General features: G+C 73.6%; 55 protein-coding genes (1 of these 55 running past the window's edge). 37 read left to right on the top strand and 18 right to left on the bottom strand.

Annotated elements, in window-relative coordinates; translation table 11 throughout:
- Positions 1-743: the 5' portion of an MFS transporter gene (locus O2W53_RS07790; protein WP_269162449.1), read on the bottom strand. The gene continues 496 nt to the left of window position 1, outside the view; only the first 743 of its 1239 coding nucleotides appear in the window; it begins with the start codon at positions 741-743; the stop codon falls past the left edge of the window.
- Positions 744-889: 146 nt separating this feature from the next.
- Between O2W53_RS07790 and moaA the strand changes: the two genes are divergently transcribed.
- From moaA to O2W53_RS07775, 3 genes are read left to right on the top strand one after another with little or no spacing between them, the layout of a single operon-like run.
- Positions 890-1939 carry a GTP 3',8-cyclase MoaA gene (gene moaA, locus O2W53_RS07785; RefSeq protein WP_269162446.1) on the top strand — a complete coding sequence of 350 codons (1050 nt, stop codon included), beginning with the start codon at positions 890-892 and terminating at the stop codon, positions 1937-1939.
- Position 1940: 1 nt separating this feature from the next.
- Complete coding sequence (locus tag O2W53_RS07780; protein WP_269162445.1) at positions 1941-2192, top strand: MoaD/ThiS family protein; 252 nt, start codon at positions 1941-1943, stop codon at positions 2190-2192.
- Positions 2193-2202: 10 nt separating this feature from the next.
- Positions 2203-2406, top strand: a complete 204-nt coding sequence (locus O2W53_RS07775; protein ID WP_036335332.1) for a hypothetical protein — start codon at positions 2203-2205, stop codon at positions 2404-2406.
- A gap of 23 nt (positions 2407-2429) precedes the next feature.
- Here the strand turns inward: O2W53_RS07775 and O2W53_RS07770 are convergent, their stop codons facing one another.
- The 8 genes from O2W53_RS07770 to O2W53_RS07735 form a co-directional block, all read right to left on the bottom strand.
- Positions 2430-4019 carry a SpoIIE family protein phosphatase gene (locus O2W53_RS07770; protein ID WP_269162443.1) on the bottom strand — a complete coding sequence of 530 codons (1590 nt, stop codon included), beginning with the start codon at positions 4017-4019 and terminating at the stop codon, positions 2430-2432.
- Between the two features lie 134 nt (positions 4020-4153).
- Positions 4154-4573: a molybdenum cofactor biosynthesis protein MoaE gene (locus O2W53_RS07765; protein ID WP_231558070.1), complete on the bottom strand. Its 420-nt coding sequence runs from the start codon at positions 4571-4573 to the stop codon at positions 4154-4156.
- 39 nt (positions 4574-4612) lie between these two features.
- On the bottom strand, positions 4613-5188 hold the full coding sequence (locus O2W53_RS07760; RefSeq protein WP_269162441.1) for a nucleotidyltransferase family protein: 576 nt from the start codon (positions 5186-5188) through the stop codon (positions 4613-4615).
- A gap of 12 nt (positions 5189-5200) precedes the next feature.
- The gene (locus tag O2W53_RS07755; protein ID WP_269162439.1) at positions 5201-6247 is read right to left on the bottom strand and encodes an ABC transporter ATP-binding protein; all 1047 of its coding nucleotides are present in this window, start codon (positions 6245-6247) and stop codon (positions 5201-5203) included.
- Positions 6244-7023: an ABC transporter permease gene (locus tag O2W53_RS07750; protein ID WP_269162438.1), complete on the bottom strand. Its 780-nt coding sequence runs from the start codon at positions 7021-7023 to the stop codon at positions 6244-6246. The genes O2W53_RS07755 and O2W53_RS07750 overlap by 4 nt, the downstream gene beginning before the upstream one ends.
- A gap of 59 nt (positions 7024-7082) precedes the next feature.
- Complete coding sequence (gene modA / locus O2W53_RS07745; RefSeq protein ID WP_269162436.1) at positions 7083-7844, bottom strand: molybdate ABC transporter substrate-binding protein; 762 nt, start codon at positions 7842-7844, stop codon at positions 7083-7085.
- On the bottom strand, positions 7841-8233 hold the full coding sequence (locus O2W53_RS07740; RefSeq protein WP_269162434.1) for a TOBE domain-containing protein: 393 nt from the start codon (positions 8231-8233) through the stop codon (positions 7841-7843). The genes modA and O2W53_RS07740 overlap by 4 nt, the downstream gene beginning before the upstream one ends.
- Before the next feature lie 71 nt (positions 8234-8304).
- Positions 8305-9084 carry a polyprenol monophosphomannose synthase gene (locus O2W53_RS07735; RefSeq protein WP_442929276.1) on the bottom strand — a complete coding sequence of 260 codons (780 nt, stop codon included), beginning with the start codon at positions 9082-9084 and terminating at the stop codon, positions 8305-8307.
- 211 nt (positions 9085-9295) lie between these two features.
- Between O2W53_RS07735 and O2W53_RS07730 the strand changes: the two genes are divergently transcribed.
- From O2W53_RS07730 to O2W53_RS07705, 6 genes are all read left to right on the top strand, one after another.
- Complete coding sequence (locus O2W53_RS07730; protein ID WP_269162431.1) at positions 9296-9562, top strand: hypothetical protein; 267 nt, start codon at positions 9296-9298, stop codon at positions 9560-9562.
- Positions 9563-9695: 133 nt separating this feature from the next.
- On the top strand, positions 9696-11045 hold the full coding sequence (locus O2W53_RS07725; protein WP_269162430.1) for a phospholipid carrier-dependent glycosyltransferase: 1350 nt from the start codon (positions 9696-9698) through the stop codon (positions 11043-11045).
- Positions 11046-11103: 58 nt separating this feature from the next.
- Positions 11104-12822: a RecQ family ATP-dependent DNA helicase gene (locus O2W53_RS07720; protein ID WP_269162429.1), complete on the top strand. Its 1719-nt coding sequence runs from the start codon at positions 11104-11106 to the stop codon at positions 12820-12822.
- A gap of 166 nt (positions 12823-12988) precedes the next feature.
- Positions 12989-14638: a carbamoyltransferase family protein gene (locus O2W53_RS07715; protein WP_269162426.1), complete on the top strand. Its 1650-nt coding sequence runs from the start codon at positions 12989-12991 to the stop codon at positions 14636-14638.
- A gap of 122 nt (positions 14639-14760) precedes the next feature.
- Entirely contained in the window at positions 14761-15222 is a 462-nt protein-coding gene (locus O2W53_RS07710) for a DUF4383 domain-containing protein (protein WP_269162424.1), read from the top strand.
- 140 nt (positions 15223-15362) lie between these two features.
- The gene (locus O2W53_RS07705; protein WP_269162423.1) at positions 15363-16574 is read left to right on the top strand and encodes an acyl-CoA dehydrogenase family protein; all 1212 of its coding nucleotides are present in this window, start codon (positions 15363-15365) and stop codon (positions 16572-16574) included.
- A gap of 37 nt (positions 16575-16611) precedes the next feature.
- On the opposite strand, the gene O2W53_RS07700 is transcribed toward O2W53_RS07705, so the two are convergent.
- Complete coding sequence (locus tag O2W53_RS07700; protein WP_166754461.1) at positions 16612-16812, bottom strand: hypothetical protein; 201 nt, start codon at positions 16810-16812, stop codon at positions 16612-16614.
- Between the two features lie 140 nt (positions 16813-16952).
- Here O2W53_RS07700 and O2W53_RS07695 point away from each other — a divergent pair, with 140 nt between their 5' ends.
- Both O2W53_RS07695 and O2W53_RS07690 read left to right on the top strand, forming a co-directional pair.
- Positions 16953-17465, top strand: coding sequence for a SigE family RNA polymerase sigma factor (locus tag O2W53_RS07695; RefSeq protein ID WP_269162422.1), 513 nt, complete (start codon positions 16953-16955; stop codon positions 17463-17465).
- 1 nt (position 17466) lies between these two features.
- Positions 17467-18804: a hypothetical protein gene (locus tag O2W53_RS07690; protein ID WP_269162421.1), complete on the top strand. Its 1338-nt coding sequence runs from the start codon at positions 17467-17469 to the stop codon at positions 18802-18804.
- Positions 18805-18869: 65 nt separating this feature from the next.
- Here O2W53_RS07690 and O2W53_RS07685 read toward each other — a convergent pair whose 3' ends face one another.
- Positions 18870-19067 (bottom strand): hypothetical protein, encoded by a 198-nt coding sequence (locus tag O2W53_RS07685; RefSeq protein WP_269162420.1) that lies wholly within the window; start codon positions 19065-19067, stop codon positions 18870-18872.
- Positions 19068-19153: 86 nt separating this feature from the next.
- On the opposite strand from O2W53_RS07685, the gene O2W53_RS07680 reads away from it, so the two are divergent.
- On the top strand, positions 19154-20146 hold the full coding sequence (locus O2W53_RS07680) for a LacI family DNA-binding transcriptional regulator (RefSeq protein WP_269162419.1): 993 nt from the start codon (positions 19154-19156) through the stop codon (positions 20144-20146).
- A gap of 9 nt (positions 20147-20155) precedes the next feature.
- Here O2W53_RS07680 and O2W53_RS07675 read toward each other — a convergent pair whose 3' ends face one another.
- A complete protein-coding gene (locus tag O2W53_RS07675; RefSeq protein WP_269162418.1) occupies positions 20156-21721 on the bottom strand; it encodes an aldehyde dehydrogenase family protein in 1566 nt (521 codons plus the stop codon).
- Between the two features lie 172 nt (positions 21722-21893).
- Here O2W53_RS07675 and O2W53_RS07670 point away from each other — a divergent pair, with 172 nt between their 5' ends.
- Entirely contained in the window at positions 21894-22901 is a 1008-nt protein-coding gene (locus O2W53_RS07670) for a tripartite tricarboxylate transporter substrate binding protein (RefSeq protein ID WP_269162417.1), read from the top strand.
- 41 nt (positions 22902-22942) lie between these two features.
- Here the strand turns inward: O2W53_RS07670 and O2W53_RS07665 are convergent, their stop codons facing one another.
- Positions 22943-23851 carry a LysR substrate-binding domain-containing protein gene (locus tag O2W53_RS07665; RefSeq protein WP_269162415.1) on the bottom strand — a complete coding sequence of 303 codons (909 nt, stop codon included), beginning with the start codon at positions 23849-23851 and terminating at the stop codon, positions 22943-22945.
- A gap of 124 nt (positions 23852-23975) precedes the next feature.
- On the opposite strand from O2W53_RS07665, the gene O2W53_RS07660 reads away from it, so the two are divergent.
- The 18 genes from O2W53_RS07660 (at position 23976) to O2W53_RS07575 (ending at position 44585) form a co-directional block, all read left to right on the top strand.
- Positions 23976-24488, top strand: a complete 513-nt coding sequence (locus O2W53_RS07660) for a tripartite tricarboxylate transporter TctB family protein (protein WP_269162414.1) — start codon at positions 23976-23978, stop codon at positions 24486-24488.
- Between the two features lies 1 nt (position 24489).
- Positions 24490-26145, top strand: a complete 1656-nt coding sequence (locus tag O2W53_RS07655; RefSeq protein WP_269162413.1) for a tripartite tricarboxylate transporter permease — start codon at positions 24490-24492, stop codon at positions 26143-26145.
- Entirely contained in the window at positions 26142-27122 is a 981-nt protein-coding gene (locus O2W53_RS07650) for a tripartite tricarboxylate transporter substrate binding protein (RefSeq protein ID WP_269162412.1), read from the top strand. The genes O2W53_RS07655 and O2W53_RS07650 overlap by 4 nt, the downstream gene beginning before the upstream one ends.
- Positions 27106-28788 (top strand): thiamine pyrophosphate-binding protein, encoded by a 1683-nt coding sequence (locus tag O2W53_RS07645; protein ID WP_269162411.1) that lies wholly within the window; start codon positions 27106-27108, stop codon positions 28786-28788. The genes O2W53_RS07650 and O2W53_RS07645 overlap by 17 nt, the downstream gene beginning before the upstream one ends.
- Entirely contained in the window at positions 28785-29453 is a 669-nt protein-coding gene (locus O2W53_RS07640) for a 3-oxoacid CoA-transferase subunit A (protein WP_269162410.1), read from the top strand. Before O2W53_RS07645 ends, O2W53_RS07640 begins: the two co-directional genes overlap by 4 nt.
- The gene (locus O2W53_RS07635) at positions 29450-30118 is read left to right on the top strand and encodes a 3-oxoacid CoA-transferase subunit B (RefSeq protein WP_269162409.1); all 669 of its coding nucleotides are present in this window, start codon (positions 29450-29452) and stop codon (positions 30116-30118) included. Before O2W53_RS07640 ends, O2W53_RS07635 begins: the two co-directional genes overlap by 4 nt.
- Positions 30119-30147: 29 nt before the next feature.
- The gene (locus tag O2W53_RS07630) at positions 30148-31140 is read left to right on the top strand and encodes a tripartite tricarboxylate transporter substrate binding protein (RefSeq protein ID WP_269162408.1); all 993 of its coding nucleotides are present in this window, start codon (positions 30148-30150) and stop codon (positions 31138-31140) included.
- A 199-nt stretch (positions 31141-31339) separates the two neighbouring features.
- Positions 31340-32125, top strand: coding sequence for a DeoR/GlpR family DNA-binding transcription regulator (locus O2W53_RS07625; protein ID WP_269162407.1), 786 nt, complete (start codon positions 31340-31342; stop codon positions 32123-32125).
- A complete protein-coding gene (locus tag O2W53_RS07620; RefSeq protein ID WP_269162406.1) occupies positions 32122-33633 on the top strand; it encodes a rhamnulokinase in 1512 nt (503 codons plus the stop codon). The genes O2W53_RS07625 and O2W53_RS07620 overlap by 4 nt, the downstream gene beginning before the upstream one ends.
- A 220-nt stretch (positions 33634-33853) precedes the next feature.
- Entirely contained in the window at positions 33854-34762 is a 909-nt protein-coding gene (locus tag O2W53_RS07615; RefSeq protein WP_269162405.1) for an autoinducer 2 ABC transporter substrate-binding protein, read from the top strand.
- Positions 34763-34847: 85 nt separating this feature from the next.
- Entirely contained in the window at positions 34848-36398 is a 1551-nt protein-coding gene (locus tag O2W53_RS07610) for a sugar ABC transporter ATP-binding protein (RefSeq protein WP_269162404.1), read from the top strand.
- Complete coding sequence (locus O2W53_RS07605; protein WP_269162403.1) at positions 36395-37438, top strand: ABC transporter permease; 1044 nt, start codon at positions 36395-36397, stop codon at positions 37436-37438. The genes O2W53_RS07610 and O2W53_RS07605 overlap by 4 nt, the downstream gene beginning before the upstream one ends.
- Positions 37435-38550, top strand: a complete 1116-nt coding sequence (locus O2W53_RS07600) for an ABC transporter permease (protein ID WP_269162402.1) — start codon at positions 37435-37437, stop codon at positions 38548-38550. The genes O2W53_RS07605 and O2W53_RS07600 overlap by 4 nt, the downstream gene beginning before the upstream one ends.
- Positions 38547-39323, top strand: a complete 777-nt coding sequence (locus tag O2W53_RS07595) for a class II aldolase/adducin family protein (RefSeq protein ID WP_269162401.1) — start codon at positions 38547-38549, stop codon at positions 39321-39323. The genes O2W53_RS07600 and O2W53_RS07595 overlap by 4 nt, the downstream gene beginning before the upstream one ends.
- Entirely contained in the window at positions 39320-40015 is a 696-nt protein-coding gene (locus O2W53_RS07590) for an HAD family hydrolase (RefSeq protein WP_269162400.1), read from the top strand. Before O2W53_RS07595 ends, O2W53_RS07590 begins: the two co-directional genes overlap by 4 nt.
- Before the next feature lie 2 nt (positions 40016-40017).
- The gene (locus O2W53_RS07585; protein ID WP_269162399.1) at positions 40018-41493 is read left to right on the top strand and encodes an FGGY-family carbohydrate kinase; all 1476 of its coding nucleotides are present in this window, start codon (positions 40018-40020) and stop codon (positions 41491-41493) included.
- Between the two features lie 55 nt (positions 41494-41548).
- Positions 41549-43594, top strand: coding sequence for a bifunctional rhamnulose-1-phosphate aldolase/short-chain dehydrogenase (gene rhaD, locus O2W53_RS07580; protein ID WP_269162398.1), 2046 nt, complete (start codon positions 41549-41551; stop codon positions 43592-43594).
- A gap of 103 nt (positions 43595-43697) precedes the next feature.
- On the top strand, positions 43698-44585 hold the full coding sequence (locus O2W53_RS07575) for a sugar phosphate isomerase/epimerase family protein (protein WP_269162397.1): 888 nt from the start codon (positions 43698-43700) through the stop codon (positions 44583-44585).
- 61 nt (positions 44586-44646) lie between these two features.
- Here O2W53_RS07575 and O2W53_RS07570 read toward each other — a convergent pair whose 3' ends face one another.
- From O2W53_RS07570 to O2W53_RS07555, 4 genes are read right to left on the bottom strand one after another with little or no spacing between them, the layout of a single operon-like run.
- Positions 44647-46155: a rhamnulokinase gene (locus tag O2W53_RS07570; RefSeq protein WP_269162396.1), complete on the bottom strand. Its 1509-nt coding sequence runs from the start codon at positions 46153-46155 to the stop codon at positions 44647-44649.
- Positions 46152-48188, bottom strand: coding sequence for a bifunctional aldolase/short-chain dehydrogenase (locus O2W53_RS07565; RefSeq protein WP_269162395.1), 2037 nt, complete (start codon positions 48186-48188; stop codon positions 46152-46154). The genes O2W53_RS07570 and O2W53_RS07565 overlap by 4 nt, the downstream gene beginning before the upstream one ends.
- 19 nt (positions 48189-48207) lie before the next feature.
- The gene (gene rhaI, locus O2W53_RS07560; RefSeq protein ID WP_269162394.1) at positions 48208-49380 is read right to left on the bottom strand and encodes an L-rhamnose isomerase; all 1173 of its coding nucleotides are present in this window, start codon (positions 49378-49380) and stop codon (positions 48208-48210) included.
- Positions 49377-49736 (bottom strand): L-rhamnose mutarotase, encoded by a 360-nt coding sequence (locus O2W53_RS07555; RefSeq protein WP_269162393.1) that lies wholly within the window; start codon positions 49734-49736, stop codon positions 49377-49379. The genes rhaI and O2W53_RS07555 overlap by 4 nt, the downstream gene beginning before the upstream one ends.
- Positions 49737-49835: 99 nt before the next feature.
- Between O2W53_RS07555 and O2W53_RS07550 the strand changes: the two genes are divergently transcribed.
- Genes O2W53_RS07550 through O2W53_RS07535 form a run of 4 tightly spaced genes read left to right on the top strand, consistent with a single transcriptional unit; the run spans position 49836 to position 53834 of the window.
- Entirely contained in the window at positions 49836-50870 is a 1035-nt protein-coding gene (locus O2W53_RS07550) for a LacI family DNA-binding transcriptional regulator (RefSeq protein ID WP_269163059.1), read from the top strand.
- Between the two features lie 15 nt (positions 50871-50885).
- Positions 50886-51683 carry a (Fe-S)-binding protein gene (locus O2W53_RS07545; protein WP_269162392.1) on the top strand — a complete coding sequence of 266 codons (798 nt, stop codon included), beginning with the start codon at positions 50886-50888 and terminating at the stop codon, positions 51681-51683.
- Entirely contained in the window at positions 51680-53161 is a 1482-nt protein-coding gene (locus O2W53_RS07540; RefSeq protein WP_269162391.1) for a LutB/LldF family L-lactate oxidation iron-sulfur protein, read from the top strand. Before O2W53_RS07545 ends, O2W53_RS07540 begins: the two co-directional genes overlap by 4 nt.
- A 40-nt stretch (positions 53162-53201) precedes the next feature.
- A complete protein-coding gene (locus O2W53_RS07535) occupies positions 53202-53834 on the top strand; it encodes a LutC/YkgG family protein (RefSeq protein WP_269162390.1) in 633 nt (210 codons plus the stop codon).
- Positions 53835-53839: 5 nt separating this feature from the next.
- Here O2W53_RS07535 and O2W53_RS07530 read toward each other — a convergent pair whose 3' ends face one another.
- Positions 53840-55429: an LCP family protein gene (locus O2W53_RS07530; protein WP_269162389.1), complete on the bottom strand. Its 1590-nt coding sequence runs from the start codon at positions 55427-55429 to the stop codon at positions 53840-53842.
- A gap of 245 nt (positions 55430-55674) precedes the next feature.
- Here O2W53_RS07530 and O2W53_RS07525 point away from each other — a divergent pair, with 245 nt between their 5' ends.
- Together O2W53_RS07525 and O2W53_RS07520 are read left to right on the top strand one after the other, a co-directional pair.
- Entirely contained in the window at positions 55675-56637 is a 963-nt protein-coding gene (locus O2W53_RS07525; protein WP_269162388.1) for an acyl-ACP desaturase, read from the top strand.
- A gap of 32 nt (positions 56638-56669) precedes the next feature.
- Positions 56670-57473, top strand: coding sequence for an exodeoxyribonuclease III (locus O2W53_RS07520; RefSeq protein ID WP_269162387.1), 804 nt, complete (start codon positions 56670-56672; stop codon positions 57471-57473).
- The last annotated feature ends 198 nt before the right edge of the window (positions 57474-57671 follow it).

The following is a 57671-nucleotide window of genomic DNA, read 5'->3' as shown; positions in this document are numbered from 1 at the left end:
GCGTCGGCGAAGCCGACGACGACGACGTCCATCGCGCCGAAGACCGTGCCCATGGCCAGGTAGGTGACGGCGACGGCGACGAGCCCCGCGGTGAGCACCCGGATCCGCACGTGCGGCTGCCCGGCCACCCGGGGGGTGACCGGCGGCGCGGTCGCCTCCAGCCGCGACATCACCAGCCCGCCGATGACGCCGACCAGCAGCCCGGTCAGGAACCCGGCGGGCGGGGAGACCAGCGCGGCCAGGAAGGTGACCAGCGGGGGTGCGGTGACGAACACGACCTCGTCGGCGACCGACTCGAAGGCGAAGGCGGTCTGCCGCTGGGCCGGGTCGTCGAGCGCGTGCGCCCAGCGGCTGCGGACCACCGAGCCGATGCTGGTGCCGCTCGCCCCGGCCAGCACGGCCAACGCGAACCACGTCCAGACCGGGGCGCCGGCCACCACCACCGCGACGAACGACAGCCCCAGCACGAGGTAGGCCAGCGCCGTCCAGCGCAGCACCTGGCTCTGGCCGTACCGGTCCATCACCCGGGCCCACTGCGGGCTGGCGACGGCGAAGGCCAGCGACAGGGTGCCGGCGATGGCACCGGCGAGGGCGTAGCTGCCCGACTCCGCCTGGACGAGGAGCACCGACCCCAGGCCCACGGTGGCCATCGGCACGCGGGCGAACCAGCCGGCGAGGGAGAAGGCCCGGGCCCCGGGGACGGTGAAGAGCCGGGCGTAGGGGCTGAAGACGGCGTGGGACACGGCTGCTCGCGCTTCCTGGCCACAGGCGAGTGCGGGGGTTCCCGCCGGACCCTCGGGTGGCCCCGCGAACGTAGCAGCCGCCGTCCGGGCGAGACGGCGTCCGCCACGACCGCACCCAGCTGCCGTTCCGGCACTACATTCGGGCCGTGACGACTCCCAGCCCACTCCCCGACCCGCGGGTGCGCCCGCAGGTGACCCCGGGCAGCGGCGGGCTCGTCGACCGGCACGGGCGCACCGCCACCGACCTGCGGGTCTCGCTGACCGACCGGTGCAACCTGCGCTGCACCTACTGCATGCCCCCCGAAGGGCTCCAGTGGCTACCCAAGGTCGAGCAGCTGACCGACGACGAGGTCGTCCGACTGGTCCGGATCGGCGTCGAGCACCTCGGCATCCAGGAGGTCCGGTTCACCGGCGGCGAGCCGCTGCTGCGCCCCGGGCTGCCCGGCATCGTCGCGGCGACCACGGCGCTGCGCCCCCGCCCGGAGGTCAGCCTGACCACCAACGCCATCGGGCTGTCCCGGATGGCACCGGCGCTCGCGGCCGCCGGCCTGGACCGGATCAACGTCAGCCTGGACACCCTGGACCGCGAGCGGTTCAAGCAGATCACCCACCGCGACCGGCTGCCCGACGTCCTCGCCGGCATGCAGGCGGCCCGGGACGCCGGCCTGACGCCGGTCAAGGTCAACGCCGTCCTGATGCGCGGGATCAACGAGGACGACGCCGTCCCGCTGCTGGAGTACTGCCTGGAGCACGGCTACGAGCTGCGCTTCATCGAGCAGATGCCGCTGGACGCCCACCACGCCTGGACCCGCGGGGAGATGGTGACCGCCGAGGACATCCTGGCCCGGCTCACCGCCACGCACACGCTGACGCCGGACGTCGAGGAGCGGGGCGCCGCCCCGGCCGAGCGCTGGCTGGTCGACGACACCGGGCTGACCGTCGGCGTCATCGCCTCGGTGACCCGGTCGTTCTGCGGTGCCTGCGACCGGACCCGGCTCACCGCCGACGGGCAGATCCGCAACTGCCTGTTCGCCCGCGAGGAGTCCGACCTGCGCAGCGCGCTGCGCGGCGGGGCCGACGACGCCGAGATCGCCGACCGCTGGCGGATCGCGACGCTGTCCAAGCTCCCCGGGCACGGCATCGACGACCCGAGCTTCCTGCAGCCCTCCCGTCCCATGTCCGCGATCGGGGGCTGAGGTGAGCGCACCCACCGTCACCGTCCGCTACTTCGCCGGCGCTCGCGCCGCGGTCGGCGTGGACACCGAGACCCGGCAGGCCGGCACGTTGGCCGAGCTCGTCGGCCAGCTCGCCGACGCACACGGCGAGCGGCTGGAGCGGGTCCTGACCGCCTGCTCCTTCCTGGTCGACGGAACCTCCACCCGGGACCGCGCGTTGGTGCTCACGCCCGGCACGGTGGTGGACGTCCTGCCCCCGTTCGCCGGCGGATGAGGAGGCTCCGATGAGCGTGTTCGACAAGGCCAAGGCGAAGGCCGAGGAGCTGTTCGGCCGCGCCGAGCAGGTCTACGGCGAGTCGCACGGCGACGCCGCGGCCACCATCGACGGTGAGGCCCGCCAGCTGGAGGCCGAGGCCGAGGAGGAGCGGGCGGAGCGCGAGCGCCGTGGCCGGGACGACGACGGACTGGCCGGCGCCGGCGCGCACTGACGCGCCGGTCGGCCAGCCGGTCGCTATCCGCGCAGGCGGATGGCGACCAGGGCGACGTCGTCCTCGGGCTGGCCGTGCACGAGCCGGTCGAGCAGCTCGTCGCAGAGCTCGTCCAGTGACCTGTCGGCCAGCTCCGCGGCGGCCGACCGCAACCGGGCCATCCCCTGGTCCAGGTCGCCGCCGCGACTCTCGATGAGCCCGTCGGTGAACAGCAGCACCGTCGTCCCACCGTCCAGCGTCACCACCGACTCCCCGCGGGAGGTCTCGGCGTCGACGCCGAGCAGCAGCTCGCCCCGCCAGTCGGCCAGCGCGGCCAGCGTGCCGTCGGGGTTGATCACCAGCGGCGGCAGGTGCCCGGCGTTGCTCCACCGCATCCGGGTGACCCCGCGGGTCAGCTCGTCGGGGGTCTGCTCGAACCGCGCCACCGCCGCGGTGGCGTAGGTGCCGACGTCCAGCTGGGCCATCGACGCGTCCAGGCCGCGCAGCACCTCACCCGGCCCCGCGTCGCTGTAGGTCGCGATGCCGCGCAGCAGCGAACGCAGCTGGCCCATCGCCGCGGCCGCCGCGGTGTCGTGGCCGACGACGTCGCCGATGACCAGCATCGTCGCCCCGCACGGCTGCAGGAAGGCGTCGTACCAGTCGCCGCCCACCCGGGCCGCCTCGGCGGCCGGGGTGTAGCGGACGACGACCTCGGCCTGGTCGTGGGTGAAGGCCCCGGTGAGCAGGCTGCGCTGCAGCTCCTCGGCCAGCTGCCGCTGCTGGGAGAACAGCCGCACGTTGTCCAGCGCCAGGCCCGCCCGGTCGGCCACCTCCTGGGCGGTGGCCAGGTCGGCCTCCTCCATGACGCGGTCGCCGTCGAAGTACAGCGTCAGCGCACCGAGCGTCCGCCCCCGCCCGCGCAGCGGCAGCGTCACGCCGGAGTGCGGGCCGAGCAGCCCCAGCAGGTCCCGGGCCTCACCCTCGGGCATCAGCGCGGCCACGTCACCGGCCGCGGCGACGACGGTCTCGCCGAGCAGCGCCCGCACCACGGGCGAGGTGACCGGCATCGAGGTCAGCCGCACGGCGGCGTACCGCTCCACCAGGGCACGGCGGGACGGGTCGACGTGCCACCAGCCGACGTCCCGGGGGCGGCCGTCGTCGTCCAGCACGGTCAGCACGCACCAGTCGCCCAGCACCGGGACGATCAGCCGTGGGATGCGGGCGGCCGCAGAGTCGACGTCCAGGGTGCCGGCCAGCTCGGCGCTGACCCGCGCCATCATCGCCAGCCGCTCCCGGCCGGTGCGGCGGTCGGTGACGTCGGAGAAGTAGCAGAGCAGACCACCCTCGGCCGGGATCGCCTGCACCTCGAACCAGCGGTTCAGCGGCGCCGGGTAGAAGCCCTCCACGCTGATCGGCTCACCGGTGGCGACCGCGCGCCGGTAGGCCCGGCCGAACTCGTTGTCCACGTTGGCCGGGAAGGTCTCCCAGAAGTCGGCGCCGACCAGCTCCTCGCGGGATATGCCGAGGATCGCCACCCCGGCCTGGTTCACGTAGGTGATCCGCCAGTCGGCGTCCATGGACAGGAAGCCCGAGGGCATCGCCTCGACGACACGTTCGCCAGCCCGCCAGGGCATGTGGGACCTCCCGGTCATTCCGCCACCTGCGGTACACCGGAGGAGCACTCGCCCCACGGGTTGGAGTCGAGTCGATCAGTTATGCCATGCCGGTGAACGGCGGGCAAGGAGCGACGTCACAGGCGGCCCACCCGTCACGGGCAGGCGACCCACTCCTCCTCGCCGTCGGAGAAGACCTGCCGCTTCCAGATCGGCAGCCGCGCCTTCACCTCGTCGACGAGCTCCGCGCAGGCGGTGAACGCCTGGCCGCGGTGCGCGGCGCTGACCGCGCAGGCGAGCGCGACGTCACCGATGCCCAGCAGGCCGATCCGGTGGGAGACGGCGACCGCCTGCACCTCCGGCCGGGCGGCGAACTCGGCGGCGATCTCGGCGATCAGCTCCGGCGCGGTCGGGTGCCCGGTGTACTCCAGCTCGGTGACCGAGCGGCCACCGTCGTGGTCGCGGACCACGCCGGCGAAGGAGACCACCGCACCGGCCGCCTTGTCGGCGACGGCCGCCTCGTGCTCGGCGACCGACAGCGGCTCCTCGGTCACCCGGGCCAGGATCGTCTCCACGGCCGCGAAGGTACTCGCCGGCCGGGCTCGGGCGGGCCATCACGCCGTCGGCGGGACGTCCAGGTCGGTGGGGTCGGCCAGCCCGGTGCAGTCGACCTCGGTGACGTCGTGGGCGGCCAGGTAGGCGCGGGCGCCCTCGTCGCCGGTCGCCGTCTCGGCCACCCCCGCCCAGTGCTCGCGGCCCAGCAGCACCGGGTGCCCGCGGACGCCGTCGTAGCTGGCGACGGCCAGGGAGTCGGGGGCCGCGTGCTCGGCCAGCCGGGCCAGCGCCGCCGGCGTCATCCCCGGCATGTCGACCAACTGCACCAGCACGGCGTCGACCCGGCCGGGCCAGCCGCGCAACCCGTCCAGCCCGGTGCGCAGGCTCGAGGCCATGCCGGTCTCCCAGTCCCGGTTGGCCAGCACGGTCGCACCGGTCAGGTCGGCGGTGCGCCAGACGTCGACCGCCTGGGCGCCGAGCACGACGAGAACCGGGTCGCAGACCGCGGCCGCCGTCCGCACCGCCCGCTCGACCAGCAGGCTGCCCTCGTACTCGACCAGCGCCTTCGGCATGCCGTACCGGCGGCCACCGCCGGCGGCGAGCACGAGCCCGGCAACGGGCGCATCCGACGTCACGCCCCCACTCTCTCAGCGCGGGTAGACGGTGAGCTCGCTGGCCTTGACCGACGCCCACACCTCGGCGCCGGGGGCCAGCCCCAGCTCGGCGAAGGACGTCGCCGTGACGTCGGCGGTCAACGGCACCTCACCGGCCAGGTCGCAGCGCACCACCGAGCCGTGCGGGGTCGCCGCGGCCAGTCGGAGCGGCCACACGTTGCGCGGACTGCCGACCGGCCGCTGCAGGTAGAGCGCCACCGACTCGGGCCGGACGGCGACGAACACCGGCCCGGCGACGTCCTCGGCGACCGCGACCACACCCCCGCCGTCCAGCGCGACCTGGGTCCCGGCGCCCTGGCCGGCCAGCAGCACGAGCCCGACCAGCCGGGCCACGTAGTCGGTACGTGGCCGGCGGGCGACCTCGGCCGGGGTGCCGGCCTGCACGACCCGTCCCTCCTCGATGACGACGACCCGGTCGGCCAGCGCCATCGCGTCGACCGGGTCGTGGGTGACCAGGACGGCACTGCCGGCGTAGTCGGTGAGGTGCCGGTGCAGCTCGGCGCGCACGGTGAGCCGGGTGCGGGCGTCGAGCGCGGACAGCGGCTCGTCGAGCAGCAGCAGCTGCGGCCGGCCGACCAGGGCCCGGGCGAGCGCGGCGCGCTGCGCCTGCCCACCGGAGAGCTGTCCGGGACGCCGGTCGCCGAGCCCGGCCAGCCCGACCCGCGCCAGCCAGTCCTCCGCCGCGGCCCGCGCCGCCGGCCGGGGAGTGCCGCGGGTGCGGGGCCCGAAGGCCACGTTCTCGGTGACCGAGAGGTGGGGGAACAGCAGGTGGTCCTGGAACACCATGCCCAGCGACCGCGCGTGCGCGGGCAGGTGCACGTCGGAGGAGTTCCAGACCTCGGCGTCGACCTCCACCCGGCCGGCGTCCGGGCGCAGCAGGCCGGCGAGCACCCGCAAGACGGTGGACTTGCCGGCACCGTTCGGCCCGAGGACGGCGAGCACCTCGCCGTCGGCCACGGCCAGCTCCACGTCCAGCGTCAGCGTCCCGCGCCGGACGACGACGTGCGCGGCCAGGCTCATGTGACGGTTCCTCGCCCCAGCCAGCGGTCGCGCAGCAGCAGCAGGGTGGCCAGGGAGACACCCAGCAGCACCAGGCTCAGCACGATCGCCGCCTCCGGGTCGCGCTGCAGGGTCAGGTAGACCGCCAGCGGCATGGTCTGCGTCGTCCCCGGGAAGTTGCCGGCGAAGGTGATCGTGGCGCCGAACTCCCCTAGTGCGCGCGCCCAGCACAGCACCGCGCCGGCCGCGATCCCGGGTGCGACCAGGGGCAGGGTGACCCGGCGGAACGTCGTCCACCGGTCGGCGCCGAGGGTGGCGGCGGCGTCCTCGAAGCGGGCGTCGGCGGCGCGCAGCGCGCCCTCGACGCTGATCACCAGGAACGGCATCGCCACGAACGTCTCGGCGATCACGACCGCGGCAGTGGTGAACGGCAGCGAGAAGCCGGTGGCCTCGTACAGCCAGCGACCGATGATCCCCTGCCGGCCCAGCACCAGGAACAGCGCGACCCCGCCGACGACCGGCGGCAGCACCAGCGGCACGGTCACCAGCGCGCGCAGCACCGACCGGCCACGCAGCTGCGACCGGGCCAGCACCCAGGCCAGCGGGACGCCGAGCACCAGCGAGACGAGGGTGGCCAGGGTGGCCGAGACGAGCGACAGCCGCAGCGCCTCGCCGACACCCGGCCGGGCCAGCTGCGGGCCGAGGTCCGACCACGGCGCGCGCACCAGCAGCCCGAACAGCGGCAGCACCAGGAACGCCACCCCGAGCAGCGCCGGGACCAGCAGCGGCGCCGGCACCCCGCCGTCCCCTTCCCCCTTCCGGGGCCAAAGTCGCGACTTTGGCCCCACGGGGTGGGTCACGGGAGGCGGAAGCCGGCGTCGGTGAGGGCCTGGCGGCCGGTGTCCGAGCGCACCAGGTCGACGAACGCCTCCGCCGCCAGCGGGTTGGGTGCCCTCTCGAGCACCATCAGCGGGTAGCGGTTGACCACGTCGGCGGCCTCCGGGACCTCGATCGCCTCCACCGCCGAGCCGGCCGCCGCGACGTCGGTCGCGTAGACCAGCGCGGCGTCGACCTCGCCGAGCTGCACCTTGGTCAGCGCCGCCCGCACGTCCTGCTCCAGGGTGTCCGGCGCGGGGGCGAGGCCGGCGGCGTCGAACACCCGCGCGGCGGCCGCACCACACGGCACCTCGGCGGCGCACAGGGCGACGGTCAGGCCCGGGTCGGCGAGGTCGGCCAGGCCGGTCACGCCAGCCGGGTTGCCCGCCGGGACGGCGATGAGCAGCGTGTTCTCCGCGAAGACGGCGGGGTCACCGGCCCCCAGGTCGGCGACGGCGGCCAGAGCCTCCTCGTCGGCGGAGGCGAGGACGTCGGCCGGCGCACCCTGGGTCACCTGGGTCGCCAGCGCGGAGCTGCCGGCGAAGTTGAACTGCACGTCCAGGCCCGGGTGGTCGGCCTCGAGCTGGTCCCCGAGGTCGGTGAACACGTCGGTCAGCGAGGCCGCCGCGAAGACGGTGAGGGTGCCGCCCAGCTCGCCGTCCGTCTCGATCGACCGTCCGCCGTCGTCGACCCCGCAACCAGCCAGGGCCAGCAGCAGGGCACCGGCGACCAGCCGCCTCACGGCACGTCCACGCTGACCTGGGTGGCCTTGACCGTGGCCACCGCCCGGACGCCGGGCTCCAGCCCCAACTCGTCGGCGGCCTCGCGGGACATCAGCGAGACCAGCCGGAACGGCCCGGCCTGGATCTCCACCTGCGCCATCACGGTGTCCCGCACCACCCGGGTGACGATCCCGGTGAGCCGGTTGCGGGCCGAGGACGAGCGGGTGGCGCCCGGCTGGGGCGCCTCGTGCAGCTCGGCGGCGACCCGGGCCAGCTCCGCGCCGTCGACCTGCGCCGGGCCCCCGCCGCGGGTGGCGGGCAGCCGGTCGCTGTCTATCCAGCGGCGGACGGTGTCGTCACTGACGCCGAGCAGCGCAGCGGCCTCGGCGATCCGGTAGGAGGTGGACACGCCGGCACCCTAGTTCCGCAGTTGCGGACGGACAACCAGCAGATGGCCCGCAACCGCGGACCACGGGGTGGTCAGGCGGCGACCCGGTGGACCAGCCGCTCGCCACCCGTGGCCGCCGGCCGCACCGCGGCAGGCGTGGGGCGCCGCGTGGTCAGCGACCAGGCGGTGACCCGGACCAGCGCCTCCCGGATGATCCGCGAGCTCATCTTGCTCTCGCCGAACTCCCGGTTCACGAAGAGGATCGGCACCTCCACCAGCCGCAGGCCCCGTGTCCACACCTGCCGGGTCATGTCGATCTGGAAGCAGTAGCCCTCGCTCTGGACGGCGTCCAGGTCCAGCCGCTCCAGCGCGTGCCGGCGGAAGGCCCGGAAGCCCCCGGTGGCATCGCCCACCGGCAGCCGCAGCGCGGCCCGCACGTACCGGTTGGCGGTGCGACTGAGCAGCTCCCGACTGCGCGGCCAGTCGGCGACGGCCCCGCCGGGCACCCAGCGCGAGCCCAGCACGGCGTCGGCTCCGGCCAGGGCCGCCAGCAGCCGGGGCAGGTCCTCGGGGCGGTGCGACCCGTCGGCGTCCATCTGCGCCACCACGTCGAAGCCCTCGGCCAAGGCCCAGCGGAAGCCGGCGATGTAGGCCGGCCCCAGCCCTCCCTTGCCCGGGCGGTGCAACACGTGCACCCGCGGGTCGTCGGCGGCCAGTCGGTCGGCGAGCTCGCCCGTGCCGTCGGGGCTGTTGTCGTCGATCACCAGTACGTGGGCGTCCGGGACAGCGCGCAGCACGCCGGCGAGCGTGCGCGGCAGGCTCTCCCGCTCCTGATAGGTGGGGATGCAGACGCACGTGGACCGAGGATTCACCGTCCCGCCATTACCAGTCCCGACCTCTCGGACACTCCGTTCTTCAACATCATTTGGGCGACACTCGCCGTTACCGGATCGTTGTGCGAATCCTGTGCAGAGAGACAGTTCACCTGCTGTGACCTGATCGTTATGCCCATTCGGTGTGTGAGGGCGGCGATATGCGGACATGCCTTTGACCGACCGCTTCCCCCGAACACAGGAGCACCCCATGAACAAGCTCGTCCGCGGCGTCTCTGCCGCCACCTTCTCCGGCCTGCTCATCTTCGGTGCCTCCGCCTGCGGCGCCGAGGAAGAGGGCACCGTCGAGGTCACCGAGACCGAGGAGATCACCGAGACCGAGGAGATGGAGACCGAGGTCACCGAGACCCTCGAGCCGACCGAGACCGAGGTCGAGACCGAGGAAGAGGTCGTCGAGACCGAGACCGAGGTCGACACCGAGACCGAGACCGAGTTCAGCACCGAGACCGAGGGCTGAGTCCTCGACTGACCGCTGGGGCACTCGACCAGTGAGCGCAACCGCGTCCTCGGTTGCGGAACAGAAGACGGGCGGCGCCTCCAGGCGCCGCCCGTCCTCCGTTCCAGGGCGACTGCCCGAATTCCCTCAGTGGATGGTGGCACTGACCCTGCTCGGCCTCGCCGCCGCCATCCGGCTGTGGGACCTCGGCGACCCGGACCGCCTCTACTTCGACGAGAAGTACTACGCCGTCGACGCCTCCGACTACCTGGCCCAAGGGGTCGAGGAGGGCCGCCCGGCCCACCCGCCGATGGGCAAGTGGGTGATCGCCGCCGGCCTGGAGCTGTTCGGCTCCACCCCGTTCGGCTGGCGGGTCGGCGTGGCCGTCGCCGGCTCGGTCACCGTGCTGCTGACCTACCTGAGCGGGCTCCGCCTGTTCCGCCGCACGGCGCCGGCCGCGCTGGCCGCCGTGCTCGTCGCCCTGGACGGTCTCGCGGTGACGGCCAGCCGGATGGCGATGCTCGACGCGGTCCTCGCCCTGTTCGTCGTCGCCGCGTTCTGGCTCGCGCTGCTCGACCGGGACGCCCGCCGCCGCACCCGCGAGGCCGGGGAGGGGCTGCGCCGGTCCTTCGTCGGCTCCCGCTACCGCTGGCTGGCCGGGGTCACCCTGGGGCTGGCGGTGGCCACCAAGTGGTCCGGCCTGCTCGCCGTCGGCCTGGTTGGGCTGCTGGTGCTGGGCACCGAGCTCAGCGGCCGGGGCGAGCCGTTCCGCCAGGCCACCCGCCGCGCCGTGGCGGTCACCGGCGGCGCCGTGCTGAGCCTGCTGATGGTCCCCGCCGCCGTCTACCTGGCCACCTTCACGGGCTGGTTCGCCAACTACTCGGAGAGCTACGCCGCACAGCGGGCCTGCGAGGCCGGGGAGTGCGGCACCTCGGTGGGCGACCGGCTGGAGACCTGGGCGCAGAGCCAGGTCGACCTGGTCGACTACCACGTGGGGCTGGAGGCGAGCCATCCCTACCGCTCCAGCCCGCTCGGCTGGCCCTGGCTGGAGCGGCCGGTGCTGGTCTACGCCGAGAGCTGCACCACCGCGCAGCAGGAGGCCGGGGAGTGCGAGGTGCCGCCGGACACCCGGGCGCGCATCGTCATGCTCGGCAACCCGGGCCTGTGGTGGCCGGCCCTGCTGGCCTACCCGGTGCTGCTCTGGCGGGCGGTCGCCCGCCGGGACGGCGTCGCGGCCACCGTCCTGGTCCCCCTGGTGCTGCTGTGGGCTCCGTGGCTGGCCGCGAACAAGCCCGGCTACTTCTTCTACATGGTCCCGGTGGTGCCGTTCATCGCCCTGGGCCTGGTCCGTGCGGTGCAGGCGACCCGCCGGCCGCGGCTGGTCGGTGCCGTGGCGCTCGCCCTGTCCGTCGCCGGGTTCGCCTTCTTCGCCCCGGTCTGGCTGGGGCTCCCGCTGGAGTCCGACGCGCTGGAGCTGCGGTTCTGGCTCGACTCCTGGGACTGACGGTGCCGTGCGGCCTGCGGGTCGTTTGTCGATCTCGGTGGTCGGGAAGTCGCGCCCGGTGACCCAGACCGCCCACCGCTCTGCCGCCTCCACGACCGCCGCCGGGGGGTCGGCCTCCGTGCGCACCCGGCGGATCCGGGAGACCGCGCGGGAGGTGCTGGGGTTCGACGGCTTCCGCCCCGGCCAGGAGGACGCCATGAAGGCGGTCGCGGCCGGCCGGGACACCCTGGCCGTGCTGCCCTCCGGGGCCGGCAAGTCCGCGGTCTACACCGTCACGGGTTTCCTGCTGGACGGTCCGGTCGTCATCGTCTCCCCGCTCATCGCCCTGCAGCGCGACCAGGTGCAGCGCCTGGCGGAACTGGGCCAGGAGCGGGTCGGCCGGGCGGCGGTGCTCAACTCCGGGCTGTCCGCGCAGGAGCACCGGGCCGTGCTGGACGGCGTGGGTGACGGAACGGTCCGCTACTGCTTCCTCGCGCCGGAGCAGCTGGCCAAGCCGGAGGTGGTCCAGGCGTTGCGGGCGGCGTCACCGGCGCTGTTCGTCGTCGACGAGGCGCACTGCGTCTCCGCCTGGGGGCACGACTTCCGCCCGGACTACCTCCGCCTGGGCGGGGTCGTCCAGCAGCTGGGCCACCCGACGGTGCTGGCGCTGACCGCGACCGCCGCGCCCCCGGTCCGGGCCGAGATCGTGGAACGGCTGGAGATGACCGACCCGGAGGTCGTCGTGGCCGGGTTCGACCGTCCGGAGATCCGGCTGGAGGTCGAGCAGCACGCCGATGCGCACGCCAAGCACACCGCCGTCCTGGACCGGGTCACCGCGCTGACCGAGCGGGGCAGCGGGATCCTCTACAGCGCCACCCGCCGCAGCACCGAGGAGCTCGCCGAGGCGCTGGCCGACCGCGGGCTGCGTGCCCGGGCGTACCACGCCGGGCTGAAGAAGAGCGACCGCGACGAGGTGCAGGGGCAGTTCAAGGCCGACGAACTGGACGTCGTCGTCGCCACCACCGCCTTCGGCATGGGGATCGACCGGCCGGAGACCCGGTTCGTCGTGCACGCCGAACCGGCCGACTCGGTCGACAGCTACTACCAGGAGATCGGCCGGGCCGGCCGCGACGGTGAGCCGGCGGTGGCGGTGCTGGTCTACCGCCAGGAGGACCTCGGGCTGCGCAGGTTCTTCGCGGCGGGCGCCCCGGCCGAGGAGGAGCTGCAGCAGGTCGCCGGGCTGGTGCAGGCCGGGGCGGCAGCCGGGATGGACGGCGTGGACGTCCGCGACCTGCGCGAGGAGACCGGCCGCCCCGCGACCCCGCTGGTCCGCGACCTCAACCTGCTGGAACGGGCGGGCGCCGTCGTCCTGGACGAGGAGGGGACGGCGTCACCGGCCCCCGACGCACCGCGTCCCGGCCAGGCCGCCGCTGCCGCGCGAGAGCTCGCCGAGCACCACGTCCGGGTCGACGAGAGCCGGATCGAGATGATGCGTGGCTACGCCGAGACCACCGGCTGCCGGCGGCAGTTCCTGCTCGGCTACTTCGGCGAGCAGCTGGACCACCCCTGCGGTAACTGCGACAACTGCAGCGCCGGGCTCTCCCAGGAGCACGCCGCCGACGCGGACCACCCGTTCCCGGTGGACGCGACCGTCGAGCACACCGGGTGGGGCCCCGGCGTCGTCATGCGGCACGAGGAGGACCGCATCGTCGTCCTGTTCGAGGAGGTCGGGTACAAGACCCTCGGCCTGCAGGCCGTGCTGGACAACGACCTGCTGCGGCAGCGCTCCCGCGCCTGAGGACCCGGGCTCAGAGGAGGCCGCGACGGCGCTGCTCGCGCAGCTCGGCGAAGACCAGGCGTTCCCACCAACCGGGTGATCCCTGCCGCTCACCGTGCAACGCCCGACCTCCGGCGTGATCATGAACAGGGACCGGGCCGCTGGAGCCCGGCCGGGAGGAGTGCACGTGAAGGTCCTGGGCATCAACGCGATCTACCACGACCCGTCGGCGGCGCTGGTCGTCGACGGGAAGGTCGTCGCCGCAGCGGAGGAGGAGCGGTTCAGCCGGCGCAAGCACGGCAAGCGCCCGCTGCCCTGGAGCGCCTGGGAACTGCCCGAGCTGTCCGCGGCCTGGTGCCTGCGCGAGGCCGGCATCCGCCCCGAGGAGCTGGACGCGGTCGCCTACTCCTTCGACCCGGCGCTGATGGGCACCCCGGAGGAGTCCGGGCTGTTCGACGACGGCGACGTCATGCGCAAGAAGTACGCGGAGATGGCCCCGGACTTCCTGGCCCACGCCCTGCCCGGCCTCGACCCGGCGAAGGTGCGGTTCGTCAAGCACCACGTCGCGCACGCGGCGTCCGCCGGCCTGGGCGCCCCGCAGCGGGACAACGCGGTGCTGGTGCTCGACGGCCGCGGTGAGGCACACAGCCACCTGGCCGGCCGCTACGTCGACGGCCAGCTCGAGGTGCTCGCCGGCCAGGCACTGCCGCACTCGCTGGGCCTGATGTACGAGGACCTCACCGACCACCTGGGCTTCCTGCGCAGCTCCGACGAGTTCAAGGTCATGGCGATGGCCAGCTACGGCAAGCCCCGCTTCGTCGGCGAGCTGAGCGAGCTGATCCGGGCCACGGACGACGGCGGTTTCCGCACCGAGCAGATCGACTACACCGAGTTCGCCCCCCGCCTGGGCAAGGGCGACCAGTGGACGTCCGACCACGCCGACCTGGCCGCCAGCGTCCAGCAGCGGCTGGAGGAGGTGCTGATCGACCTGGCCCGCTGGGTGCACGAGCAGACCGGCGAGAAGACCCTCACCCTGGCCGGCGGCACCGCGCTGAACTGCGTGGCCAACACCCGGATCCTGGCCGAGAGCCCGTTCGAGCAGGTCTGGGTGCAGCCGGCCGCCGGGGACTCCGGGACGGCGCTGGGTGCCGCCCTGCACGTGGCCCGCGAGCTCGGCGAGGACACCCAGCCGATGCCGGGCGCCGCACTCGGCCGGGGCTGGTCCGACGACGAGATCGAGCAGGTGCTGATCACCGCGGCGATCGACTACGAGCGCCCGGACGACGTGGCCGAGGCCGTGGCCGAGGTGCTGGCCGACAACGGCATCGTCGCCTGGTTCCAGGGTCGCAGCGAGTACGGCCCGCGCGCGCTGGGGCACCGCTCGCTCATCGCCCACCCCGGTTTCGAGGCCAACCTGGAGCGGATGAACGACGTCAAGGGACGGGAGCAGTTCCGCCCGGTGGCCCCGATGGTGCTGCTGGAGAAGGCGCCGGAGATCTTCAGCCGCGGGCCGATCCCCTCGCCGTACATGCTCTTCGTGCACGACGTGGCGCCCGAGTGGCGGGAGCGCATCCCCACCGTCACCCACGTCGACGGGACGGCGCGGATCCAGACCATCGACCCGGAGACGTCCCCGCTGGTGCACCGGATGATCTCGGCGTTCGAGCGGCGCACCGGGCTGCCGGTGGTGGTGAACACCAGCCTGAACACCGCCGGTCGGCCGATGGTCGACGACCCCCGGGACGCGCTGGAGTGCTTCGGCTCGGCGCCGGTCGACCTGCTCGCGATCGGCCCGTTCGTCGTCCGGCGACCGAAGGCGACACCCCGCCCTTCTTGAGGTGACGATTCGGCAACGGCCGCCACCCGTTCGGGTGACGGCCGTTTTCGTGCCGGAGGCCTGGGAACTCCCTGTGTGCGCTCGCTGAGCACCTGGCGGCGCACGACCACACGGAGGCACCCATGTCCAACGCAGACCTGCCCGGCGCCGGCCGCCGAGGCATGACCTGGCCGCAGATGCTCGCCATGGCGATCGGTGTCGTCTACACGCTCGTCGGCATCGTCGGCTTCTTCATCACCGGCTTCGACGACTTCGCCGCACACACCGACGAGACGATCCTCGGGTTCGGCATCAACCCGCTGCACAACATCGTGCACCTCGTGATCGGCCTGGCCGGCATCGCGCTGGCCCGGACGCTGAGCACCGCCCGCACGTACGGGTGGCTGCTGGCCGTCGGTTACGGGGCGGCCTTCGTCTACGGCCTGTTCGCCGCGGGCGAGGACGAGCCGCTGAACTTCCTGAGCATCAACTGGGCCGACAACTGGCTGCACCTGGCCAGCGTCATCGCCGGCCTGGCGATCGCACTCGGCCCGGTGAAGACCGTGGACACCACGCACGGGTCGGACCAGTCCCTGCGCCGCTGAGCCCAGCGGCCGGGGCCTGACCCGGTACACCAAGCACCACCTCGACCGCCCGGACACCACCTGGTGTCCGGGCGGTCGCGCGTGGCACCCAGTGCCGACCCCGATGCGTCCTGCGTCACGTCCGGCGCTAACGTCCGTCCATGGACTTCACCCTCTCCGCCAAGGCCGAGGACGTCAGTGGCCGGATGTGGGACTTCATGCGGGAACAGGTCTTCCCCGCTGAGCCCGTGTACGAGGACTGGCGCGCCGCGCGCGGCCACGACGACCACGCCCACCCCCCGATCCTGGAGGACCTCAAGGCCGAGGCGCGCACGCGCGGCCTGTGGAACCTCTTCCACCACGAGCTCGGCGGCATGACCAACCTCGAGTACGCCTCGATCGCCGAGATCATGGGCTGGTCGCCGGTGCTCGCGCCGGAGGCGACCAACTGCGGGGCCCCGGACACCGGGAACATGGAGACCCTGATGCTCTTCGGCACCGAGGAGCAGAAGGCCCGCTGGCTCACCCCGCTGCTGGAGGGGGAGATCCGGTCCGGCTTCGCGATGACCGAGCCGGACGTCGCCAGCTCCGACGCCCGCAACATCCAGACCTCGATCGTCCGGGACGGCGACGAGTACGTCATCAACGGCCGCAAGTGGTGGACCAGCGGCGCCGCCGACGAGCGCTGCGAGATCTTCATCCTGATGGGCAAGACCGACCCGGACGGCCCGCCGCACCGGCAGCAGTCGATGGTGCTGGTGCCGCGGGACACCCCGGGCCTGGAGATCGTCCGGCACCTGCCGGTGTTCGGGTACCAGGACCAGCACGGCCACTCGGAGCTGCGGTTCACCGACGTCCGGGTGCCGGCGTCCAACATCCTCTCCGGCGAGGGCGACGGCTTCATGATCGCCCAGGCCCGGCTCGGGCCCGGCCGGATCCACCACTGCATGCGCGCCATCGGCATGGCCGAGCGGGCGCTGGCGCTGATGGTGGAGCGGGCGAAGTCCCGGGTCGCCTTCGGCCGGCCGCTGGCCGAGCAGGGCACCGTGCGGGAGTCGATCGCGCTGTCCCGGATCGAGATCGACCAGGCCCGGCTGTACGTGCTGCAGACCGCCGACCTGATCGACCGGTTCGGTGCCAAGGGCGCCCGCACCGAGATCTCCGCGATCAAGGTGGCCGCACCGCGGGTGGCCCTCGACGTCATCGACCGGGCCATCCAGCTGCACGGCGGCGCCGGGGTCAGCGGCGACACCGTGCTCGCCCGGTTCTACGCCAGCGCCCGCACCCTGCGGATCGTCGACGGCCCGGACGCGGTGCACATCCGCGGGGTCGCCAAGGAGGAACTGGCCCGCGAGCGCCCCTTCGCCGGCTGATGCCGGTGGGCCCGCCGCACACCGGCGGGCCCACCGGTCACGGGGCCAGCGTGCCCCCGAACGCACCGCCGGCCAGCTTGGCCATCAGCTGGGTGCGGTCCAGCCCGGCTGCGGCCAGCGCGTCGCCGTCCCGGTCGGTGTCGATCTGCTCCGGCAGGTCTCCCTCCACCTTGTCCGCGGTGTCGTTGTCGCCCTCGGTGCGCAGCACCTGGACCAACTGCTCCCTGCTGATCTGCACGGCCACCTCCACTGCTCGACGTGTCGTGGGTCACAGTGCCGTCTGGCCGCCGAGAACGCCAGATGGTCACGATCAGGTCACGGAGGCACCCCTCCCGGGCGGCGCATCGCGTCCTAGGGGGTGACGACGGGGGGAGACCGGTGAGAGCCGAGCACGAGGCAGCGTTCGAGGCGTTCGTCGCCGCGCGCTCCCACGACCTGCTGCGGGTCGGCTTCCTGCTGACCGCCGACCGCGGCCACGCCGAGGACCTGCTGCAGACCGCCCTGCTCAAGGCCTACCGGCACTGGGGCCGGATCTCCGGCGAGGACGCCTACCCCTACGTGCGCAAGGTGCTGGTCACCAGCGCCGCGAGCTGGCGCCGCCGCCGCACCACCCAGGAGATCGTCTCCCTCCCGGCACACGACGCCCCTGAGCCCGACCAGACCGACGTGTTCGCCGAGCGCGACGTCATGGCGACGGCGCTGGCCGCCCTGCCGCCGCGGATGCGCGCGGTCCTGGTGCTCCGCTACGGCGAGGACCTCGGCGAGGCCGCCACCGCGGCCGCACTGGGCTGCTCCGTGAACACCGTGAAGAGCCAGACCACCCGCGGCCTCGCCCGGCTGCGCGCCGTCCTGGCCGACCAGCTGCCGATGCCCGCCTTCGAGGAGCGCTGAGATGGACCTGATGGACGTCGAGACCCAGCTCCGGTCCCACCTGGCCGCACGCCCGGCCCTCCGCGCCCCCGACGACCTGGCCGAGCGCACCCGGGTACGGCACCGGCGGCAGCGCCGCCAGCAGGCAGCGGTGGTCGGCATCGGGCTGGCCGTGGTGCTGGTCTTCGGCTCGGTGCCGGTGCTGCGCGGCCTGCTGCCCGAGGTCGGCTCGTCCGACACCGCGGCCCCGTCCCGTGGTGTGACGTCCCAGAGCCTCTACGACGTGCCGGTCCGGGGAGCACTCGCCGGCGACGACGCCTGGCTGCAGGCGGTGGCCGCGCTGCCGTGGCTGGCCGACGGGTTCGCCCCCGATGCGCCCCCGCCCGTGGACAGCCACAGGGTGGCCTGGGCCGGCGACGAGGCCGGGCTGCGGATCGCCTTCGTGCTGGGTCAGGTCGACGGCCGGCTCAGCGGGACCTGGTTCACCGGCCCGGCCGGCGCCGAGCCCGGCCAGATGACGCAGGCGACCGGTGTCCAGCGCCTCATCCGCAACCAGCCGCTGGCGTTCGTCGACACCCCGGACGGCGGGTCGTCCGGGGTCCTCGTCGTGGTCGGCCTCCCCGGCGACACCGTGGAGCACGTGGACGGCACCACGGTGACCGCGGACGGCGAGGAGCAGGTGGACCGGCGCCCGCTGCCGGGGGAGGACGGCGTCGCGGCGGGCGAGTTCAGCGGCCCGGCGAGCAGCGTGCGGGCCGTCGTCTCGCGGAACGGGCGGGAGCTGGACTCGATGAGCCAGGTGTTCAGCGACCGCGCCTCGGCGATCGCGCAGGCCCCGGTCGCGGGGCTGACCGACCCCCGGGAGCTACGCCCCCGGGCCTCCGCGGAGACGGTGCAGCTGGTGCTGCACATGGCGGTGGACACCTACGGTGCCGGCCTGGACGGCGCGACCCCGGTGCTGCTCGCCGCCGGACCGACCGGGAGCGGCCGAGCGGAGATGGTGCTGGTCGGGTACACCTTCCGCTCCGGAGCGACGGTCCTGGTGGTCGGGCACACCGAGCTGACCGAGAACGGGACCAGCAGCTCGGTCTCCACCCTCGATCCGCAGCCGGCCGGGACCCCACTGGCCGACCAGCTGCTGGCGGTGCCGATGGACGGCAACCTGGCGCTGAGCGGCCCCCGCGAGGCCGCCACGGCGGAGCTGCTGGACGCCGGCGGGGCGCTGCTGACCTCCCTGCCCCTGGTCGCCGGCACCGGCGTCGGCCGCGCGGGCGACGGGCCGGCCGTGGCCGCGGTCCGGTTCCTGGCCGCGGACGACACCGTGCTCGCCGAGACGCCGGTCAGCGAGACCGGCCGGTGACCGGGGAGCCGGCGTCGGTCACCGCGATGCGGCAGCTGGCCGCCGAGGCGTGGGGACGGCGGGGGTCAGCGCGGTGGCGCCCGGCGTACGACGACGGCGCCCACCACCGCCGCCACCAGGGCGACCGCCACCTGGGCGATGCCGATCCCGCCGCGGTCGCTGCCGAACCACGTGACGCTGGAGACCAGCAGGACGAGGGCGACGCCCAGCAGGAACAGGCCGATCAGCCGCTGTCGATTGGCGCGCGGCTCCGGTGACGTCATGCCACCGACCCTCTCAGACCCGGCTGAGAACGGTTCCAGTGCGCTGATCGCCCCGGCACCGGCCGGCCGGTGACAGGGTGGGCGGCATGCGTGAGGACCACCGGCCTGCGGTGACCATCGAGCACGTGGCCCGTGCTGCCGGGGTCTCCCGGGCCACCGTCTCCCGGGTGCTCACCGGCTCCGGCCCGTCCTCCGCCGACGCCGGGCAACGGGTGCGTGCCGCGGCCGAGCGGCTGGGCTACACCGCCGACCCGGTGGCCCGCGCGCTGGTCCACGGCCGGGGCACGCGCCTGGTGGTGGCGGTGACCAGCGCGTCCCCGACCGAGCTCGTCGACTGCCCCTACGTCTCCCGGGTGGTCGGCTCCACCGCGCAGCGGTGCGCCGGCGAGGGGCTCGGGGTGGCGCTGCAGTGGCTGCCCCTGGGCGCACCGGAGCCCACCCTCGAAGCGCTCGCCCGGGACCGCTCGGTCGCCGGGGTGGTGCTGGTGAACACCACCCGCCGGGTGCTCGCCGCCGTGCCGCCCCGACTGGCCGGGCGGGTGACCTCCATCGGCGCGGGCTCCCCCACCGTGCCCCTGGTCGACGTCGACACCAGCGCCGCCGCAGCAGCGCTCACCGCACACCTGCTCCGCTCGGGCCGCCGGCGGATCGCGATGCTGGCCGGGCCGCCGTGGCTGCCCTGCGCCGAGCGCCCGGTCGCCGCGCACCGGGCCGCGGTCCGTGCCGCGGGCCTGCCCGAGCGGGTGCTGGCCGGGGACTTCACCACCGAGAGCGGTCGGCGGGGCGCCGTCGAGGCGCTGCGCCGCTGGCCGGACACCGACGCCCTGTACGCGATCTGCGACGAGACCGCCCTCGGTGCGATCCAGGCGGTCCGCGCGCTGGGCCGCCGGGTGCCGGACGACGTCGCCGTGACCGGCTTCGACGACCTGCCGCTGGCGGCCTTCAGCGGGCCGACGCTGACCACGGCGACGCACCCGGTCGAGCAGATCGCCGCCCGGGCAGCGGGCAGCCTGCTCGACCGGGACCGCACCCCGGTCACCCTGTTCCCCTCCGAGCTGGTGGTCCGGCAGAGCGCCTGAGCGGGGCGTTCAGATCGCGGCGGGGTACCGCGAGTGCTCGGGGAAGTTGCCGTGCAGCAGCTCGTTCTCAGCGCCCTGGGTGACCGCCTGCACCAGCAGCTCGCCACCGACGAAGCACCCCAGCCAGGAGGCGCCGCGGCCACCGAACGGCTCGGCCCGGTCACCACGGGAGCGGGGCTCGTTGATCCCGACCTTGAACGCCTGCACCTCCCGGGCCAGCCGGCGGGCCTTGTCCTCGTCGTCGCAGGCCAGGCTGGCGACCAGCGCGCCGTTGGAGGCGTTCATCTGGGCCAGCAGCTCCGCCTCGGAGTCGACGACGACGATCGTGTCGATCGGCCCGAACGGCTCGGCGTGCATGAGGGAGCTGGCGCCGGCGGGGGACAGCAGCGCGGCCGGCGCGACGTAGGCCGAGGTGTCCTGGCCGGTGATGAACCGGCCGTCGGAGACGCTGCCCCGGTACAGCGGCACCGCGCCCCGGTGCATCGCGTCGGAGACCTGGCGGCCGAGCTCCTGGGCCTTGGCCGCGCTGATCACCGGCCCGAAGTCCAGCGTCGGGAGGTCGTCGCCGTCGGCCTCGACGGCCAGCGGGTGCCCGAAGCGCAGCGACTGCACGACCGGCAGGTAGGTGGCCAGGAACTGGTCGACGAGCTCGCGCTGGACGACGTAGCGCGGGTAGGCGGTGCACCGCTGCTTGCCGTACTCGAAGCCCTTCTTGAGGTGCGCGGCCAGCCCGGCCCAGTCGGAGAACTCCCAGATCCCCCAGGCGTTGAGCCCCTCCTGCTCGAGCATGTGCCGCTTGCCGGTGTCCAGCAGGTCGGCGGCGACCTTCCCGCCGTTGGAGCGGCCGCCGACGAAGGCCAGTGCGCCGATCTCCGGGGAGCGCACCAGCACGCTGGACAGCTCCGCCCCGCCGCCGGAGAGCAGGGTGACCGGCAGCCCCTCCCGGGCCATCAGCGCGTGGGCCAGGGTCAGGCAGGCCGCACCGCCCTGCGACGGCGTCTTGGCCAGCACCGCGTTGCCGGCCAGCAGCTGCACCAGCTCGGCGTGCACCAGCACCGACATCGGGTAGTTCCAGCTGGCGATGTTGGACACCGGTCCGGCCAGCGGAGCCCGGTCGCCGAGCATGGTGTCGATCTCCTCGACGTACCAGCGGACGCCGTCCAGCGCCCGGTCGACGTCGGCGCAGGCCAGCTTCCACGGCTTGCCGATCTCCCAGGCCAGCAGCAGCGCGAGCTCGTCGCGGGCGGCGGCCATCGCCTCGACGGCGGCGGTGACCCGGGCCTTGCGCTCGGCGAGCGGGGTCTGCGCCCACTCGCGGTGGGCGGCGGCCGCGGCCAGGACGGCGTGCTGCGCCTCGCCGGCCGACAGCCGGGGGAGGCCGATCAGCTTGGTGCCGTCGACCGGGGTGACCAGCGGCTCGGGGCTGCCGATCGGTCGCCAGGCGCCGTCCACGAGGTTGTGCAGCCGGTCGGTGCCGAACGCCTCGGGCGCGAGGTCTGCGGCACGGCCGAGGACCGCGGCCCACTCGGTGCCGGGCTTGACGTGCAGGGCGGGGGGCGACGACGAGGCAGCCATGGCGGCACTCTGCCAGTCGTCTTGGACGTCTGGAGAGTGAACTGGCTCACACGGGGCCGGGGATCGTTGCCCGACCGTGATCCAGCGGCCGGGCGACCCCCGGCGAGTCAGGGCACAGTGAGCCAGGCCACTGCCCTGGGACACGCGCCCTCGAACACGACGGAGGTAACCGATGCAACGACGCCGGCTCACCCTTCCCGCACTCCTCGCCGCATCCGCACTGACCCTGGCCGGCTGCGGCGGCGCCGAGGACGAGCCCACGACCGGGGGTGGTGGGGGGGACGACGCCGCCGCGGCGGACTACCCGACCGACGACATCACCCTCTACGTGCCCTACGCCGCGGGCGGCCCGACCGACCTGGCCGCACGGACGATCGGCGACTGCCTGTCCACGGAGTTCGGGCAGACCGTCGTGGTGGAGAACCGCGAGGGCGCCTCCGGGGCCATCGGCATGCAGGCGATGCTCGCCGGCGGCGCCGACGGCTACAGCCTGTCGCTGATCGCCGTCCCGGCCACCGCGACGAACCCGCTCCAGCAGGACGTCGGCTACACCAACGAGGACTACCTCCCGGTCGCCGCCGTCACCGAGATCCCCTCCGTCCTCGCGGTCGGCGCGGACTCCGAGTACGCCGACGCCGAGGCGTTCTTCCAGGCCGCCGAGGAGAACCCCGGCCAGCTCAACATCGGCGTCCCCGGGGCGACGACGTCCCAGGCGATGGAGGTGCAGCGGATGGCGGAGGAGTACGACGTCCAGCTGACCGCGGTGCCGTTCACCGGGAACGCCGAGATGACCACGGCGCTGCTCGGCGGCAACGTGGACGCCGTCTTCATCAACGCCTCGGAGGACGTGCTGGCGAACATCGAGGCCGGTGAGTTCGTGCCGCTGGCGGTGAGCCCGCCCGAGCAGGTCGACTACCTGGAGGGGGTGCCCACGCTGGCCGAGTCGGGCTTCCCGGAGCTGACCAACAGCGTGTCGGTGTTCGGTCTCGCGGCCCCGGCCGGCACGCCCGACGACGTCGTCACCACGCTGGAGGAGACGGTCAACGACTGCCTGGAGCAGCCCGAGGTGATGGAGCGGCTCGGCGAGCAGTACGTGCCCGACGAGTTCATCGGCACGGACGCCTTCGCCGACCGGATCGACGAGATCGTCGAGACGTACGGGCCGATCCTGCAGGAGTGAGCCCCGGTGGCCGGCGCGTCCGCAGCTGGGGACGGCGCCGGTCACCGCTCGCCTGGTGGCGGGCTGGGCAGCACCTCCTCGGCGGTGGCCAGGAACCCGGCCAGCACCGGGGAGGGGTCCTCCCGTCGCCAGGCCAGCGCGATCGGCACCCGCACGTCGACACCTCCCGCGATCGGGCGGAAGACCACCCCTTCCAGCTGGAGCCGCTCGGCCGAGGCGGGCATCAGCGTCACGCCGACCGCGGCTCCGACCAGGGCGACCACCGTGTGCGTGTCCGGGGCCTCCTGGACCACCCGCGGGGTGAACCCGGCGGAGAAGCAGGCGTGCACCGCGGCGTCGCGCAGCGCCGAGCCGTGCCGCGAGGGGTAGGTGACGAAGCCCTCGCCGGACAGGTCGGCCAGGTCCACGGCGTCCGCACCGGCGAGCGGGTGGTCCATCGGCAGCACGGCCATCAGCGGCTCGTTGAGGATGACCCGGCTGGCCAGCGGTCCGTCGGGCACCGGCGCCCGGAGGAACCCGACGTCGATCCGCCCGTCCAGCAGCGCGCTGACCTGGGCGCCGCTGAACACCGCCGGGTGCAGGTCCAGCCGCACCAGCGGGTAGCGCAGCCGGTAGGCGCGGGCCATCCGCGGGAGCAGTCGCCAGGTGATCGCACCGGTCACCCCGACCCGGATCTCACCGCGCGCGCCCCGCTCCGCCGCCAGCACCGACTCCCGCGCCCGGTCGACCTCGGCCAGCACCCGGTGCACGTGCTCCAGGAACACCACGCCCGCCGCGGTCAGTCGCACCTGCCGGGTGGTCCGCTCCAACAGCAGCGTGCCGACGTCCTGCTCGAGCTGCTTGATCTGCTGGCTGAGCGCCGGCTGGGCAGTGTGCAGCCGGAGCGCCGCCCGCCCGAAGTGCAGCTCCTCGGCCACGGCGGCGAACGCACGCAGGTGTCGCAGCTCCATCGAACCCCTCCGCCACTCATGCACAGCCGCTCTCGATCAGCGGGTCATTCCGTATTGGACCACTCTCAAAGCCGGCCCTAGTGTCCTGGCTCACACGCGGCGTCAACGAGGACGAGGTGAGCACGTGCACGGCTCGACATCTGCGTCCCGCGCCCCCACCGAGGGGACGGCGGACCGGGGGCACCGGTGGCGCCAGCTGCACCGGATCGCGCCCCTGCTGCTCCTCGCCTTCGGGGTGGCCGCGGTCATCGGCTCCCGCCGGCTGGGCCTCGGGGAGCTCACGGCCCCGGGGCCGGGGCTGTGGCCCTTCATCGTCTCGGTGCTGCTGACCGGCACCGCAGCCGTTCTGGTCTTCATCGACTCGGCCGAGGACTACGAGCGGTGGACCGGCGGCACGGTGCGGATCATCGCCGGGCTGGTCAGCCTCGGGGTCTTCATCCTGCTGTTCCAGGCCTTCGGCTTCGTCGTCTCGGCGTTCCTGATGCTCGTGCTGTGGCTGCGGGTCTTCGGCGGCGAGTCCTGGCGGTGGACGCTGGGGCTGGCCGTCAGCGGCACGGCCGTGATGTACCTGCTGTTCGTCGAGCTGCTCGGCGTGCCCTTCCCCGACGGTCTCGTCGACACCGTGATCGGGGGCTGACGTGGACAGCTGGGACGGCATCCTCCAGGGCTTCTCCGTCGCCCTGACCCCGACCAACCTGCTGTACGTGTTCTTCGGCGTGCTGATCGGCACCGTCATCGGGGTGCTGCCCGGCCTCGGGCCCACGGCGTCGATCGCCCTGCTGCTGCCGATCACCTACACGGTCGAGCCGGTGACCGCGGTCATCCTGCTGGCCGGCATCTACTACGGCTCGATGTACGGCGGCACGATCACCTCGGTGCTGCTGCGGCTGCCCGGTGAGGCGGCGTCGGTGGTGACCACCTTCGACGGCTACCAGATGGCCAAGCAGGGCCGGGCCGGGCCGGCGCTGGGCATCGCCGCCATCGGCTCGTACATCGGCGGCACGGTCTCCGTGATCGGGATGATCCTGCTGGCGCCCCCACTGGCCGACCTGGCGGTCTCCTTCGGGCCACCGGAGTACGTCGCGCTGACCATCCTGGGCATCCTGCTGGTCACCTACCTGGGCACCGGCTCGGTGCTGAAGAGCCTGTGCATGGCCGCCCTGGGGCTGCTGCTCGCCACGGTCGGCCTGGACCCGATCACCGGTACGGCGCGCTTCACCTTCGGCGAGGTGGCACTGTTCAACGGCCTGGACTTCGTCGCGGTGGCGATGGGCCTGTTCGGTGTCGGGGAGATCCTGCACAGCCTCGAACGCACCGACAAGGTCCAGGCGGTCACCTCCAAGATCAAGGGCATCTGGCCGACCCGGAAGGACTTCCGCGACTCCTCCGGCGCGATCGGCCGCGGCTCGCTGCTCGGTTTCGTGATCGGGGTGCTGCCCGGCGGCGGCGGGGTGGTCTCCTCGCTGGCCTCCTACGCGATGGAGAAGCGCCGGGCCAAGGACCCGAGCCGTTTCGGCAAGGGCGCCATCGAGGGGGTCGCCGGCCCGGAGACGGCGAACAACGCCTCCTCCACCTCGGCGTTCATCCCGCTGCTCACCCTGGGCATCCCGCCCAACGTGGTGCTGGCGCTGATCTTCGGCGCCCTGATCCAGCAGAACATCACCCCGGGGCCGCAGCTGATCGAGCAGGAGCCGGAGATCTTCTGGGGCGTCATCGCCTCGATGGTGATCGGGAACCTGATGCTGCTGGCGCTGAACATCCCGCTGGTCGGGATCTTCGTCCAGATGCTCCGGGTGCGGGCCGGCATCCTCGCCGCGTTCGCGCTGCTGGTCACCATGGTCGGCGTCTTCTCGGTCAACAACAACGCGTTCGACATGTGGGTCGTGCTCGGCTTCGGGATCATCGGCTGGCTGATGAAGAAGACCGGCTTCGAGCCGGGCCCGCTGGTGCTCGCCTTCGTGCTCGGGTCGATCCTCGAGCGGGCGTTCCGGCAGTCGATGCTGCTCTCCGGCGGCGATCTCGACATCTTCGTCACCCGCCCGATCTCCGGCGGCATGTTCGCCTTCATGGCGTTGATCATCATCGTCAGCGCGATCATGAGCCGGCGGCGCAAGGCGGTCTTCGGCCGGGTCGACCCCGCCGACGTCGACGAGACCGACGAGTCGGCCCCGGACGCCGACCGACAGGTGGCCGCCGAGGGCAGCCCCGGCGCCGACTCGACCACCGACACCGCCGCTGACACCCCCACCGACGGCCCCTCGGGGTCCACCTCCACCACCCCAGGAGAACGATGACCACGCGCCGCACCCTTGCTGTCCTGCTCGTCACCGGCGTCGCACTGACCGGCTGCGGCGGCGCGGAGGAGACCACCGAGGCCGGCGGGTCCGCGGACGGGTACCCGACCGACGACATCCGGCTGCTGGTGCCCTACACGGCCGGCGGCCCGACCGACATCGCCGCCCGGGCGCTGGCGCTGCACATGGAGGGCGAACTCGACCAGAGCGTCGTCGTGGAGAACGCGCCCGGGGCCTCGGGGGCGACCGCCTACCAGCAGCTCATCAACGCCGAGGCCGACGGCTACACGCTGTCGATGACGGCGCTGCCCACGGCGGTGCTCAACTACCTGTCCAACGAGGTCGGCTACACCCGGGAGGACTTCGCGCCGGTCGGCGTGGTCACCCAGGTGCCCTCGGGGATCCTCGTCCCGGCCGACTCGCCGTACCAGTCGCTCGAAGACCTCTTCGACGCCGCCCGGGAGGACCCCCAGGCGGTCACCGTCGGCACGCCGGGGGCCACCAACACCCACGCCGCGGAGACCCAGCGGATCACCGCGCTCTACGACGTCCCGCTCACCGTGGTGCCGTTCAACGGCAACGCGGAGGTGCAGACCGCACTGCTGGGCGAGAACGTCACCGCAGGCTTCGCCAACCTGTCCCAGGACATCCTGCCCGCGATCGAGTCCGGCGATCTCCGGGTGCTGGCCGTCGGCAGCCCGGAGCCGCTGCCCTACGTGGACGCCCCCACCTTCGTCGAGCTCGGCTACCCCGAGCTGGTGCAGAGCACCACGACCTTCGGGGTCATCGCCCCGGCCGGCACGCCGGAGGAGGTGGTGCAGACGCTGGAGGACACGCTGCGCAGCGCGACGGAGGACCCCCAGGTCGTCGAGGCGCTGGACGAGCGCTACGTGCCGGAGGAGTTCATCGGCGCGGACGGGCTGGGCGAGCTGTTCGTCGAGACCGAGGAGACGTTCGGCGATGTCCTCGGCGACTGAGGTCGTGCCGCGGGCGACCGGCGTGCGCACCGGCGCCGACGACCTGGTCGCCGCCCTGCAGGAACTGGGCGTGAAGATCGCCTTCGGCCTGCCCGGGGTGCACAACCTGGCGATCTGGGAGGCGGCGGCCGCCGCAGGGCTGCGGCTGATCGGGGTGCGGCACGAGCAGACCGCGGTCTACGCCGCCGACGGGTACGCCCGCGCCACCGGCCGGCTGGGCGTCGCCGTCGTCACGACCGGCCCCGGGGCGGCCAACACCCTGGGCGCCACCGGTGAGGCGATGGCGTCGGGCGTGCCGGTGCTGGTGGTCGCCACCGACATCCCCAGCACGCTGCGCCGCCCCGGCGTCCACCGGGGCGTGCTGCACGAGACCCGGGACCAGGGTGCGATGTTCGCCCCGGTCACCAAGACGACGGTCACCTGCGACGCAGCCGATCAGCTGGCGGCGGAGACGGTGCGGGCGGGCGCGATCGCGCTGACCCCCGCCACCGGCCCGGTGTACCTGGGGGTGCCGACCGACCTGCTCAGCGCCCCCGTGGACGGCGACCGGCCGGCCGCCCCGACCGTCCCGCCACCGGCTCCCGCTCCCGAGGCGGACGTCGCCCGCGCGCTGGAGCTGCTGGCCGCCGCCCGACGTCCGCTGCTCTGGGTGGGTGGCGGTGCGCTCCGCAGCGGCGCCGGTGAGGTGCTGGGCCGGCTCGCCGAGCAGCTCGCCGCACCGGTGGTCACCACCTACAACGCCCGCGGCGTGCTCCCGCCCGACCACCCGTGCCTGGCACCGGGCCTGGCCCACGTGCCCGACATCGGGGCGCTGTGGGACGACGCCGACCTGGTGGTCGCCGTCGGCAGCGACCTCGACGGTCTGTCCACGCAGAACTGGGCGATGCCCCAGCCGGCCACCCTGCTGGCGGTGAACGTCGACGCCGCCGACGCGAGCAAGAACTACCCGGCCGACCTCACCCTGGTCGGCGACGCCACCGCGGTGGTCGGCCAGCTCCTCGACGGCGCCCCCCAGCGCGAGGGCCTGCCCGAGCTGCGGGCACGGCTGGCCCGCCTGGGCAGCCGGGTGCGCGAACTGGTGGCGGCCGACGAGCCGCAGGCCGCCCAGCTGCTCGACGTCCTGGACCGGGTGGCCGTGCCGGACGGGGTGCTGGTGGCCGACATGTGCATCGCCGGCTACTGGGTCGCGGCCTTCGGGCGGATCCCCGGTCCGCGCCGGCTGGCCTTCCCGATGGGCTGGGGGACGCTCGGCTACGCCTTCCCGGCGGCGCTGGGTGCGGCGCTGGCCGGGCAGGGCCGCACCCTGGCCCTGGTGGGCGACGGCGGTTTCCTCTTCGCCTGCGGCGAGCTCGCGACGGTCGCCCAGGAGCAGCCGGAGCTGACCGTGGTGATCGTCGACGACGGCGGCTACGGGATGCTCCGCTTCGACCAGGTGCACAGCGGGACACCGACCCGCGGCGTCGACCTGGTCACCCCGGACTTCGTCGCCCTGGCCCGCTCCTTCGGCGTCCCCGCCGAGTCCGTCGACGGCTTCGGGCCGGAGTTCGAGCAGCAGCTGACCGCGGCCCTGGCGGCGACCGGCCCGAACGTGCTGGTGGTCCGGGCCGCCCTCACCCCGCCGCCGTCGACGTCCCCGCGCTGGTACCGGCGGCAGGGTCCGCGGTGATCGACAAGCGGGTGGCGACCCTCGCCGACGCCGTCGCCGGGATCTCCGACGGCGCCACGGTGCTGGTCGGGGGCTTCGGGGACTCCGGCGTCCCGGTGGAGCTGGTGCACGCCCTGCTCGACCAGGGCGCCCGGGACCTGACCGTGGTCACCAACAACGCCGGGGCGGGGGAGAGCGACGTCGCGGCGCTGATCCGGGAGCGCCGGGTCCGCCGGATCGTGTGCTCCTACCCCCGGTCGATGGGCTCGATCTGGTTCGAGGAGCTGTGGCGGGCCGGCGAGATCGGGCTGGAGCTGGTGCCCCAGGGGACGCTCAGCGAGCGGATGCGGGCCGCCGGCGCCGGGCTGGGCGGCTTCTTCACCCCGACCGGCGCGGACACCCTGCTGGCCGAGGGCAAGGAGGTGCGCACCATCGGTGGGCGCCCGCACGTGTTCGAGCACCCGCTGCCCGGCGACGTCGCACTGGTCAAGGCACACCGGGCCGACCGGTGGGGCAACCTGGTCTACCGCAAGGCGGCCCGCAACTACGGCCCCACCATGGCCACCGCAGCGACGCTGACGGTGGTGCAGGTCGAGGAGTTCGTCGAGCTCGGCGACCTGGACCCGGAGACGGTGGTCACCCCCGGGATCTTCGTGGACCGGGTCGTGCAGGTGGCGGCGTCGTGATCGACCCGCTGAGCGACGTCGCGGTGGCCCGCCGGGTGGCCCAGGACATCCCGGACGGCGCCTACGTGAACCTGGGGATCGGCATGCCGATCCTGGTCGGCGACGTGGTCGGCCCGGACAAGGAGATCGTCTACCACAGCGAGAACGGGATCCTGGGGATGGGACCGGCCCCGGCGCCCGGCGAGGAGGACCGGGAGCTGATCAACGCGGGCAAGCAGCCGGTCACCCTGCTGCCCGGGGGCTCCTACTTCCACCACACCGACGCCTTCGTGATGATGCGCGGCGGGCACATCGACATCTCCGTGCTCGGCGCCTTCCAGGTCTCCGAGGGCGGGGACCTGGCCAACTGGATCACCGACGTCGCCACCATGCCGCCCGCGGTCGGCGGGGCGATGGACCTGGCCGTGGGCGCCCGACGGGTGCTGGTGATGACCACGCACACCACCCGGGACGGCCGGCCCAAGCTGCTGCCCCGGTGCACCTACCCGCTCACCGCCGCGCGGGTGGTGGACCGGGTCTACACCGACCTGGCGGTCCTCGACGTCGGCCCCGACGGGTTCGTCGTCCGGGAGATGGCCCCCGGGCTGACCCGCGCGGAGCTGCAGTCGGTCACCGCCGCCCGGCTCACCTTCGCCGACGACGTCGTCGAGCTCGACCCGCACTGACCGGCCCCACCCCACCACCGGAGGCAACGATGCCCCTGTCCCGCACCGCCCGCGCACTCGCCACCGTGACCACGCTCGGCCTGCTCACCGCCTGCGGTGGGGCGGAGGAGACGTCGTCCGGCTCCGCCGACTCGGCCGAGGAGTACCCGACCGAGGACATCCGGCTGCTGGTGCCCTACGGGGCCGGCGGGCCCACGGACCTGGCCGCCCGCGCCTACGGCGCCTCCCTGGAGGAGCAGCTGGGGCAGACGGTCGTGGTGGAGAACCTGCCCGGAGGCTCGGGTGCACTCGCGACCCAGGAGCTGATCGGGGCAGATCCCGACGGCCACACGCTCTCCTTGGCCACCGCTGGGACCCTGGTGGTGACCCCGCTGGCCAACGAGGTCGGCTACACCAAGGACGACGTGACGCCGATCGGGGTGATGACCGAGGTGCCCTCGGTGCTCGCCGTGGGTGCGGACTCGCCGTACGCCACCGCCGAGGACTTCTTCGCCGCCGCCCGCCAGCAGCCCGGCACGCTGAACGTCGGTACCCCCGGCGCTTCCACCCCGCAGGCGATCGAGCTGCAGCGGCTGGCCGAGGAGTACGACGTCGAGGTCACCGCCGTGCCGTTCAACGGCAACGCGGAGATGACCACCGCCCTGCTGGGCGGCAACGTCGACGCGGTGCTGATCAACGCCTCCTCCGACGTGACCGAGAACATCGACGCCGGCCAGTTCCGCCCGCTGGCGGTCTCCTCCGCGGAGCCGCTGTCCTGGTTGCCGGACACCCCCACGCTGGCCGAGTCCGGTTTCCCGGAGCTGACGCTGGCCGGGTCGACGTTCGGCCTCATCGGGCCCGGCGAGCTGCCCGAGGAGATCGTCACCCAGCTGGAGGACGCGCTGCAGACGGCGTCCGAGGACCCGGCGGTCGTCGAGCAGATCGGCGAGGAGTACGTGCCGGAGGAGTTCCAGGGCGCGGAGGAGTTCCAGGAGCTGCTCGACCGCACCCAGGAGGTCTACGAGCCGATCCTCGGCGGCTGACCGCCGTCCCTCCGGGGGCCGATCCGATGGGCGGGGCGCGACACGATCGCGCCCCGCCGCGCCCGCCTGCTTTCGTTCGACGCGATCACGGTTTCGGATCATCTTCACTTGTTGACGTTCAGTTTCGTTCTCCTTAGCTTTGCGGCCTGCATCACAACGCTCCACCCACTCGCCGCTGACGCCGAGGAAGGAACGACCCGTGACCTCACTCGACGAGTTCGCCCGTTCCCGGGCGATCCTCGAGCAGCTGGACAGCCACGGCCGTGTGCTCGTGGCCAGCCTGGCCGACCAGCTGGGCGTGTCCACGGTCACGATCCGCAAGGACCTCGAGGCGCTGGAGCAGCGGTCGGTGCTGCGCCGGGTCCGCGGTGGGGCGGTCCCGGCCGCGGTCTCCGACGAGGGCTCGTTCGAGAGCCGGCTGCGGCACCGGCGGGCCGAGAAGGAGGCGATCGCCGACGCGGTCGCCCCGCTGGTCCGGGACGGCGACGTGATCGCCCTCGACTCCTCCAGCACCTGTCACTACCTGGCCCAGCAGCTGCTCGACCGTCGCGGGCTCGTCGTCGTGACCAACAGCCTGCCCACGGCCACCCTGCTCTCCGAGCGCACCGACGCGAACGTGCTGCTCCCCGGCGGGGTCGTCCGCCGCTCCGCCCGCTCGCTGGTCGGGCTGGTCGGCGACGTCCTCGCCGGCCGCGGCCGGATCGACCGCGGCTTCCTCGGCGGTCACGGCATCTCCGTCGAGCACGGGCTGCTCGACCTGGCGAACGAGGAGGCCCAGGCCAAGCGCTACCTGGCCGACGCCTGCACCGAGGTCTACGGGCTCGTCGACTCCGCGAAGTTCGGGGGCTTCTCCATCCACCCGTGCGTGCCGATCGGCCGGCTGACCGCCGTCTACACCGATGACGGGGTGGACCCGGCCCAGGCCGCCGCGATCACGGCCGCCGGCGTCCCCGTGCACGCCGTGGCGATGGAGCGTCGGTCATGAGCGGCCGGCCGGGCACCGGCCAGACCGTCGCCGCCGTCGACCTGGGCGCCGAGAGCGGTCGGGTCGTCGCGGCCACCTTCGACGGACAGCGGCTGGACCTCGACGTCGTCGGCCGGTTCCCCAACGGGGCCCGCCCGGTGGACGGCGTGCTCCGCTGGGAGTTCGAGCGGCTGTGGGGACACGTCGAGGATCAGCTGGCCGCACTCGGGCAGGACCGGTCGATCGCCTCGGTCGGCGTGGACACCTGGGGCGTGGACTACGGCCTGCTGCGCGCCGACGGCACGCTGCTGGACGAGCCGACCTGCTACCGCGACCCCCGGCAGGTCCGGGCGATGGCCGAGGCCATCGGCATGGTCGGGCAGGAGGCCCTCTACGCCGCCACCGGCTGCCAGACCATGGAGATCAACGGGGTCTTCGCCCTGCTGGACGACGCCCACCACACCGACCGGCTGGCCGGTGCGGCGACGCTGCTGATGGTGCCGGACCTCTTCCACCACCGGCTCTCCGGCCTCCGCGCCACCGAGCACACCGCCGCCTCCACCTCCGGCATGTACGACACCGCGACCGGCAGGTGGGCGACCGGGCTGCTCGACGCCCTGCAGGTCCCCACCCACCTGCTGCCGGCGGTCGTGGCGCCGGGCACCGACGTCGGCCCGGTGGTCGGCCCGCTCGCCGAGGGGCCGCTGGCCGGCACCCGGGTCGTCGTCCCGACCGGCCACGACACGGCCGCGGCGGTGGTGGGCACCCCGTTCAGCGGCCCCGGTGGGCTCTTCATCTCCTCGGGCACCTGGTCCCTGATGGGGGTCGAGCGGGACGACGCCCTGGTGACGCCGGAGACGTCGGCCGCCAACCTCACCAACGAGGGCGGCTACGCCGGCACCGTCCGGCTGCTGCGCAACGTCATGGGGCTGTGGATCCTGCAGGAGTGCCGCCGGCAGTGGGCACGCGAGGGGGCCGACCTCAGCTACACCGACCTGGTCGAGCTGGCCACCGCCGAGCCGCCGCTGCGCAGCATCGTGAACCCCAACGCCACCGACTTCCTGGCCCCGGGCGACATGCCCAGCCGGTTGCGCGCCTACTGCGCGCGGCACGGTGACCCGGTGCCGGAGACGGTCGGCGCGGTCGTCCGCTGCGTGATCGACAGCCTGGCCCTGACCTACCGCGCCACGGCGGAGGACCTGGTGGCGGTGACCGGGCAGCCGGCGACCTCGATCAACGTCACCGGAGGCGGCTCGCAGAACGCCCTGCTGGCCCAGGCGACGGCCGACGCGACCGGCCTGCCCGTGCACTGCGGGCCCGTCGAGGCCACCGCGCTGGGCAACGCCGGCGTCCAGCTGATCGCCCTGGGCGAGCTCGCCGACCTGGCCGATCTCCGCCGGGTCGTCGCCGCCTCGGGCCGGCTGCGCACGTACGAGCCGAGGTCGTCCTCCGCGTGGGACGACGCCGCGGCCCGGCTGCGGCAGCTGATGACCGCCGACGACCAGGCCCGCGGCCTCCGCGGCGGCTGATCCACGACTCCCGGGCAGGTGCCCGGTCCCCGCCTCTCTCCCGAGCGGCGGGCTCACCGCGGGGAACACCCCGCATCACGATGGAGTGAAGATGAGCGCAAGGCGTAACAGGGCCACGGTCGCCGTGGTCGGTGTCGGGATGGCCCTCACCCTTGCCGGGTGTGGCGAGGGCAGCGGCGGGTCCGCTGGAGGCAGCGGCGGATCCGGTGGTGGGGACGACATGCCCACGATCGCCTTCGTCCCCAAGTTGCAGGGCATCCCCTACTTCGAGGCGATGAACGCCGGCGGCGAGGCCGCCTGCGAGGAACTGGGCTGCGAGTGGCTGTACCAGGGCCCGGTCGAGGCGGATGCTGCCGCTCAGGCCGACATCGTCCGTTCCTTCATCCAGCAGGACGTCGACGTGCTCTTCGTCGCGCCCAACGACCCCGACTCGATGGCCCCCCTGCTGCAGGAGGCCGCCGACGCCGGCATCGCGGTGGGCACCACCGACACCGACGCGCCGAACTCGGTCCGCGAGGTCTTCGTCAGCCAGGCCTCCACCGAGGGCATCGGCCAGACGCTGACCGACCAGATGGTCGAGGCGATGGGCGGCGCCGGCCGCTACGCCATCGTGTCCTGCGGTGAGACGGCGGAGAACCTGAACAGCTGGATCGAGGTCCAGCGGGAGTACACCGCCTCGGAGTACCCCGAGGTGGAGATCACCGAGGTCGTCTACGCCGGTGAGGACCAGGCCGCGGCCACCCAGATGGCCACCGACCTGATGAACTCCGACCCGACGCTGACCGGGCTGGTCGGCGAGTGCACCTCCTCGGCACCGGGCGTCGCCCAGGCCGTCCGGGACGCCGGCCGGATCGGCCAGGTCTCCACCGTCGGCCTCGGCACCCCCAACTCCATCGCCCCGTACCTGGAGGACGGTTCGGCCTCCTCCAGCGTGCTGTGGGACGTCGAGGCGCTGGGCTACCTCACCGTCTGGGCCGGCATGCAGCTGGCCGAGGGCGCCGAGTTCGAGGCGACCAACGACGTCAACTCCGACCTGTCCGCGGTCGAGTACGACGAGGAGACCAAGACCCTGCTCCTCGGCCCGCCGCTGGTCCTGACCACCGAGAACGTCGGCGAGTTCGACTACTGAGCCACCGAGGCCCCGCTGCGGGCGGGCCGGCCGGCCCGCCCGCAGCACCCCTCCGCCCCCCTCGACCCGTGGAAGCCGTGAGGTCATGACCACTCCCCAGCCCAGCACCCCGAGCAGGGACCGGGCCACGCCCGCCCGCCTCTCGGTGTCCGGCGTCTCGAAGCGCTTCGGCGCGGTCCGGGCCATCCGGCACGCCGACATGGCCGTCCAGCCAGGCACGGTGCACGCCCTGGTCGGGGAGAACGGCGCCGGCAAGTCCACCCTGATCAAGATCCTCTCGGGCGCCGAGACCGCCGACGCCGGGACGATCACCTTCGACGGCGCACCGGTGTCCATCACCTCGACCCACGACGCGATGGCCCTCGGGATCGCGACCGTCTACCAGGAACCCCAGCTGTTCGCCGAGCTGACCGTGTCCGAGAACGTCTTCACCGGCCGCGAGCTCACCCGCGGCGGCCGGGTCGACTGGGCCGCCCAGAACGCCAAGGTCGTCGAGCTGCTCGACCTGCTCGGCCTCCCTGCCCGGTACGCCACCGCCACCGTCGGCGGGCTCTCCATCGCCGAGCAGCAGCAGGTCTCCATCGCCAAGGCACTGGCCGGCGACGCCAAGGTGCTGATCCTGGACGAGCCGTCCGCCATCCTGACCGACCGCGAGGTCGAGGTCCTGTTCAGCGTGGTGCGCCGGCTGACCGCCGCCGGCGTCTCGATCATCTACATCTCGCACCGCCTCGACGAGCTGTTCGTCATCGCCGACGAGGTCACCGTCATGCGGGACGGGCAGACGATCGGCACCCACCCGATCGCCGACCTCGACGTCCGCCAGATCGTCGAGCTGATGGTCGGCGGCATCCTGGACGACGCCCGCCCCGACCGCACCGTGCCCCCGGGCGACCCGCGGCTGGAGCTGCGCGGCCTCGGGCTCACCGGGCACTTCCACGACGTGGACGTCAGCATCCGGCCCGGCGAGATCGTCGCCCTCTACGGCCTGATCGGCTCCGGGGTGGCCGAGATCGGCGCCACCGTCTACGGGATGGCCCAGGCGACCGCCGGCACGATCCTCGTGGACGGGGAGGAGGTGCGGCCCCGCTCACCACGGGAGGCCAAGGACCTCGGCATCGCCCTGCTCCCGGCCAACCGCAAGCAGCAGGGGCTGTTCAGCTTCCAGCCGATCTCGTTCAACATCTCCGCCGGCCACCTGCCGCTGCTGTCCAAGCTGCGGGTCTGGGTCGACCGGCGCCGCGAACGCGAGGTCGCCCGCTCGATGATCAGCCGGTTGTCGGTCAAGACCCCGCACGAGCGGCAGCCCGTCTCCGCCCTCTCCGGTGGCAACGCCCAGAAGGTCGTGCTGGCCCGTCAGCTGGTCGACCGACCACGCGTCCTGGTCCTCGCCGAGCCCACCCAGGGCGTGGACGTGGGCGCCAAGGAGGAGATCCACCGCATCATCACCCAGCTCGCCGACGAGGGGACCGCCGTGCTGATCGTCACCTCCGACCTCGCCGAGGCGATCCGGATCGCCGATCGCCTGCAGGTCGTCCGAGCCGGCACCACGACGACCGAGTTCGGCCCGGGCGCCACCCAGGTCGACGTGCTGGCCGCCGCGGCCGGCGCCGAGGAAGACCAGGAGGTCACGGCGTGAGCAGCTCGACCCTCACCCCGGCCGGACGGCCGGACGGCGAACCGGCCGCGGCAGCGCCGGCGGACCGGGGCAGGCAGCGCCTCCTCCCGCCCCCGGTCACCGGGCAGGAGATGGTGCTGATCGTCGTCATCGCCCTGCTGTGGCTGGCCCTGAGCCTGGCCACCCCGGCGTTCTTCACCTCCGGTTCGATCGTCCCGCTGCTGGTCGGGATGACGCCGATCGCGTTGATCGGCGTGGGCATGACGATCGTGATCATCACCGGCGGCATCGACGTGTCGGTGGGCAGCATCGTGATGGTCTGCTCGGTGATCGTCGCCCAGACGATGGTCGGCAGCGGACTCCCGCTGCCGCTGGCCGTGCTGCTCGCGGTCGCCATCGGCGGCGTCCTCGGCCTGGTCAACGGCGTGCTGATCGCCTACGGCCGGGTGCACGCGATCATCATCACCTTCGGCACGCTGAACCTCTTCCGGTTCATCGGGCTGCAGGTGTTCGGCTCCTCGACCGTCGAGGGCATCCCCCGCACGCTGAACTTTTTCGGCCGTGGGGAGGCCGGCCGCACCCTGGGGATCCCGCACAGCTTCGTGATCATGCTGGTGATCGCCGCGCTGGCCTGGTGGTACCTGCGGCACACCGCCGGCGGGCGGCACTTCTACGCGATCGGCGGGGACTCCCAGGCCGCGCGGCTGGCCGGGATCTCGGTGCGCACCCGGGTGCTGATGGCCTACGTCGTCACCGGGCTGCTCGCCGGACTCGCCTCCTGCTTCGTGCTCGCCCAGGGCACCTCCAGCCTGGCGGCGAACGTCGGATCGGGTCTGGAGCTCGCCGTCATCGCCGCCGTCGTGATCGGTGGGACGTCGATCATCGGCGGCCGCGGCTCGGTACTGGGCACCGTGCTCGGTGCGCTGCTGGTGCAGACGGTGGCCACCGGCGTCACCCAGCTGGGCTGGCGCTCCCAGCTGTCCGACCTCTTCGTCGGGCTCTTCATCCTCATCGCCGTCGGCGCCGACCTGATCCGCCAGCGCACCCGGAGGGCCTCGTGAGCACCCAGACCACGCCCGGAACAGAGCCCGCCGCGGACTCCGGCAGCACCGTCGCGGAGGTCGCCGGCCGCAAGGAGAGCCTGCCGGCCAAGGTGCTGCGCATCCTGCTCACCCAGCGGATCGCCCTGCTGGTGCTGCTGCTGGCCACCGTGCTGATCACCATGAGCCAGCTCAGCGCCAACAACTACCTGAGCGCGCCGTACAGCACCTCCTACCTGGCGGCGACGCTGATCAACGCCGTGCCCCTGGTGATGCTCGGGCTCGCCGAGCTGCTGGTGATCACCTCCGGCCGCGGCGGGATCGACCTCTCGGTCGGGGCGATCGTCTCGCTGACCGGCATGGTCTTCGGCTTCGCCTACGGCGAGTGGGGCTGGTCGCTGCCCGCGGCCCTGGTGCTCGCCGTCGTCTTCGGTGGGCTGTGCGGCGCGGTCAACGGCGGCCTGATCGCCTACCTCGGCTTCCCGGCCCTGATCACCACGCTGGCCACCTACTACGGCTTCAGCTCGCTGGCCCTCGTGGTCAACGACCAGCGACCGATCAACAGCCAGCCGGTCCAGGACCTGTACTCCACCGCCTCGGCGGTCTCCCTGCCCTTCCTGCCCGAGGCGTTCCCCCGCATCCCACTGGGCGTGTTCACGTTCCTCATCCCGACCGCCCTCGTGGTGTGGCTGGTCCTGGCCCGCACCACCTACGGCCGGCGGCTGTACGCGATCGGCACCAACGACGTCGCCGCCGAGTGGACCGGCATCAACGTCGCCCGCACCCGGTTCACCGCCTACGTCGCCGCGGGGGCCATCTCCGGCCTGGTCGCGGTGGTCACCGTCGCGCAGTTCGCCTCCGCCCGCCCCGACTCCGGGGTGGCCGGCAACGGCATGGCGCTGCCGGCCATCACCATCGCCGTCCTCGGCGGGGTCGCCATCACCGGCGGCATCGGCCGGGTCGCCGGCGTGGTGCTGGCCACGCTGCTGATCGTCTGGCTGAACGCCGGGATCCTGCTGGCCGTCCCGGGCAACGCCGGCAGCCAGCTCCAGCTCTTCGCCCTGGGCGTCGTGCTCATCTTCGCCGCCCTGCTCAACGGCTTCTCGAACCGACGCTACGGAGGAACCTCATGACCGCCACCTGGGACCCGTCCCTGGTCAGCACCGAGCTCGTCCAGCTCACCCGGGCCCTGGGCGAGCCGGGCCGGGACCTGGCCATCCTCGCCGAGGGCAACACCTCGCAGCTGCTGGACGACGGCCGGGTGGTCGTCAAGGCCTCGGGGTCGGGCATGCGGGACGTCGACGCTCAGGACTTCGTCGTCGTCGACGTCGACCCGCTGGTCGAGCTGATCCGGGACCCGCGGAGCACCCAGGCCGACCTCACCGCGGCGCTGGACGCCGGGGAGCACGAGGGCCGGCGCCGGCGGGCCTCCATCGAGACGCTGGTGCACGTCGCCGCCCAGGCGTTCTCCCCCACGCCGTTCGTCGGCCACACCCACCCGACCGCGGTGGTGGCGCTGCTGGCCAGCGTGCACGCGGCCACCGCCTACGACACCTACGTCTACTCCGACGAGGCCGTCGTCATCGGCCGGCCGCTGTTCGTGCCCTACGCCCAGCCGGGCGTCGAGCTCGGCCGGGTCTACCTCGAGGGCCTCACCCGGCACTGGGAGACCCACGGCGAGCTGCCGCAGCTGGTGCTGCTGGGCAACCACGGGATCGTGGTGAACGCGCCCAGCGCCGCCGGCATCGAGGGCGTCTCGCAGATGGCCGTCAAGGGCGCCCAGGTCCGTTCGGCGGCGTACGCCATGGGCGGGGTGGTGCCGCTGCCGGCCGCGTCGGTGGAGACGTTCTTCGCCCGCGACGACATCGAGGAGCGGCGCCGGATCCTGGCCGGCGGCTCCCGATGACCCTCCCGCAGGACCTGCGGGCGGTCTTCCTGGACGTGGGCGGGCCCGTCTACGACGACGAGAACTTCGTCGTCGCCGTGCTGCAGGCGCTCGACGAGCTGCGGGCCGACCAGGGCCGCGGACCGGTGGACCGCAGCGCGTTCCGCGCCGTCTACGACCGGATCCGGGCCGAGCAGGGCGGCTCCCTGCGCCGCGCGCTGGCCACCGAGCTGCTCGGCGACCCGCAGCTGCGCGACGCCCTGCACGAGCGGACCCGGGCGCACTGGCACCACCCCGCGGGCACCCTGTACGCCGACGTGCTGCCGTTCCTGGCCCAGCTCCGCGGCCGGGTGACCGTCGGCGTGCTGGCCAACCAGGAGCGCGCCGTCGTCGACGCGCTCACCCGCGACGGGGTGGCCGACTCCGTGGACGTCTGGGGCGTCTCGGCCATCGTCGGGCACGAGAAGCCCAGCCCCGAGCTGTTCACCTGGTGCCTGGCGCAGGCCGGGGCGCGCCCGGAGCAGGCCGTGCACATCGGCAACCGGCTGGACACCGACGTCCGCCCCGCCGCGGCCCTGGGCCTGGGCACCGTCTGGGTGCTGCGCGGCGAGGCCCCCGACGAGCCGACCCCGGAGCAGCTGGCCGAGCCGGACCTCGCGGTCCGCAGCCTGGACGGCCTGGCCGCCCGGCTGCTGGCGGGCACGGCGGTCTGACCGTGGGCACCGACCCGATCGTCCTCGGCATCGACCTGGCCACCGCAGCGGTGCGGGTGGTCGCCGTGGACGCCGGCACCGGCCAGGTGCTGGCCACCGCCGACACCGCGCTGCCCGCGCCGGTCACCCCCCGGCCCGGCTGGGTGGAGCAGCGTCCCGAGCACGCCGCCGCCGCGCTGCGGTCGACGGCCGACGTGGTGTCTGCGCTGGGCCGCCGGGCCGCCGCCGTGTGCGCGCTGTCGGTCACCGGCACCTCCGGCACGGTGGTGGCCGCCGACGCCACCGGCCGGCCGGTCGGCCCCGCGCTGCTCTACTCCGACGACCGCGGCCGGGCGCTGACCGCGGCGCTGGTCGAGCGCACCGGCGCCCGTCTCGGCTCGGCCGGCACGGTCGGCCGGCTGCTGTGGCTCGCCGGCCAGCCGGAGACGGCGCCCGCCCCGGGCCGGCACTACCTGCACAGCGCCGACGTCGTGGTCGCCGCGCTGACCGGGCAGCTGGTCAGCGACACCTCCCACGCCCTCAAGGCCGGTATCGACCCCGCCGCCGCCCGCTGGCCGGAGCTGCTCGCGGACGGCGGCGTCCCGGCCGGCACGCTGCCTCCCCTGGTCCACCCGGGCGCGGTGATCGGCACCGTGCTGCCCGACGTCGCCGCCGGGCTGGGGCTGCCCCCCGGCGTGCTCGTGGTGGCCGGGATGACCGACGGCTGCACCGCACAGGTCGCCGCCGGCGCCGTGCGCCCCGGCCAGACGATGGGCGTCCTCGGCACCACCCTGGTGCTCAAGGGCGTCAGCGACCACCGGATCGACGCCGGCCCGGTCTACTCGCACCTGGCCCCCGGCGGCCGCTGGTGGCCCGGCGGCGCCTCCAACTCCGGCGCCGGGGTGCTGACCGCGACCGGTGACCTGCCCGCCCTGGACGCCGCCGCGCTCGCCACCGGCCCCTCCCCGCTGATCGCCTACCCGCTGCCCCCGCCGCCGCGCACCGGCGAGCGCTTCCCCTTCGTCGACCCCAACGCCGTCGGCTTCCTGGTCGACCCCCGGCGGCCACCTGGTCCGCCCCCGTCGCCGGTACAGCGCCACCGCGCGGAGCTGGACGGGGTGGCCTTCGTCGAACGGCTGGGCCTGGACCGGCTCGCCGAGCTGGGTGTCGTTTCGACCGACCACCGGGTGGCCGGCGGCGGTAGCCGCTCCCTCCCGTGGCTGCAGGTCCGCGCCAGCACCCTGGCCCGCCCGGTGGCCCGGCCCCGTGACCCCAGCAGCGGTGTCGGCGCCGCGCTGCTGGCCGCCACCGGCTGGACGGCGACCACCCACCCCGGTGACCTGGGCCACCTGCTGGCCGAGGTCGTCGCCCGCGCCGTCCACCCCGACCTCGTCGTCGACCCCGACCCGGCCGAGGTGCCGCAGCTGGAGGAGGGCTACCAGCGGTTCCTGGCCGAGCTCCGCCGCCGCGCCCTCCTGCCCGCCGCCGGCGCGGCATGACCACCCCGGATCAGCACCAGCGGCAGCCCGGCTGCCAGAACGGAGACCCCGTCCCATGAGCGACACCGACCTGCCCGAGGGCGTCCGCGAGCTGCTCGAGCGGTCGCACCGCTACGGCAGCGACCCGACCGTGACCAACTACGGCGGCGGCAACACGTCGGTCAAGGTCACGGTCCCCAGCCCGGCCACCGGCAAGGACGTCGAGCTGGTCTACGTGAAGGGCTCCGGCGGCGACCTGGGCACCCTGCGCGCGGAAGGGCTCGCCGTCCTGCGGCGGGAGCCCTTCCTGGCCCTGGACGACGTCTACCGCGGCGTCGAGCACGAGGACGAGATGGTCGGCCTCTTCCCGCACGCCGCGTTCGGCACCGGGGGGGCGACCCCCTCGATCGACACCCCCATGCACGGCCTGGTGGACTGCCCGCACGTCGACCACCTGCACCCGGACTCGGTGACCGCGCTGGCCTGCGCGGCCGACGGTCCGGCCCTGGTGCAGGAGCTGTGGGGCGGCGCCGTGGCCTGGGTGCCGTGGAAGCGGCCCGGGTGGGAGCTCGGCCGGCAGGTGTCGCAGCTCGCCCAGGACCCGACCGTGATCGGCGCCGTGCTCGGCGGGCACGGGCTGACCAGCTGGGGCGCCACCTCGGCGGAGGCGCAAGAGCGGGCGCTGCGGATCATCGACGAGGCGGCCGAGTTCCTCGCTCGTCGGTCGGTGCCCGAGCCGTTCGGTGCCGTGGTGCCCGACCGGGTGGCGCTGCCCGAGGGGCAGCGGCGGGCCCGGGCGGCCGAGCTGTTCCCGTCGCTGCGCCGGATCGCCTCGGCGAGCAGCCGGCAGGTCGGGCACTTCACCGACTCCGACGTCGTCCTGGACTTCCTGTCCCGGGAGAAGCTGGCCGACCTGGTCGCGCTGGGCACCTCCTGCCCCGACCACTTCCTGCGCACCAAGATCCGGCCGATGGTGCTCGACGTCCCCGTCGACGCCCCGCTGGCCGACGTCGACGCGCGGCTGGCCGAGCTGCTGGCGGAGTACCAGGCGGAGTACAGCGCCTACTACCAGCGGCACGCACGCCCGGAGTCGCCGGCGATGCGCGGTTCTGCCCCCGCGATCGTGCTGGTGCCCGGCGTCGGCATGTTCTCCTTCGGCGCCGACCACCAGACCGCCCGGGTGGCCGGGGAGTACTACGTCAACGCGATCAACGTGATGCGCGGCGCCGAGGGCGTCTCCTCCTACGCACCGATCAGCGAGGCGGAGAAGTTCGCCGTCGAGTACTGGCAGCTGGAGGAGGACAAGCTCAAGCGCCGGCCGAAGCCGAAGGCACTGTCCGGCCGGGTCGCTCTGGTCACCGGCGGCGCGTCGGGCATCGGCCTGGCCACCGCCCGGCTGCTGCACGAGCACGGCGCCGACATCGTCATCGCCGACCTCGACCTGGCCCGCAGCGAGGAGGTGGCCACCGAGCTCGGTGGCCCGGACCGGGCCGTCGCGGTGCGGATGGACGTCTCCGACCCCGCTGCGGTCGCCGCCGCGGTGCAGGAGGCGGTGCTGCGGCTGGGCGGCATCGACATCGTGGTGAACAACGCCGGGTTCGTGAAGCCGGGCTCGCTGGAGGACACCACCCTCGCCGACTGGGACGCCCAGTTCGCGGTGATGACCCGCGGCAGCTTCGTGGTCACCCAGGCCGCGGCCCGGGTGCTCCGCGGCCAGGGGCTGGGCGGCGACGTGATCAACATCTGCTCGAAGAACGCGGTCTTCGCCGGGCCGAACAACCTGGCGTACTCCTCGGCCAAGGCCGCGCAGGCCCACATGGTGCGGCTGCTGGCCACCGAACTGGGGGAAGATGGCATCCGGGTCAACGGCATCAACCCCGACGGCGTGGTCCGCGGCTCGGGGATCTTCGCCGGCGGCTGGGGCGCCTCCCGGGCGAAGACCTACGGCGTCGAGGAGGAGGACCTGGGCAAGTTCTACGCCCAGCGCACCGTGCTCAAGGAGGAGGTCCTCCCCGAGCACGTGGCCGGCGCCGTCCTCGCGCTGACCAACGGCACCCTCGCGGTGACGACCGGGCTGATCGTCCCGGTCGACTCCGGGGTCGCCGCGGCGTTCCTGCGCTGACCGTCAGGAGCCCGGCCTCCGGGCCGGACTCCTGACCTGGCGAGGACGAGCTGACGCACCACCTGTCGCACGCCCCGGTCCCGGGGCACGAGGAAGGAGTCCCATGCCTGTCACCCACGGTGTCCACGCACTGGTCTGGACCGGGGGCTGGTCCCCGGAGGAGGCCCGCCGGGCCGTCGCCGCCAGCGCCGAGGCCGGGTACGACCTGATCGAGATCGCCCCGATCGACCCGACCGGGTACGACGCCGACCTGACCGCGCGGCTGTTGCAGGAGCACGGGCTGCAGGTGAGCGCCTCGCTGGGGCTCGGCGCGGACACCGACGTGTCCAGCGAGGACCCCGACACGGTGGCCCGTGGCCGGGAGCGGCTGGCCACGGCCCTCGGAGTGCTGCGGGACAGCGGCGGGACGACGTTGTGCGGGGTGCTCTACTCCAAGCTGGGCAAGTACGACGCCCCGGCGACCGAGCGCGGCCGGGCGAACTCCCAGGAGGCGATCGCCTGGCTGGCGGACAAGGCCGCCGCTTCGGGGATCACCCTCGCGCTGGAGTTCTGCAACCGGTACGAGACGAACGTCCTCAACACCACGCAGCAGACGCTGGAGTTCATCGCCGCCGTGGACCGGCCCAACGTCATGGCCCACCTCGACACGTACCACATGAACATCGAGGAGCACTCGTTCACCGAGGCGGTGCGGGCGGCCGCAGCGGCGGGGCGACTGGGCTACGTGCACGTCGGGGAGTCCCACCGCGGGGCCCTGGGCACCGGCTCGATCCCCTGGGCGGAGTTCTTCGGCGCCCTGGACGAGGTCGGTTACGACGGCATCGTGACGTTCGAGTCCTTCTCCTCCGAGGTCGTGCACCGGACGCTCTCCAACGACCTGGCGATCTGGCGCAACCTGTGGACCGACAACCACGCCCTGGCCCGGGACGCCCTGGCGTTCACCAAGGCCGGGCTGGCCGGGGCGGCGGCCCGGCGGGGCGCACCGGGCTGAGGCGCTGGCCGCCAGGAGCCCGGTAGCCGGGCCGGTCTCCTGGCGGGGCTCCTGGCCGCGTTCAGCGGGTGCGCCGGACCCGGTCCTCCGCGGCCTGCCACGCGGCCTCCTGGCACGGGGTGGGGTCGTGCCGGGCGACCTGCTGGGTGGCCCGCAGCAGCGTCCGGAGCTCGGCGAGCCCCCCGCTGAGTGCGCCCCCGGCGCGGGCCTGGACCAGCACGTTGCCCAGCGCCGCCGCCTCGACCGGGCCGGCCAGCACCGGCAGGCCGCAGGCGTCGGCGGTGAGCTGGCAGAGCAGCGTGTTGCGGGCGCCGCCGCCGACCAGGTGGACGACGTCCACCGACCGCCCGGACAGCTCGGCCGCCTGGCGGACCGTGCGCCGGTAGGCCAGCGCCAGGCTGTCCAGGATGCAGCGGACCGTGGCCGCCTGGCTCTGCGGCGGCGTCTGCCCGGTCTCCCGGCAGACCTCCGCGATCCGGGCCGGCATGTCGCCGGGCGGCAGGAAGCGGTCGTCGTCGCAGTCGACGACCGCGCCGAAGGCAGGCTCCCGGGCCGCGGCGTGCAGCAGTTCGGTGAGGTCGGCCGGCAGGCCGGCCAACTGCCAGGTGCGCAAGGACTCCTGCAGCAGCCACAGCCCCATCACGTTGCGCAGGTAACGGACCGTTCCGTCCACCCCGAGCTCGTTGGTGAACCCGGCCTCCCGGCTGGCCTCGGTGAGCACCGGGTCGGGCAGCTCCACGCCGACCAGTGACCAGGTGCCGCAGGAGACGTAGGCGAAGCGCTCGGACTCCGCCGGCACCCCGACCACCGCGGAGGCGGTGTCGTGCGAGCCCACCGCCGTCACCGGCACCGGCCCGGTCAGCCCGGTCTCGGCGAGCACGTCACCGGTGAGCTCACCGAGCCGGTCCCCGGGTTGCCGCAACGGCGGGAACAGCTCGTGCGGGAGGCGGAGCCGGTCGATGAGGTCGGTCGACCACTGCCGGGTGGTGGCGTCCAGCAGCCCGGTGGTGGACGCGTTGGTGAGCTCGGCCCCGACGGCGCCGGTGAGCCAGTACGCCAGCAGGTCGGGGATCAGCAGCGCGTGCCGGGCCAGCCCGAAGCCGGCCAGCTGCCGCATCGCCGCGAGCTGGAAGACCGTGTTGAACGGCAGGTGCTGCAGGCCGTTGACCCGGTAGAGCTCGGCCGGTGACACCAGTTCGTGCACCCCGGGGACGGCGGTGGCGTGCCGGGCGTCCCGGTAGTGCACCGGGTTGCCGAGCAGCGCGCCGTCGGCGTCGAGCAGCCCGACGTCGACCGCCCAGCTGTCGATGCCGACGCCGTCCAGCGGCCCGACGTCCCGGCCGGCGGCCCGCAGGCCGTCGAGCACCCCGGCGTAGAGCGCCAGCACGTCCCAGTGCAGCGTGCCGGCGACCCGGACCGGCCGGTTGGCGAACCGGTTGACCTCGTGCAGCTCCAACCGCCCCGGGCCGACCCGCGCCGTCATCACCCGGCCACTGGAGGCCCCGAGGTCGACAGCCGCCAGGGTCAGCTCCCGACCACCAAAATGGCCATTTTGGTGGTGGGTCGTCATCGGAGGAAGGCGGCGGCGACGCCGGAGTCGACCGGGACGTGCAGCCCCGTCGTCCGGGTGAGCTCGCCACCGGTCAGCGCGAAGACGGCGTCGGCGACGTGGTCGGGCAGCACCTCGCGCTTGAGCAGGGTGCGCTGGGCGTAGTACTTGCCCAGCTCCTCCTCCGGGACGCCGTAGACCGCGGCCCGCTTGGCGCCCCAGCCGCCGGCGAAGATCCCCGACCCGCGGACGACGCCGTCGGGGTTGATGCCGTTGACCCGGATCTCGTGCTCGCCGAGCTCGGCGGCCAGCAGCCGCACCTGGTGGGCCTGGTCGGCCTTGGTCGAGGAGTAGGCGATGTTGCTCGGGCCGGCGAAGACCGCGTTCTTGCTGGAGATGTAGACGACGTCGCCGCCCATGCCCTGCTCGATCATGATCCGGGCCGCCTCGCGGGAGACCAGGAACGAGCCCTTGGCCATCACGTCGTGCTGCAGGTCCCAGTCCTGCTCCGTGGTCTCCAGCAGCGGCTTGGAGATCGACAGCCCGGCGTTGTTGACCACCAGGTCGACCCCGCCGAAGGCCAGCACGGCCGCCCGGAACGCCGCGGCCACCGCCTCGGCGTCGCTGACGTCGGCCGCCACGCCGATCGCGACGTCGGCCGAGCCGATCTCCGCGGCGGCGTCGGTGGCCTTGGCCAGGTCGAGGTCGGCGACGACGACGCACGCGCCCTCGGCGGCCAGCCGCTGGGCGATCGCCTTGCCGATCCCGCTCGCCGCGCCGGTGACCAGCGCGACCCGGGTGGCCAGCGGCTTGGGCTTCGGCATCCGGGCGAGCTTGGCCTCCTCCAGCGCCCAGTACTCGATCCGGAACTTCTCGCTCTCGTCGATCGGCGCGTAGGTGGAGACCGACTCGGCGCCGCGCATCACGTTGATCGCGTTGACGTAGAACTCACCGGCGACCCGGGCGGTCTGCTTGTTCGCCCCGAAGCTGAACATGCCGACGCCGGGCACCAGCACGATCGCCGGGTCCGCGCCGCGCATGGCGGGGGAGTCCGGGCTCGCGTGCCGGGAGTAGTAGGCCGCGTAGTCGGCGCGGTAGGCCTCGTTCAGCTCCTTGAGCCGGGCGACGACGTCCTCGACCGGGGCGGACGCCGGCAGGTCGACCACCAGCGGGCGCACCTTGGTGCGCAGGAAGTGGTCGGGGCAGGAGGTGCCCAGCGCGGCCAGCCGCGGGTGCTCGGCCGACGCCAGGAAGTCCAGCACGACGTCGGAGTCGGTGAGGTGCCCGACCTGCGGCTTGTCCGTCGAGGCGAGCCCGCGGACGACGGGGAACAGCGCGGCGGCCTTCGCCCGGCGCTCGGCCTCCGGCAGCGCCTCGTACCCGGGCAGCGGCGCACCGAAGGGCTGCGGCCGGCCGCGCTCGGCGAGGAACTGCTCCGCCGTCCGGATGATCTCCAGCGAGTTGGCCTCGCACTGCTCGCTGGTGTCGGCCCAGGCGGTGATGCCGTGCCCGCCCAGGACGGCCCCGATGGCCTGCGGGTTCTTCTCCGCGATGTCGGCGATGTCCAAGCCGAGCTGGAAGCCGGGACGGCGCCACGGCACCCAGGCCACGCGGTCGCCGAAGCACTCCCGGGTCAGCGCCTCACCGTCGGCCGCGGTGGCCAGCGCGATGCCGGAGTCGGGGTGCAGGTGGTCGACGTGGCCGGCGCGGACCAGGCCGTGCATCGCGGTGTCGATGGACGGCGCGGCGCCACCCCGGCCGTGCAGGCAGTAGTCGAACGCGGCGACCATCTCGTCCTCGCGGTCGACGCCGGGGTAGACGTCGACCAGCGAGCGCAGCCGGTCCAGCCGGAGCACCGCCAGGCCGGGCTCCTTCAGCGTGCCCAGGTCGCCGCCGGAGCCCTTCACCCAGAGCAGCTCGACCGGCTGCCCGGTCACCGGGTCGGTCTCGGTGCCGGCGGCGGAGGTGTTGCCGCCGGCGTAGTTGGTGTTGCGCGGGTCCTCGCCCAGCCGGTTGGAGCGGGCGAGCAGGTCACTGACCACGGGGTTCGTCATGTCGTCGTCCTCCAGTTCTTCAGGCGCCCCAGGAGGCCTGCTGGCCTCCGACGCGCTCGGTGGCGATCCGCTCCTGGTGCCCGGAGGCGGCGTAGGCCCGGTAGGGGTCGGCGGGCAGGCCCTGGGACTCGCGCAGCTCGGCGAGCAGCGGGCGGACGTCGGTGTTGTAGGCGTCCATCAGCGCGCCGTTCGCGCCGAGCACGTCACCGCTGCGCTGCGCCGCCCGCAGCGCCTCACGGTCGACCAGCAGCGCCTTGGCGGTGGCTTCCTGCACGTTCATCACCGAGCGGATCTGGCCGGGGATCTTCGGCTCGATGTTGTGGCACTGGTCGAGCATGAAGTTGACGCCGGAGTCCGGGCGGAGCGCGTCGGCCCGGACGATCTCGTTCATGATCCGGAACAGCTGGAACGGGTCGGCGGCGCCCACGATCAGGTCGTCGTCCCCGTAGAAGCGGGAGTTGAAGTCGAAGGCACCGAGCCGGCCGACCCGCAGCAGCTGGGCGACGATGAACTCGATGTTGGTGTTCGGGGCGTGGTGGCCGGTGTCCAGCACGACCTTGGCCTGGTCGCCGAGGGCCAGGCAGTGCAGCAGCGAGGTGCCCCAGTCGGGGATGTCCATCGTGTAGAAGTACGGCTCGTAGAACTTGTACTCGAGGATCAGCCGGTGCTCGGGGTCCAGCTCGGCGTAGATCTGCTGCAGTGACTCCGCGAGCCGCTCCTGGCGGTCGGTGATGTCGTCCTGGCCCGGGTAGTTGGTGCCGTCGGGCAGCCAGATCTTCAGGTCGGTGGAGCCGGTGGCCCGCATGACGTCGATGCACTGCACGTGGTGGGCCACGGCCTTGGCCCGCACGGCCGGGTCGGCGTGGGTGAGCGACCCGAGCTTGTACTCGTCGGCCTGGAACAGGTTCGAGTTGATCGCGCCGATGGAGACGCCCTCGTCGGTGGCGTGCTGGGCGAGCTTCCCGAAGTCGTCGACCAGGTCCCACGGGATGTGCAGCGAGACCCGGGGGGCGGCGCCGGTGTGCCGGTGCACCTGGGCGGCGTCGCTGATCTTCTCGAACGGGTCGCGCGGGACGCCGGGGGTGCTGAAGACCTTGAAGCGGGTGCCGGCGTTGCCGAACGCCCAGGAGGGCAGCTCGATCGTCTGCTCGGCGAGGGCGGCGAGCGCCTGAGCGCGCAAGTCGGTGGTCACTGGGTCTCTCCGTTCGTGGTGGTGTGCTCCCCGGCGGCCCGCAGCTGGGCGTCGAGGTCGAAGACGAGGTCGAGCGAGGACTTGCCGCGGCCGTCCCCGGTCTCGAAGAAGGGGGCCATCTCGGTCTCCCAGCGGGCGCTGACCGCGGCGGCGTCCACGGCGGCTTGGGCGGCGTCGAGGTCGTCGGTCAGCACGGTGCCGACGAGCAGTCCGTCGTCGCGCAGGAAGAGCTGGTAGTCACGCCAGCCGGCGTCGCGCAGCGCACGGAGCATCTCCGGCCAGACGGCGGCGTGCCGTTCGCGGTACTCGTCGAGCCGGTCGGGCCGGACCTGCAGGGTGAAGCAGACGCGGGGCACGACCCCTCCTCGCTGAAACGATTCACAAGGTGCTGTGGGCCACAGTAGGATGCTGCGTGCGAGCGGTCAACGGGCCGGCCGGGAACCGAGGGGGCAGCGCTGACCGCCAGCATCCGCGACGTCGCCGTCCACGCCGGCGTCTCGGTCGGCACGGTCAGCAACGTCCTCAACCGGCCCGACACCGTCAGCCCCGGGACCCGCGAGCGGGTGGTCACCGCCATCACCGCGCTGGGCTTCGTGCGCAACGAGTCGGCCCGGCACCTCCGCGCCGGCCGGAGCCGCACGATCGGGCTGGTGGTGCTGGACATCGCCAACCCGTTCTTCACCGACGTCGCCCGCGGGGTGGAGGAGGTGGCCAACGCGCAGGGGCTGTCGGTGATCCTGTGCAACTCCGACGGCCGGCCGGCCAAGGAGGCCGCCCACCTGGACGTGCTCACCGAGCAACGGGTGCGGGGCGTCGTCCTCACCCCCACCGCGGAGCTCTCCCCGCAGATCGAGACGCTGCGGCAACGAGGCGTCCCGGTCGTGCTGCTCGACCGCCGCGCACCCGGCCCCGACCAGTGCGCCGTGGCCGTCGACGACGTCCTCGGCGGCCGGCTGGCCGCCGACCACCTGCTCGAGCGCGGGCACCGCCGGATCGCCTTCATCGGCGGCCCCGAGGGGCTGCCCCAGCTGCAGGAGCGCTACCAGGGGGTCGTCGCCGCCGTCCGCGAGGGCACCGGGTCCGACGACGCGCTCGCCGTGATCACCCCCGAGACGCTCACCGTCGCCGGTGGCCGCGAGGCCGCGTCCCGCATCATCGGCCTGCCGGCCGGGCAGCGCCCCACCGCCGCCGTCTGCGCGAACGACCTGCTCGCGATGGGGGTGCTCCAGGAGATGGTGCGCCACCAGGTCCGGGTGCCCGACGACTTCGCCATCGTCGGCTACGACGACATCGACTACGCCGCGGCCGCCGCCGTCCCGTTGACCTCGGTCCGCAAGCCCCGCCAGGAACTCGGTCGCCGCGCGGCGGAGCTGCTGCTGGACGAGGCTGCAGCCGAGGGCCACCAGCACGACCAACCCGTCTTCGAGCCGATGCTCGTCGTCCGCGAGTCCAGTGCGGTCCGGCGACTCCGCCCGACCGTCGCGAGCTGAGAGGAGGAGCCGCCCGTGAAGGTCGCGCTCTTCGCCACCTGCCTGGTGGACACCCTGACCCCCTCGGTGGCCCGGGCCACCGCCACGCTGCTGCAGCGGCTCGGACACGAGGTCGTGGTCCCACCGGGGCAGTCCTGCTGCGGGCAGATGCACGTCAACACCGGGTACCGCCGGGAGGCGGTCCCGATCGTCGCCAACCACGTGCGGGCCTTCGCCGGCGCCGAGGCGATCGTGGCGCCGTCGGGGTCCTGCGTAGCCTCGATCCACCACCAGCAGGCCGCCGTCGCCCGCCGGGCCGGCGAGCACCGGCTGGCCGACGAGGCGGAGGAGCTGGCCGGGCGCACCTACGAGCTGTCCCAGTTCCTGGTGGACGTGCTGGGGGTGACCGACGTCGGCGCCTACTACCCGCACCGGGTCACCTACCACCCGACCTGCCACTCGCTGCGGCTGCTCAAGGTGGGCGACCGGCCCTACCAGCTGCTGCGGGCGGTGCGCGGGCTCGAGCTCGTCGAGCTGCCCGGCGCCGAGCAGTGCTGCGGCTTCGGCGGCACGTTCGCGGTGAAGAACGCCGACACCTCCACCGCGATGCTCACCGACAAGATGGCCAACGTCCTCGGCACGCACGCCGAGGTCTGCACCGCCGGGGACGCCTCCTGCCTGATGCACATCGGCGGCGGCCTCTCCCGGCTCCGGGCCGGCACCCGCACGGTGCACCTGGCCGAGATCCTCGCCTCGACGGAGGAAGCAGTGACCCCCGACCAGCAGACCCGACCAGCAGTCGCCCGCCCCACCACCCCGACGGTGTCGGCATGACCGCCACCGTGCCCCCGAAGGCGCCCACGTTCCTCGGCCTCCCGACCGCCCCCCGCGGCGTGGGCCACCTGCGCGGCGACCAGTCCTTCCCGGACGCCGCCCGGGGCGCGCTGCGCGACGGGCAGCTGCGGGCCAACCTCGGCCACGCGACCAGCACGATCCGCGGCAAGCGGGCCAAGGTGGTCGACGAGCTGCCCGACTGGGCGCAGCTGCGCGAGGCCGGCCGGGCGCTGAAGGCCGCGACCATGGCCCGGCTCGACGAGCACCTCGAGGAGCTGGAGCGCCAGGTCACCGCCCGCGGCGGCGTCGTCCACTGGGCCCGGGACGCGAACGAGGCCAACGAGATCGTCACCCGGCTGGTGCAGGCCACCGGCACGTCCGAGGTGGTCAAGGTCAAGTCGATGGCCACCCAGGAGATCGGCCTGAACGAGGCGCTGGAGGCCGCCGGGCTCGACGTCTTCGAGACCGACCTGGCCGAGCTGATCGTGCAGCTGGGGGAGGACAAGCCCTCGCACATCCTTGTGCCGGCGATCCACAAGAACCGGGCCGAGATCCGGGAGATCTTCGCCCGCACCATCCCCGGCGTCGACCCCGACCTCACCGACGACCCCCGCCAGCTGGCGATGGCCGCCCGCACCCACCTGCGCGAGAGGTTCCTGCGCGCCCGGGTGGCCGTCAGCGGCGCGAACTTCGCCGTCGCCGAGACCGGCACGCTCACCGTGGTGGAGAGCGAGGGCAACGGGCGGATGTGCCTGACCCTGCCGGAGACGCTGATCACCGTCATGGGCATCGAGAAGGTGGTGCCCACCTGGCGCGACCTCGAGGTCTTCTTGCAGCTGCTGCCGCGCTCCTCCACCGGCGAGCGGATGAACCCCTACACCTCGACCTGGGCCGGCGTGACCCCCGGCGACGGGCCGCAGGAGTTCCACCTGGTGCTGCTGGACAACGGCCGCACCGCGGTGCTCGCCGACGAGGTGGGCCGGGAGGCGCTGCACTGCATCCGCTGCTCGGCCTGCCTGAACGTCTGCCCGGTGTACGAGCGGGCCGGTGGCCACTCCTACGGCTCCGTCTACCCCGGGCCGATCGGCGCGGTGCTCTCGCCGATGCTGACCGGGGTGGAGGACAACGCCTCCCTGCCGTTCGCCTCCTCGCTCTGCGGCGCCTGCTACGACGTCTGCCCGGTGGCGATCGACATCCCCTCGATCCTGGTGCACCTGCGCGCCGAGCACGTCGAGGCGCAGGAACGGCCGACGGCGGAGGCGGTGGCCTTCCGCGGTCTGGCAAAGGTCATGTCGCACCCGCGGCTGTGGCACCTGGCCCAGCGGGCGTCCCGGCTGGGCCGGCTGATCGCCCGCGGGAAGCCCACGTTGCCCAACGCGCTGCCCCCGCCGGTCTCCGGCTGGACCCGCAGCCGCGACCTGCCCACCCCGCCGAAGGAGACGTTCGTGGAGTCCTGGGTCCGGGAGCACGGGTCGTGAGCGGGCGACGTTCCACGTGCAACACGACGGGAGGACGACGGTGAGCGCCCGCGACGAGGTGCTGTCCCGGGTGCGCCAGGCCCTGGGCGCGGACCGGACGACGCCCGACGAGGTGGTCCGCGACTACCGGCAGGCCGACGGCCGCCCGGCCGGCGACCCGGAACTGCTGGAGCTGCTGGTCGACCGGGTGGAGGACTACCGGGCCACGGTGCTGCGCTGTTCCCCCGCCGAGGTGGGCGCCACCGTGCGGGCCGCCCTGGACCAGGGACTGGGCACCGGGTGGGCGGCCGGCGACGTCGTCGTCGCCCCCGGGCTGGCCGGGGACTGGCGGCCGTCCGGCTGCGACGTCGACGACGACCGTCCGGCGGTGCAGCTCGCCGACCGGGCCGCCTCGGTCACCGCGGTGGCCGTGGCGATCGCCGAGACCGGCACCCTGGTGCTCGACGGCTCACCGGCCTGCGGACGGCGGGCGCTGTCGCTGCTGCCGGACTGCCTGGTCTGCGTGGTGACCGCCGACCAGGTGGTGGGCAGCGTGCCCGAGGGGCTGGCCCGGCTGGACCCGCTGCGGCCGCTCACCATGGTCAGCGGCCCCTCGGCCACCAGCGACATCGAGCTGCAGCGGGTCGAGGGCGTGCACGGCCCGCGCACCCTGCTGGTCGTGCTGGCCGGCTGACGGCGTCAGCCGTTGCGGGTCGGGGGCTCCCCCTCCGCGCGGGCGGCCCGCGCCTGCGCCGGGTCGTAGGCGCAGGCGTCGCCGACCTCGGCGGCCGGGTCCGGCTCCGCCGGCGCGGCACTGGTCGCACCGGCCGACGGCGTGGGGGACGGCGCAGCCCCGTCCTCGGTCGCGTCCTCCTCGGCCGGGGTGCTCTCGGCCGGGGTGCTCGGGGCCGGCGAGGTGTCCGCGGACGGGGTGTCCGACGAGTTGCCCAGCGCCTGCTGCACCAGCGCGCGGATCCGGTCGTAGTCCGGGTACGCCGGGTCGATCACCGTGTCGTCGAAGACGACGCTGCGGATCTCGGCGTCCTTCACCTTGAACGCCAGGTCGACGAGGTCGTCCAACCGGGACTGCGGCACGTCGGTGGACACGATGTCCTGCGTGGTCGCGGCCAGCTGCTGGAACCGGCTGAGCAGGGTCATCGGGTCGGCGGCCTCGACGATCTCACTGATCACGCACCGCTGGCGGTCCATCCGCTGGTAGTCGGTGAGGCCGAACCGGCCACGGGCGTAGTCGAGTGCACGCTCGCCGTCCATGTGCTGGTCCGGGCCCGGCTCGATGTAGTCGTCGGGCAGGATCTCGAGCGTGGGCTCGCCCCCGATCGGCACGTAGTAGTTCACGTTCACGTCGATGCCGCCGAGCGCGTCGACCAGCCGGCTGAAGCCGTCCAGGTTGACCAGCACGTAGTAGTCGATCTGCAGGCCGAGCGCCTCGCCCACGCCGAGCTTCAGGAAGTCGGCGCCCGGGTCGTCGGTGGGGCCCAGGACGTCGGGGTACCAGGCCGGGCCGTTGCGGTAGACGGCGTTGAGCAGGCTCTCGCTCTCGCTGCCGGCGTCGAACCCGTCGGGGTACACCTCGCCCAGCGGGCTGTCCTCGGGGAAGGGCAGTTCCTGCAGGTTGCGGGGCAGGCTGAACAGCGTGGTCTCGCCGGTGTCGGTCTGCACGTTGGCGACGATCACCGTGTCGGTGCGGACCCCCTCGCGACCCTCGCCGCCGTCCCCGCCCAGCAGCAGGAAGTTGACCTCCTCCCGGTCGCCGAACGGGTCGGCCCCGTCGGGGGAGTCAGTGACGGTGGCGCTGTCCCGGTCGGCGAACACGCTGTCGAGCAGCTCGGCCTGGGCGTTGGCGATGCGGACCGCCCACACGGCGGGGACGACCACCGCCGCACAGAGGGCCAGCACGACGACCGCACCGACCACGTGCTGCCAGCCCCTGGTGCGGCGCGGCAACAGCAGCGCGTAACCGATCAGGACGACGAGCAGCCACGCCACCGCGAGGGCGATGATGCCGCCGACCACCCACCGCAGGGCCGCGGAGTCGACGGCCACCTGGATCACGTCGCGCAGGCCCGTGGTGGCCAGGTAGGCCACTGCGCCGAGCAGCACCATGAACACGACGACGACCACCGCACCGAGGCGTCGCCGTCCGGTGGCCAGGAAGGCGGACCCGGGCACCAGGGCACCGACCACGGTGAGCAGCAGGGCCGGCCCGAAGCCGCGGACGGTGTGCCGGCCACGCCGTCGGCCCTGCTGGGTCGCTGAGTCGTCGCTCACGCGGCAGCCCCACGCGTCCCGGATCCGGTCATCTGGCCATGATCGCACCGTTTCGGCCACCCATCACGGGGCTGCGGGACGGTCTCACCCCCCCGGGAGAGCGAGGTCGTGAGGCCGGTCACAGCCGGATGTCTGGTGTGGGCGTCCTCGGGTACGGGAGGGTCAGGTGTGATCGCGATCGGCTGCGCCGCCGTCACCGTCCCGCAGGTCACCCCACCGCAGGTACCAGACCGAGGAGGTCGATCGTGTCCCACACGTCGCGCGAGGCAGCACTGCTCACCGAGCTCGAGCCGGTGGTCGAGGAGAACCTGAACCGGCACATCGGACTGGCCCAGGAATGGCACCCGCACGACTACGTCCCGTGGTCCGAGGGTCGGGACTTCGCCTTCCTCGGCGGCGAGGACTGGTCGCCGGAGCAGTCCCGGCTGGACGAGACCGCCAAGGCGGCCATGTTCACCAACCTGCTCACCGAGGACAACCTCCCCAGCTACCACCGGGAGATCGCCACCCGCTTCGGCCGGGACGGCGCCTGGGGCACCTGGGTCGGCCGCTGGACGGCGGAGGAGAACCGGCACGGCATCGCGCTGCGCGACTACCTCGTCGTCACCCGCGGAGTCGACCCCGTCGAGCTCGAGCGGGCCCGGATGGACTACATGACCTCCGGCTACGACTCCGGGGACAAGACCCCGCTCGAGGCGGTCGCCTACGTCTCCTTCCAGGAGCTCGCCACCCGGGTGAGCCACCGCAACACCGGCAAGGCCACCGGCGACCCGATCGCCGACAAGCTGCTCGCCCGGATCGCCAAGGACGAGAACCTGCACATGGTCTTCTACCGGAACATCGTCTCCGCGGCGTTCGAGATCGAGCCGGACAAGACCATGCGGGCGGTCGCCGACGAGGTCATGCGCTTCGAGATGCCCGGCGCCACGATGGCCGGCTTCCGGAAGAACTCCGTGCTCATCGCCAAGGCCGGCATCTACGACCTGCGACTGCACCACGACGAGGTCATCCAGCCCGTGCTCCGTGCGTGGAAGGTGTTCGAGCGCACCAACCTGGGCCCCGAGGGCGAGCAGGCCCGCGAGGAGCTGGCCCAGTTCCTGGCCGGACTGGACGCCCAGGCCACCAAGTTCGTGGAGAGCCGGGACCGGATGCGCACCCGCATGCAGGCCCGCCAGGACACCGCGCTCACCCCCCTGCCCCAGGCCTGAGGGAGGAGCACGCTCGCCTAGGCTCGGCGTCCGTGCGCCTGGCCACCTGGAACGTCAACTCCATCCGCAGCCGAGTCGACCGGGTGGAGGCCTGGCTGCAGCGCAGTGACGTCGACGTCCTGGCGCTGCAGGAGACCAAGTGCAAGGACGAGCAGTTCCCGGAGGACCGGTTCCGGGCGCTGGGCTACGACGTCGCGCACGTCGGCCACTCGCAGTGGAACGGCGTCGCCCTGCTGTCCCGGGTCGGGCTCAGCGACGTCGAGGTCGGCTTCCCGGGGATGCCCTCGTGGTCGTCGAAGGAGGGCGTCGAGCCCGCCCAGGAGGCCCGGGCGCTCGGCGCCACGTGCGGCGGCGTGCGGGTGTGGAGCCTGTACGTGCCCAACGGCCGCACGCTCACCGACCCACACCTGCAGTACAAGCTCGAGTGGCTGGAGGCGCTGCGGGTGCACGCCGGCGGGTGGCTCACCGAGGACGCCGAGGCGCAGGTCGCGCTGGTCGGCGACTGGAACATCGCCCCGCAGGACGACGACGTCTGGGACATCTCGGTGTTCAGCCACTCCACGCACGTCTCCGAGCCCGAGCGGACCGCCTTCCGGGGTGTGGTCGAGGCCGGGTTCACCGACGTCGTCCGGCCGTACACCCCGGGGCCGGGCGTCTACACCTACTGGGACTACACCCAGCTGCGCTTCCCCCGCCGCGAGGGCATGCGGATCGACTTCGTACTCGGCTCACCGGCGCTGGCCCAGCGGGTCACCGGCGCCCGGATCGACCGCGAGGAGCGCAAGGGCAAGGGCGCCAGCGACCACGCCCCGGTCGTCGTCGACCTGGCCGACTGACCCACCCCACTCGCGGTGCCGGCGCCAGCACGTGCTGGCCGGTCCGGTGGTCCAGCAGGTCGCCGTGGTGCCCAGTGGCTGGATCCGGCCACTGACAGGGCCGCACGGGTCTGACGTGTTCGGGGGGGGGGGGGGGGGGGGGGGGGGGGGGGGGGGGGGGGGGGGGGGGGGGGGGGGGGGGGGGGGGGGGGGGGGGGG

Source organism: Modestobacter sp. VKM Ac-2978 (genome assembly GCF_026968025.1).
In the GTDB taxonomy this organism is placed as follows: Bacteria; Actinomycetota; Actinomycetes; order Mycobacteriales; family Geodermatophilaceae; genus Modestobacter.
This window is presented reverse-complemented; position numbering and strand designations above follow the sequence as displayed.

Excerpts from the sequence above, each read along its gene's own strand:
- O2W53_RS07690 (WP_269162421.1), top strand. The coding sequence starts at position 17,467 with ATGGACCTGATGGACGTCGAGACCCAGCTCCGGTCCCACCTGGCCGCA.
- O2W53_RS07540 (WP_269162391.1), top strand. The coding sequence starts at position 51,680 with ATGACCGCCACCGTGCCCCCGAAGGCGCCCACGTTCCTCGGCCTCCCG.
- O2W53_RS07770 (WP_269162443.1), bottom strand. The coding sequence starts at position 4,019 with ATGCCCTGGCGGGCTGGCGAACGTGTCGTCGAGGCGATGCCCTCGGGC.
- O2W53_RS07685 (WP_269162420.1), bottom strand. The coding sequence starts at position 19,067 with ATGACGTCACCGGAGCCGCGCGCCAATCGACAGCGGCTGATCGGCCTG.
- O2W53_RS07725 (WP_269162430.1), top strand. The coding sequence starts at position 9,696 with ATGGTGGCACTGACCCTGCTCGGCCTCGCCGCCGCCATCCGGCTGTGG.
- O2W53_RS07630 (WP_269162408.1), top strand. The coding sequence starts at position 30,148 with ATGCCCCTGTCCCGCACCGCCCGCGCACTCGCCACCGTGACCACGCTC.
- O2W53_RS07705 (WP_269162423.1), top strand. The coding sequence starts at position 15,363 with ATGGACTTCACCCTCTCCGCCAAGGCCGAGGACGTCAGTGGCCGGATG.
- O2W53_RS07570 (WP_269162396.1), bottom strand. The coding sequence starts at position 46,155 with ATGACGACCCACCACCAAAATGGCCATTTTGGTGGTCGGGAGCTGACC.
- O2W53_RS07620 (WP_269162406.1), top strand. The coding sequence starts at position 32,122 with ATGAGCGGCCGGCCGGGCACCGGCCAGACCGTCGCCGCCGTCGACCTG.
- O2W53_RS07675 (WP_269162418.1), bottom strand. The coding sequence starts at position 21,721 with ATGGCTGCCTCGTCGTCGCCCCCCGCCCTGCACGTCAAGCCCGGCACC.
- O2W53_RS07665 (WP_269162415.1), bottom strand. The coding sequence starts at position 23,851 with ATGGAGCTGCGACACCTGCGTGCGTTCGCCGCCGTGGCCGAGGAGCTG.
- O2W53_RS07775 (WP_036335332.1), top strand. The coding sequence starts at position 2,203 with ATGAGCGTGTTCGACAAGGCCAAGGCGAAGGCCGAGGAGCTGTTCGGC.
- O2W53_RS07575 (WP_269162397.1), top strand. The coding sequence starts at position 43,698 with ATGCCTGTCACCCACGGTGTCCACGCACTGGTCTGGACCGGGGGCTGG.
- O2W53_RS07615 (WP_269162405.1), top strand. The coding sequence starts at position 33,854 with ATGCCCACGATCGCCTTCGTCCCCAAGTTGCAGGGCATCCCCTACTTC.
- O2W53_RS07710 (WP_269162424.1), top strand. The coding sequence starts at position 14,761 with ATGTCCAACGCAGACCTGCCCGGCGCCGGCCGCCGAGGCATGACCTGG.
- O2W53_RS07730 (WP_269162431.1), top strand. The coding sequence starts at position 9,296 with ATGAACAAGCTCGTCCGCGGCGTCTCTGCCGCCACCTTCTCCGGCCTG.
- rhaD (WP_269162398.1), top strand. The coding sequence starts at position 41,549 with ATGAGCGACACCGACCTGCCCGAGGGCGTCCGCGAGCTGCTCGAGCGG.
- O2W53_RS07755 (WP_269162439.1), bottom strand. The coding sequence starts at position 6,247 with ATGAGCCTGGCCGCGCACGTCGTCGTCCGGCGCGGGACGCTGACGCTG.
- O2W53_RS07645 (WP_269162411.1), top strand. The coding sequence starts at position 27,106 with ATGTCCTCGGCGACTGAGGTCGTGCCGCGGGCGACCGGCGTGCGCACC.
- O2W53_RS07680 (WP_269162419.1), top strand. The coding sequence starts at position 19,154 with ATGCGTGAGGACCACCGGCCTGCGGTGACCATCGAGCACGTGGCCCGT.
- O2W53_RS07565 (WP_269162395.1), bottom strand. The coding sequence starts at position 48,188 with ATGACGAACCCCGTGGTCAGTGACCTGCTCGCCCGCTCCAACCGGCTG.
- O2W53_RS07595 (WP_269162401.1), top strand. The coding sequence starts at position 38,547 with ATGACCGCCACCTGGGACCCGTCCCTGGTCAGCACCGAGCTCGTCCAG.
- O2W53_RS07650 (WP_269162412.1), top strand. The coding sequence starts at position 26,142 with ATGACCACGCGCCGCACCCTTGCTGTCCTGCTCGTCACCGGCGTCGCA.
- O2W53_RS07610 (WP_269162404.1), top strand. The coding sequence starts at position 34,848 with ATGACCACTCCCCAGCCCAGCACCCCGAGCAGGGACCGGGCCACGCCC.
- O2W53_RS07590 (WP_269162400.1), top strand. The coding sequence starts at position 39,320 with ATGACCCTCCCGCAGGACCTGCGGGCGGTCTTCCTGGACGTGGGCGGG.
- O2W53_RS07670 (WP_269162417.1), top strand. The coding sequence starts at position 21,894 with ATGCAACGACGCCGGCTCACCCTTCCCGCACTCCTCGCCGCATCCGCA.